This window comes from Tahibacter amnicola (genome assembly GCF_025398735.1).
GTDB lineage: Bacteria > Pseudomonadota > Gammaproteobacteria > Xanthomonadales > Rhodanobacteraceae > Tahibacter > Tahibacter amnicola.
On the sequence record NZ_CP104694.1, the window covers coordinates 924,628 to 982,298 of the forward strand.

At 65.7% G+C, this 57,671-nt stretch carries 42 protein-coding genes and 1 tRNA gene (1 of these 43 running past the window's edge); 30 read left to right on the forward strand and 13 right to left on the reverse strand.

What is annotated here, in order from left to right; genetic code table 11:
- Positions 1–5 precede the first annotated feature (5 nt).
- Together N4264_RS03855 and N4264_RS03860 are read left to right on the forward strand one after the other, a co-directional pair.
- Entirely contained in the window at positions 6–272 is a 267-nt protein-coding gene (locus N4264_RS03855) for a helix-turn-helix domain-containing protein (protein WP_261695759.1), read from the forward strand.
- Entirely contained in the window at positions 272–1,528 is a 1,257-nt protein-coding gene (locus N4264_RS03860; protein WP_261695760.1) for a type II toxin-antitoxin system HipA family toxin, read from the forward strand. The genes N4264_RS03855 and N4264_RS03860 overlap by 1 nt, the downstream gene beginning before the upstream one ends.
- A 49-nt stretch (positions 1,529–1,577) precedes the next feature.
- On the opposite strand, the gene N4264_RS03865 is transcribed toward N4264_RS03860, so the two are convergent.
- The gene (locus N4264_RS03865; protein WP_261695761.1) at positions 1,578–3,017 is read right to left on the reverse strand and encodes a lytic polysaccharide monooxygenase auxiliary activity family 9 protein; all 1,440 of its coding nucleotides are present in this window, start codon (positions 3,015–3,017) and stop codon (positions 1,578–1,580) included.
- 407 nt (positions 3,018–3,424) lie between these two features.
- Here N4264_RS03865 and N4264_RS03870 point away from each other — a divergent pair, with 407 nt between their 5' ends.
- Positions 3,425–5,143, forward strand: coding sequence for a flavin monoamine oxidase family protein (locus N4264_RS03870; protein ID WP_261695762.1), 1,719 nt, complete (start codon positions 3,425–3,427; stop codon positions 5,141–5,143).
- A 322-nt stretch (positions 5,144–5,465) separates the two neighbouring features.
- A complete protein-coding gene (locus N4264_RS03875; protein WP_261695763.1) occupies positions 5,466–5,768 on the forward strand; it encodes a hypothetical protein in 303 nt (100 codons plus the stop codon).
- Between the two features lie 121 nt (positions 5,769–5,889).
- On the opposite strand, the gene gcvA is transcribed toward N4264_RS03875, so the two are convergent.
- The gene (gene gcvA / locus N4264_RS03880) at positions 5,890–6,837 is read right to left on the reverse strand and encodes a transcriptional regulator GcvA (RefSeq protein WP_261695764.1); all 948 of its coding nucleotides are present in this window, start codon (positions 6,835–6,837) and stop codon (positions 5,890–5,892) included.
- Positions 6,838–6,949: 112 nt separating this feature from the next.
- On the opposite strand from gcvA, the gene N4264_RS03885 reads away from it, so the two are divergent.
- Both N4264_RS03885 and N4264_RS03890 read left to right on the forward strand, forming a co-directional pair.
- Positions 6,950–7,696, forward strand: coding sequence for an NADPH-dependent F420 reductase (locus N4264_RS03885; protein ID WP_261695765.1), 747 nt, complete (start codon positions 6,950–6,952; stop codon positions 7,694–7,696).
- Positions 7,697–7,704: 8 nt separating this feature from the next.
- Positions 7,705–8,163, forward strand: a complete 459-nt coding sequence (locus tag N4264_RS03890; RefSeq protein ID WP_261695766.1) for a RidA family protein — start codon at positions 7,705–7,707, stop codon at positions 8,161–8,163.
- A gap of 15 nt (positions 8,164–8,178) precedes the next feature.
- Here the strand turns inward: N4264_RS03890 and N4264_RS03895 are convergent, their stop codons facing one another.
- The 4 genes from N4264_RS03895 to N4264_RS03910 form a co-directional block, all read right to left on the reverse strand.
- Complete coding sequence (locus N4264_RS03895; RefSeq protein ID WP_261695767.1) at positions 8,179–9,585, reverse strand: hypothetical protein; 1,407 nt, start codon at positions 9,583–9,585, stop codon at positions 8,179–8,181.
- A 300-nt stretch (positions 9,586–9,885) separates the two neighbouring features.
- On the reverse strand, positions 9,886–11,292 hold the full coding sequence (locus N4264_RS03900) for a hypothetical protein (RefSeq protein ID WP_261695768.1): 1,407 nt from the start codon (positions 11,290–11,292) through the stop codon (positions 9,886–9,888).
- Between the two features lie 163 nt (positions 11,293–11,455).
- The gene (locus tag N4264_RS03905) at positions 11,456–12,376 is read right to left on the reverse strand and encodes an alpha/beta hydrolase (RefSeq protein ID WP_261695769.1); all 921 of its coding nucleotides are present in this window, start codon (positions 12,374–12,376) and stop codon (positions 11,456–11,458) included.
- Between the two features lie 9 nt (positions 12,377–12,385).
- Positions 12,386–13,669 carry an amidohydrolase family protein gene (locus tag N4264_RS03910; RefSeq protein WP_261695770.1) on the reverse strand — a complete coding sequence of 428 codons (1,284 nt, stop codon included), beginning with the start codon at positions 13,667–13,669 and terminating at the stop codon, positions 12,386–12,388.
- Between the two features lie 449 nt (positions 13,670–14,118).
- Between N4264_RS03910 and aptA the strand changes: the two genes are divergently transcribed.
- The 11 genes from aptA (at position 14,119) to N4264_RS03965 (ending at position 30,283) form a co-directional block, all read left to right on the forward strand.
- Entirely contained in the window at positions 14,119–15,477 is a 1,359-nt protein-coding gene (gene aptA, locus N4264_RS03915; RefSeq protein WP_261695771.1) for an omega-aminotransferase AptA, read from the forward strand.
- On the forward strand, positions 15,467–17,002 hold the full coding sequence (locus tag N4264_RS03920; protein WP_425508331.1) for a CoA-acylating methylmalonate-semialdehyde dehydrogenase: 1,536 nt from the start codon (positions 15,467–15,469) through the stop codon (positions 17,000–17,002). The genes aptA and N4264_RS03920 overlap by 11 nt, the downstream gene beginning before the upstream one ends.
- Positions 17,003–17,024: 22 nt before the next feature.
- Complete coding sequence (locus N4264_RS03925; RefSeq protein ID WP_261695773.1) at positions 17,025–18,287, forward strand: Zn-dependent hydrolase; 1,263 nt, start codon at positions 17,025–17,027, stop codon at positions 18,285–18,287.
- Positions 18,288–18,420: 133 nt separating this feature from the next.
- Entirely contained in the window at positions 18,421–19,791 is a 1,371-nt protein-coding gene (locus N4264_RS03930) for an NAD(P)-dependent oxidoreductase (RefSeq protein ID WP_261695774.1), read from the forward strand.
- A 23-nt stretch (positions 19,792–19,814) separates the two neighbouring features.
- Entirely contained in the window at positions 19,815–21,101 is a 1,287-nt protein-coding gene (gene preA, locus N4264_RS03935; protein WP_261695775.1) for an NAD-dependent dihydropyrimidine dehydrogenase subunit PreA, read from the forward strand.
- 51 nt (positions 21,102–21,152) lie between these two features.
- A complete protein-coding gene (locus tag N4264_RS03940) occupies positions 21,153–22,655 on the forward strand; it encodes an NCS1 family nucleobase:cation symporter-1 (RefSeq protein WP_261695776.1) in 1,503 nt (500 codons plus the stop codon).
- 27 nt (positions 22,656–22,682) lie between these two features.
- Positions 22,683–24,113 carry a dihydropyrimidinase gene (gene hydA, locus N4264_RS03945; RefSeq protein WP_261695777.1) on the forward strand — a complete coding sequence of 477 codons (1,431 nt, stop codon included), beginning with the start codon at positions 22,683–22,685 and terminating at the stop codon, positions 24,111–24,113.
- A 262-nt stretch (positions 24,114–24,375) separates the two neighbouring features.
- Positions 24,376–26,388 (forward strand): sulfatase-like hydrolase/transferase, encoded by a 2,013-nt coding sequence (locus N4264_RS03950; RefSeq protein WP_261695778.1) that lies wholly within the window; start codon positions 24,376–24,378, stop codon positions 26,386–26,388.
- Positions 26,389–26,633: 245 nt separating this feature from the next.
- Entirely contained in the window at positions 26,634–26,996 is a 363-nt protein-coding gene (locus N4264_RS03955; RefSeq protein ID WP_261695779.1) for a DUF805 domain-containing protein, read from the forward strand.
- Positions 26,997–27,005: 9 nt separating this feature from the next.
- Entirely contained in the window at positions 27,006–29,234 is a 2,229-nt protein-coding gene (locus N4264_RS03960; protein ID WP_261695780.1) for an FAD-binding protein, read from the forward strand.
- A complete protein-coding gene (locus N4264_RS03965; protein WP_261695781.1) occupies positions 29,231–30,283 on the forward strand; it encodes a hypothetical protein in 1,053 nt (350 codons plus the stop codon). Before N4264_RS03960 ends, N4264_RS03965 begins: the two co-directional genes overlap by 4 nt.
- A gap of 63 nt (positions 30,284–30,346) precedes the next feature.
- Here N4264_RS03965 and N4264_RS03970 read toward each other — a convergent pair.
- Both N4264_RS03970 and N4264_RS03975 read right to left on the reverse strand, forming a co-directional pair.
- Positions 30,347–30,422 (reverse strand) — tRNA-Gly (locus N4264_RS03970).
- 61 nt (positions 30,423–30,483) lie between these two features.
- The gene (locus N4264_RS03975) at positions 30,484–31,062 is read right to left on the reverse strand and encodes an HD domain-containing protein (RefSeq protein ID WP_261695782.1); all 579 of its coding nucleotides are present in this window, start codon (positions 31,060–31,062) and stop codon (positions 30,484–30,486) included.
- A 257-nt stretch (positions 31,063–31,319) separates the two neighbouring features.
- Here N4264_RS03975 and N4264_RS03980 point away from each other — a divergent pair, with 257 nt between their 5' ends.
- The 3 genes from N4264_RS03980 to N4264_RS03990 all read left to right on the forward strand — a co-directional run bounded on the left by N4264_RS03980 (position 31,320) and on the right by N4264_RS03990 (position 35,453).
- Positions 31,320–31,832 (forward strand): hypothetical protein, encoded by a 513-nt coding sequence (locus tag N4264_RS03980; RefSeq protein ID WP_261695783.1) that lies wholly within the window; start codon positions 31,320–31,322, stop codon positions 31,830–31,832.
- Positions 31,833–31,952: 120 nt separating this feature from the next.
- Complete coding sequence (locus N4264_RS03985) at positions 31,953–32,480, forward strand: SRPBCC family protein (RefSeq protein WP_261695784.1); 528 nt, start codon at positions 31,953–31,955, stop codon at positions 32,478–32,480.
- Positions 32,481–32,675: 195 nt separating this feature from the next.
- Positions 32,676–35,453 (forward strand): site-2 protease family protein, encoded by a 2,778-nt coding sequence (locus N4264_RS03990; RefSeq protein ID WP_261695785.1) that lies wholly within the window; start codon positions 32,676–32,678, stop codon positions 35,451–35,453.
- Positions 35,454–35,460: 7 nt separating this feature from the next.
- Here the strand turns inward: N4264_RS03990 and N4264_RS03995 are convergent, their stop codons facing one another.
- Positions 35,461–36,207: an aspartyl/asparaginyl beta-hydroxylase domain-containing protein gene (locus tag N4264_RS03995; protein WP_261695786.1), complete on the reverse strand. Its 747-nt coding sequence runs from the start codon at positions 36,205–36,207 to the stop codon at positions 35,461–35,463.
- A 173-nt stretch (positions 36,208–36,380) separates the two neighbouring features.
- Here N4264_RS03995 and N4264_RS04000 point away from each other — a divergent pair, with 173 nt between their 5' ends.
- Positions 36,381–36,518 carry a hypothetical protein gene (locus N4264_RS04000; RefSeq protein WP_261695787.1) on the forward strand — a complete coding sequence of 46 codons (138 nt, stop codon included), beginning with the start codon at positions 36,381–36,383 and terminating at the stop codon, positions 36,516–36,518.
- 334 nt (positions 36,519–36,852) lie between these two features.
- Here N4264_RS04000 and N4264_RS04005 read toward each other — a convergent pair whose 3' ends face one another.
- Positions 36,853–37,710, reverse strand: coding sequence for a hypothetical protein (locus tag N4264_RS04005; protein WP_261695788.1), 858 nt, complete (start codon positions 37,708–37,710; stop codon positions 36,853–36,855).
- A gap of 220 nt (positions 37,711–37,930) precedes the next feature.
- Here N4264_RS04005 and N4264_RS04010 point away from each other — a divergent pair, with 220 nt between their 5' ends.
- Positions 37,931–38,242, forward strand: a complete 312-nt coding sequence (locus tag N4264_RS04010) for a hypothetical protein (RefSeq protein ID WP_261695789.1) — start codon at positions 37,931–37,933, stop codon at positions 38,240–38,242.
- Between the two features lie 70 nt (positions 38,243–38,312).
- Entirely contained in the window at positions 38,313–39,224 is a 912-nt protein-coding gene (locus N4264_RS04015) for a TrmH family RNA methyltransferase (RefSeq protein ID WP_261695790.1), read from the forward strand.
- 44 nt (positions 39,225–39,268) lie between these two features.
- On the opposite strand, the gene N4264_RS04020 is transcribed toward N4264_RS04015, so the two are convergent.
- Entirely contained in the window at positions 39,269–40,699 is a 1,431-nt protein-coding gene (locus N4264_RS04020) for a M28 family peptidase (protein ID WP_261695791.1), read from the reverse strand.
- A gap of 154 nt (positions 40,700–40,853) precedes the next feature.
- Here N4264_RS04020 and N4264_RS04025 point away from each other — a divergent pair, with 154 nt between their 5' ends.
- Positions 40,854–44,195: a WD40/YVTN/BNR-like repeat-containing protein gene (locus N4264_RS04025; RefSeq protein WP_261695792.1), complete on the forward strand. Its 3,342-nt coding sequence runs from the start codon at positions 40,854–40,856 to the stop codon at positions 44,193–44,195.
- A gap of 154 nt (positions 44,196–44,349) precedes the next feature.
- Complete coding sequence (locus N4264_RS04030) at positions 44,350–46,539, forward strand: WD40/YVTN/BNR-like repeat-containing protein (protein WP_261695793.1); 2,190 nt, start codon at positions 44,350–44,352, stop codon at positions 46,537–46,539.
- 60 nt (positions 46,540–46,599) lie between these two features.
- Here the strand turns inward: N4264_RS04030 and mscL are convergent, their stop codons facing one another.
- Together mscL and N4264_RS04040 are read right to left on the reverse strand one after the other, a co-directional pair.
- Positions 46,600–47,022: a large-conductance mechanosensitive channel protein MscL gene (gene mscL, locus N4264_RS04035; protein ID WP_261695794.1), complete on the reverse strand. Its 423-nt coding sequence runs from the start codon at positions 47,020–47,022 to the stop codon at positions 46,600–46,602.
- 44 nt (positions 47,023–47,066) lie between these two features.
- On the reverse strand, positions 47,067–47,753 hold the full coding sequence (locus tag N4264_RS04040) for a fumarylacetoacetate hydrolase family protein (protein ID WP_261695795.1): 687 nt from the start codon (positions 47,751–47,753) through the stop codon (positions 47,067–47,069).
- Between the two features lie 103 nt (positions 47,754–47,856).
- On the opposite strand from N4264_RS04040, the gene N4264_RS04045 reads away from it, so the two are divergent.
- The 5 genes from N4264_RS04045 to N4264_RS04065 form a co-directional block, all read left to right on the forward strand.
- Entirely contained in the window at positions 47,857–49,137 is a 1,281-nt protein-coding gene (locus tag N4264_RS04045) for a peptidase MATCAP family protein (RefSeq protein WP_261695796.1), read from the forward strand.
- Between the two features lie 1,120 nt (positions 49,138–50,257).
- The gene (locus N4264_RS04050) at positions 50,258–52,558 is read left to right on the forward strand and encodes an NADP-dependent malic enzyme (RefSeq protein WP_261695797.1); all 2,301 of its coding nucleotides are present in this window, start codon (positions 50,258–50,260) and stop codon (positions 52,556–52,558) included.
- 318 nt (positions 52,559–52,876) lie between these two features.
- Positions 52,877–55,720 (forward strand): pyruvate dehydrogenase (acetyl-transferring), homodimeric type, encoded by a 2,844-nt coding sequence (aceE, locus tag N4264_RS04055; protein ID WP_261695798.1) that lies wholly within the window; start codon positions 52,877–52,879, stop codon positions 55,718–55,720.
- Between the two features lie 547 nt (positions 55,721–56,267).
- Positions 56,268–56,885 (forward strand): glutathione transferase GstA, encoded by a 618-nt coding sequence (gene gstA / locus N4264_RS04060; protein ID WP_261695799.1) that lies wholly within the window; start codon positions 56,268–56,270, stop codon positions 56,883–56,885.
- A gap of 96 nt (positions 56,886–56,981) precedes the next feature.
- Positions 56,982–57,671, forward strand: the 5' portion of a protein-coding gene (locus N4264_RS04065; RefSeq protein ID WP_261695800.1) for a hypothetical protein. It continues 330 nt past the right edge of the window; the window shows 690 of its 1,020 coding nt (coding positions 1–690); its start codon is at positions 56,982–56,984; its stop codon lies off the right edge, out of view.

Below are 57,671 nucleotides of genomic sequence, written 5' to 3' on the forward strand. Positions count from 1 at the left end.
AGTGCATGAAGTCGGAAATAACCAACTTGCCTGCCAGCGCCCGTCGCCATGCGCGGCGCGGAACGCTGCCGGCGCTGCAGACGCTCGCGGATCAGATCCGACAGGCACGGACCGCTACCGGTCTCACGCAGGACCAGCTGTCGCTGGTGAGTGGCGTGAGCCGTGACACCGTCATCGCACTGGAGAATGCCCGCCCCGGTGTTTCTCTAGGCAACCTGGTCAGCGTTCTCGGTGTGCTCGGGCTCGCAATTCGGCTGCAAGGAACGCGCTGATGCTAAATGTCATTCATCACGGCGTCCGGGTGGGATGCCTGACAACGGACGGACGGGAGCTCACATTCGCGTACTCGGCTGCATGGCTCGACAAGGCAGATGCGTTCGCGCTCATGCCCACACTGCCATTGCGCGAAGCGCCCTATCGCGGTGACGTCGTCTCGAGCTTTTTTGCGAATCTGCTTCCCGAAGGACACACCTTGGAAGCGCTGTGCCGATTGCAGCGGCTGCCGCGCGGCAATATTTACCGCATCCTGGAAGCCTTTGGTGACGAGTGTGCAGGCGCATTCGAGGTGGTTACCTCCGACAACGCGATCCCTCCCAAGGCACCTCACTATCTGCCCTATACCAAGGAGGCATTGGCGAGCGACCTGTCGTACTCTCGGGACCGTGTTCCCCTGTTGCAGCGCCATGGCGAACTTCGCCTCTCGCTGGCTGGTGCGCAGAACAAGATGCCGGTGTTCTACCGCGATGGCGAACTGTTCCTGCCGGCAAACGGTGCGCCGTCCAATTTCATTCTCAAGCCGGCGTTGCAGCCTGAGCGGATGTTTCCCGATAGCGTTGCGAACGAGGCAGTCTCGTTGCTGCTGGCCCGCGCAGTCGGCATACCCGTTCCCGACGCGTACGTCATCACGGATCCCGAACCGTTCTTGCTTATCCAGCGCTACGACCGTGTGGAGAGGGCAGACGGTGTAGTAAGGCTTCACCAGTTGGATTTCTGCCAGCTGACAGGGGTGCTGCCGGAGCACAAATACGAAGGTGACGGGGGGCCCGGGTTCAAAGCCGTCTTTGATGTCATCGACCGGCACAGCGAACTGCCAGCAGTGGATCGGCTTCAACTAGTTGATTGGCTGCTGTTCAACTTTGTCATCGGCAACGCTGATGCGCATGGAAAGAACGTCTCGCTGCTGTGCCGGCCTGATGGCAGATGGCGACTGGCGCCCGCCTACGACTTGTTGTCCCTCACGTATTGGCCGCAGCTATCGCAGAACATGGCCATGGCTATCGGTGGTGAAAAGCGACCTGCCTGGATCATGACGCGACACTGGCATCGTCTTTGCGACAGTATCGGATTGAATGTCTCGCAGTTGCGCCGACGGGCGCTGGCGCTTGCCGAATCGGCAACGCGCCAACTGCCAGGGATCGTCGATTCACTGGGTGGAGTGGCTTCGCCGCGCCTTGCGGAATCACTGCACAGAACAATCGAACAGCGTGCAGGGTGGCTGCACGTGCGGCTGACCACCGATGCGGGCTAGCCGCATCGGCAGCGTACGATGAATTTACGCACAGCGAGCCCGCAGCTGCCTACAACCTCACCCACGCATCCTGCCAATGCGTTCCCGTCCCCGGTGCGTAGTGGTAGGCACTGTTGATATTGCACCAGCCACCTTGCGGGTACGGACGGCATTGGTAGCGCTGGCCGTCGCTGCCCAGCACGATGGTCTGGCCGGCAACGTAGTTGCCGATGCCGGCGGGGTAGACGTAATCGACGTTTCCGCCGCCCGCCTTGCGGTGCGTGATGGCAACGGTACGGCTGTCGGTGGCGACGCCGTCGCTGACGGTCAGCTGCACCGTGACGGTCTGGTCCTGCGCCGGCGCGGTCAATCGCAGAGTCGACTGCGCACCGGTGGTGGCGGTCAAGGTCGCGTGGGCGCCGGCGACGATCTGCCACTGGAACGTCAGGGCCTGTCCGTCCGGGTCGCTGGAGCCTGCGCCGGACAACGCCACGTCACCGGCGCCTGTCACGCTGGTCGGGTTCGCGGACACGACCGCTGTCGGCGGTGTATTCGTGTCGGGTAGCCGGATATCGACCTGGTGGCGCAGGTTGGCGCTTGCCAGGGTGTAGACGCGGTTGCCGTTCGCGGCGCGCACGGGCGTGACGGTGCCTGCCGCATCAATGACGCCGATCCGCGCGCGTGTCGATTGCGCGTTGACCGTCTGCGCGACAAAGAACGGCCAGTCGGCCGCGGCGGCCTGGCCCGCGACCAGGGTATGCGTCGTGGTTTCCACGTCAGCGCCGCCGGCACTGAACAGGCGGAGGCTGATCGCGGTGCCGACCGGAAGCGCGTTCTGCGCGGTCAGCGGGCCGGCGTCGGTCCAGGTGGGATTGGTGCCGCCGGTGAACTCCACATCCGTACACGTATAAAATGCCTCAGTACTGTCGGAGCGTTGCCAGACGGTGTAGACGATATGGCGGCCGGTCAGCTGGGGCAGTGGGCAACGAAGGCGATACCTGTCGCCGTCGAGCGGAACGTGCCCCAGGCGGCAGAACTCGAACAGATCCGCCCATCGCAGCGGTTGCGTCGGCGACCAGCCGTGCCGTGTCACGTAGAAGATCCAGTCCTTGGTCGCGTGCGGTGCGGTTCCGCGAAAGACGAATTCGAAGGTGCCATCGGCGCGGGGCGCAATGCTCGTGGCTTGCCAGTCGCCGCGGGCGAGGTCCAGTCCGCGGAATGTCGGGTTGTTGCCGCTGCACAACTTTCCGTCCGGCACCACGGCCTGGTGATTGCTGTTGGCATTGGCCTGGTTGACGCCGTTCCAGTCGTAGAACGCCTGGCTGCCGCCCAGGTCCTTTGCGGCGCGGCACGCCGGGTCGGTCGGGTTTTCCGGGTTGTTGAGGAAGCAATTGTAGACCCGGCTCTCGGGAATGATCATCGACCCGTGCGACCACGCCGGCGACGTGGCGACGAGCGGCGACAGCAGCACGATGCGGGACATCCACCGTAGGAACGGAATGCGGTTCATGGGGCGAGCCTCCTCAAGGCGTTGGTGAGAGGCCGCCGGCGGACGAATGCCGGTGGCGTGTGGCGTGCTCCCCTGACGCCGCCATGACACGCCGGGACAATTTCCGCCACTAATTCCGAAGTGAAATATGGCCGGCGCGTGTGGCGGGCGCGATCCGTCCGCCCGCCGCGGACCGTGCCGGATGAGGTCGCCATGATCTGAATGGGGTACAAGGCGGCCGGTCTGGCACTGGTATTCGACCTGCCATGTTGCGCTGCCGCAGCGGCGTCTGTCCGCTTGTAGCAATACGGACAATGCGGCGTTGTGCCATTATCGGAATGGGGAATGTGTGCGTGCCCAGACACCGGCGGATGCCCGTGCCGTCGGCGGACGGCGCGTTCTTGTCACGTGGCCAAGGGGAGTCCGGTATGAACGAGGAAGGCAAGCCCGTCACTCGGCGTCAGTTCCTGGAAATGGTCGGAGCCGCCGGGGGCGCGGCAGCGGTGTACGAAACCATGGTGGCGCTGAATCTGCTCGCCACACCCCCGGCGTATGCCGGAGCGCCCGACACCAGCGGATCGCCCGGTGCAGGAAAATCCGTGCTGGTCCTCGGCGCCGGCGTGGCCGGCCTGACCGCGGCCTACCGGTTGCGCCAGGCCGGGTATGCGGTGACGGTCGTGGAAGCCTCCGATCGCATCGGTGGGCGCAATTTCACCGTCAGCACGGCCGCGACGGATCAGCGCAACGTCATCCACCAGACCGGGCGCACCGACCAGACCTGTCGCTTCAGCGGCGACCCGTCCACGCAGTACTTCGAGGCCGGTTGTGGCCGCATTCCCTATCACCACGTCGCCCTGCTAGAGCTGTGCCGCGAACTGAATGTCGCGCTCGAGCCCTACATCATGGAAACGCGCGCCAACCGTTTCCAGACCGATTCGGCGTTCGACGCCAAGGCCGTGGAAAACCGCCGGGTCGCCAATGACACGCGCGGCTATATCGCCGAGCTCCTTGCCAAGGCGATCAATCGCCAATGCCTGGATCAGGAATTGACGGTCTCCGAGCGCGCCAGCCTGCTCAGTCTGCTGTCCACATTTGGCGACATCTCCGACAAGTCTGACCCGCCCTACGCCTACAAGGGCTCCACGCGCAGTGGCTACGTCAAGGATGCAGGTGTCACCAGCCCGGGCCGGATGCCTCCGCCGCTGTCGCTGAAGGAACTGCTGACGTCCGAGTTCTGGAAACACCGCTTCTACCAGCCCGAGGACTATCTGTGGCAGGCCACGCTGTTCCATCCCGTGGGCGGCATGCGCAAGATCATCGACGCGCTGGTGGCCGCCGTCGGGCGCGACCACATCCAAACCCGCCTTCCGGTGACACGAATCCAGAATGGGCGTCGGAAGGTCACCGTGTGGTTTGCGGACAAGTCACAGCGCGAGGCCGACTACTGCTTCTCGACAATTCCCCTGCCGCTGCTCGGGCCGTTGATGGACAAAAAGTCGTTCCAGCCGGCGTTTGTCAAGGCCGTGGGAAGTGTGGAATTTGCAAAGACGTGCAAGGTTGGCTGGCAGGCGGCTGAACGCTTCTGGGAGAACCTGCGTACCGCCCAGGATGCCAACGGGCCGCAGATCTTCGGCGGCATCAGCTGGATCAATCATCCGATCACGCAGATGTGGTATCCCTCCTCGGGCTACTTCTCCAAGGGGCCGGCCATCCTCACCGGTGCCTACAACTACGATTCGCCGGGAAATCCGGTCGCCACGACATTCGGCGAATTGTCCTTGGAGCAGCGGCTGGAGGTGGGCCTGCAGGGCGGCGAACGCCTGCACCCGGATTTCCGCCAGTACGTGCCCGTGGCAACGGGCCTTTCCATTGCGTGGCAGCAAGTGCCCTACATCGGCGGTGGCTGGGCGGAATGGGACCGCACCAATCCGTCGCACAAGGAGGCTTACCGGCGATTGCTGCGGCCGGACCAGCGCTTCACGGTCGGCGGCGACCAGGTGTCCTACCTGCCCGGATGGCAGGAGGGCGCCGTCCTGTCGGCCTACCACGCGGTCGAGCTGATCATGGGCCGGACGGCACTGCGTGCGGAAGCCGAGCAGGAAGTGCTCGAAGCCCCGCACTCGGGCAGCGTGACCGGCGCGTACTGAGCGCTGCAGCACACCGTCGCCGGACGCGCAGTCCGGCGACGGCAAGGTACGCACGGCCCCCTCGCGGATCCATGCCGCGGCACCGTTGCCGTTTCTGCGCAAGCATGACTTCCGGAACCCACCCATTGGTTGGGTCTGACGTTGCAAGTGCGTTGAAGTGCCAGCCGAACGATACAGAAACTGCGCGAATCTCCCGCGCCTGCAGCCAGCGCGCGTCCATGGGCGTCCAATCAACGTGCCCGGCAGGGACGCACCACGGCACCGCGATCACCGATCGCACGGCGTCCGGCCCGCTTGCCGGACACATCGTTCGGAGGCTGTCATGAAAGCACGTTGGTTGGTGATGACGCTCGCCTTCTTCGCCGTTCCGGCCATGGCCGATACCGTCATCGATATCGAACAGCTCGCCAATGAGTCGGGCCTGAGCAAACGGCAGGTCAGCATGGTGCTTGGCGCGCGCAGCGCCTATGCGGAGTACCCCGCATCGTATACGTTGGTAAAACGCAAGTTCGAGGCGGCGGTCGGTCCGCATCGTTTCGCGCAGCTGGTGGCTGCCATGCGCAAGGCCCAGGAAAGCGGCGAAGCCGTCGCCGTGCAGGTACCCCGGCCGGATTCCGGTTCCTGATCCGGCCCGTCAAGGTCACCACACTGCGTGACGGGATGCCGTCGATGCAACCGCGCCCCTCGTGAAGTACCCGGGTTCGAGCAGCGTGACGACGTGGTGCGTCGATGCGCTGCTCATGCCCTCATCCGGCCGGTGTGCGTGACGGGCGCCGCAGCGTCCGCGCGATCGGCGGCAATGCCGACTCCGCCAGCAGCCAACGCCGCAACTGCTCGATCGCCGGATGATCCAGGCGATGGTCCGGCACCACGAGGTAGTAACCGATATTCAGCGTCAACCGCAGCGGAAACGGCGCTATCAGTACGCCTGCCGCGAGATCGTCGCGGGCCAGCACGCAGCGGCCCAGCGCGACGCCACGTCCTTCCGCGGCGGCCTGAAGCACGAGATGGCCGTCGTCAAAATGCGTCCCGCGGCCCGTATCCACGCCCGTGACACCCGCCTGGCGCAGCCAGTCGCGCCAGCCCGGCTGGCGGCCCACGCGCCGCATTGAATCGTCGTGCAGCAGCGGAAGATCCGCCAGCGCCGCGGGATCGACCCGCTTCCGCCGACCTGTCAGCTTCGGGCTCAGCATGGGCGTGAGCGCTTCATCGAACAGTTTCCAGGCGGTGAGGCCCTCGTAGGATCCGCCGCCAAAGCGGATTGCGGCGTCGACGTCGTCGCGATGGAAGTCCACCAGGGTGGTACTGGCGGTCAGGCGCAGATCGATGCCAGGACAGGCGCGCGCAAAGGATGCCAGCCGCGGCACCAGCCACTTCGCCGCAAACGAGGGCGACGTGCTGATCGTCAGTGCGCGTTGCGTGCTGCCGCGGCGCAGCACCTCCACGCCGCGGGCGAGACGTTCAAAACCCTCCCGGAAGTAGGCCAGTGATACGCGACCTTCGTCGGTGAGTTGCAGTCGTCGCGTGGTTCGCTGGAACAGGGCGACCCCCAGGTGCGTTTCCAGCCCCTTGATCTGGTGGCTGATCGCGGCGGGCGTGACGTGCAGTTCGTCAGCCGCCTTGGTGAAGCTCATGAGCCGGCCCGCGGCTTCGAAGGCGCGGAGGGAGGCCAGGGGCGGAAATGCGCGGGACATTGATGAACAGGCCTCATGAATTGGTGTGCGAAACATTCGTTTGCTGCTACTGCCTGCCGAGCCTACTGTGCACGGCAGGTGGCGCCAACCGGATGGCCCGGGGAGCACCATCATGAATTCCATTCACGAAATGAGGCAATACATGTCCACGCAGGAAACCAACGGCCACACACGCGCTGACACGATCGGCATTCTCGGCACCGGCCGGATGGGTGTGCGGCTTGCCGCCCTGTTCGCGCGTGTCGGCCATACGGTGATACTCGGATCGCGCGATCCGGCGCGCGCTGCGCGCATCGCCGAGGGGCTGGCACTGCCCGGTATTCGCGGTGGCCGCTACGACGAGGCGGCGGCGGCCCCGATCGTCATTCCGGCGGCGTTTGTGCGCGACGGGCTGTTTGATCTGCTTGAGACGCTGCGCCCGGCGCTGGAGGGCAAGCTGCTCATCGACATCAGCAATCCGTTCAATGCCACCTATGACGATTTCCTGTTCGACTGGAACACCAGCAGTGCTGAGGAGATCCAGAAGCGGTTTCCGCGCACACGCGTCGTGGGTGCCTTCAAGAATGTCTGGTGGGAGGTGTTCGACACGCCGCAGTTCGACGGCCAGGTGAGCGATGTCTTCGTCGTGGGTGATGACGAAGCGGCGCGGGCGCATGTCATCGCTTTGGGCCAGGGAACGCCGTTCCGCTACATCGACGCGGGTGCGCTGAAAAATGCGCGGACGGTGGAACGCATGACACTGCTGGCGGGCGAGCTCGGACAGCGCTACGCCTGGTTTCCACGCATGAACTGGCGTCTGCTGGGCGAAGCGTGGACGCCGGGCGTGAAGGATCCGATCCGCGCGCTGATTGCCCGGTGATGACCGCGATGAAGGACGATGCTCCCATGGATGGCGTCGACGCCATCGGCGACTGCCCGCCGTCGCCACTGGGAAACTACCGCGCCGTCGTGGTGCGCGGTTCTGTCGGCGCCGTCTCCGGGCAGCTGCCGATCGAGCACGACGTCGTGGTGTTTCGCGGTCGCGTCGGCAGGGAGCTGGACGTCCAGCAGGGCTATCGCGCGGCAGCACTGTGCGCCCGCAACGTCGTCGCTCAGTTGCGTCATGCGCTGCACGAGGCTATCGACCGTGTCGCGCTGACGCGGATCACCGGCTACGTGGCGTCAGCACCGGGGTTCATCGGGCAGGCCGCCGTGATCGACGGTGCGTCCGACGTGCTGGTCGCCGCGCTGGGCGATCGCGGCACGCACGCCCGGGCGGCAGTGGGCGTGTCCCACTTGCCGGCCGGCGCGGCGGTGGAACTGGTGGTGGAGTTCGTGCTGCAGTGAGGAGCACGCCGAGCGTCATCCGCCGAAATCGTCCGCAAACAAGGTGTCGTCGCCCTGCATCCGTGCGACGAGAATGTTTGACTGGCTGGATGAACAGTCCGGGTTGGTGGATCCGACCATCACGGGCTTTCCCTGCCAGTTGCTGAAGCGCGTGGGAAATTGTGACGGGGGCAGGCCGTTCCCGCAGGGGGCGTTGCCGCCGTAGGCGAAGAAGAGCGCGCCGTGACTGCCGAATTCGGTGTAGACGTGATCCTGCGCTGGTGCATCGCCCAGCTCGATGACGCTGACGTAGGTTCCCAGATAGGCGTTCTCCTCGCTGCGCAGCGGATCGGGTGATTCGGTCCGCGATGGGGTGCCCAGCGTGCGGACGGCGGCGCCGTACAGCACGCGACCATTCGCGATCGGAATGATCGACGCAGAGTACAGCTGATCGCCGATTGTCGACGGCCTACCGTCGACGACGGGCGTATCAGGCAGCGTGATCATGCTGTTGCCGGCCTCGCGCAGCACCAGCATCCGTGGGCGGTAGGGATCATCCGGTGAATTCTGCGGGCGGAAGCGCGCGGCCAGCGCCATGATGCCGTTGGGCAGCACGCGGCCGGCACCGACAAAGACATTGCCTGTCGTGCCGACGTCAAAACCCAGGAGTGCGCCCGAGGCCGGGTCCAGCTCGGCCTTGTACCAGGTCAGGGTATTGGGATCCAGGCGCCGCCCGGTGCCTGCGACCCATAAACGGCCGTCGACGCCGATCCCCGCGGCAGAGGCATAGTAGGTATCGAAGTTCGGCACACTCACGCGCCGGACGTCGGTGACGGTGCCGTTGGCCGTAAGCCGCGCGACGAACGGATCAAGCTGGCCTGCCGCCTCGAGCGTCACCTGGCCGGTAATGTAGATCTCGTTGCTGGCGCCCACGTTGATGTTGAACGGCACTTCAAGCAGGCCCAGACCGGTGATGTGCGCATCGAGGTCGAGCAGGCGCTTTCCGCCATCGCCGAAGCTGGTGTCAAAGCGACCGTCCTGCTGCAGCTTGACGATTTCGATGTTCCGGTCGAGATCCGTGCCCCGCACCATGCGCGCAACCAGGACGGCGCCACCGCCAATGCACGTGCCGACCAGGGCAGTGTCGGTCGTCATGGTCGGGAACACACTCTCGACTCCGTCGCCTGAGAAGCGCGTGTCGACCTGCCCGTTGGGCAGGAGGCGCAGCGTCGCCAATTCCGTGGTGCCGATCTGGGCCACCACATTCAAGGTGGATTCCGGCCCGGCGCAGGTTGCCAGTCCGCGGCTCTCGCTGTTGCCAGCGGTCGGCGGGTGATACGCCTTGACGCCTCCCGGGCCGAAACGACTGTCCAGGCCTACCGTCTGCGACCAGGCGGTCGTGGCAGCGAGACCCAGGGTGAGCAGGCAAAGGCGAGGCAGCATGGCGGAACCCGTCCGGATATGGCGTGTCAGTTCCCGCTCATGCGCAAATCCGGGGACGATTCTCCGGCGGCCGAATGCAAAGGCGGGTCAGCTGCCATCCGTTGCTCGCCAGGCAAAGCCCCAACAAGCGAAAGCCTGCGGCGCCACGTACCCACTACCCCTCCAAACGCTGGCTTTTCCAGCGTTCGGCCAGCCGCTTGACTCAAGGGGGCACCGAAACGACAAAGCGCGCCTTGTTCAGGCATCCCTGCCATCGGGTGCTGCGATGGGCAGTGAACGAAGGACCAGCCGTCGCGTCCGTCAGCGGTCCAGGCGGTCCGCAAAGATGCGATCGGAGTCTTCCCAGGCACCGATATCGACCGTTGCGCCTTGCAGCCGCGCAGCCCCTGCGATATCGACCGTGCCCAGCCCGCCGACCGGTGTATTGGTGCCGCTGTCGGTGACGGAAACCACTGGTCTGGCGAGGCTGTAGTCATACAGCGACGGTGCGACGAAGGGCAGTGTCAGGCCGAAGCGGTTGTTCTGCAGCTGCGCGCCATTGAAGGTATTGTCGTCAAACGCCGAACCCATCAGGTTGTTGCTGACCTGCGCCGGGTTGCTCGACGTGGACGACATGTATACATCGTAGCCATTGTCGGCCAGCGTCAGGTTGGTCAGGTGGACGACGGCAGAGCTGGAAATGTCTGTCGTGACGGCGTAGCGCGGCGCCCTGGCGACCAGGCTGTCGCCAAAAAGGATGCTGGCCTGGTCGCCCGCGTTGAGGGAAACCTCTGGCCCGGTGATGATCGTGCCGACCGGCGAGCCGGCATGGATGCGATTGCCCCGCGCGACGAGCGAGCCGTTCGTATAGGCCTCCAGGCTCAGGCTGCGCGGCCGTGCCTCGGACGTCGTGGAACCAAATACCAGGCCCTCGATGCGGTTGCGATCGAAGCGCACGGTGCTGTCGGCCCCCGCAATCACCCGCACCATACCGAAGACCTGCCGGCCGGGTGCATCGGCTGTGGAGTTCAGGACGGTGTTTCCCAGCATATGGCAATTGCGCGTTCCATAGCACCCGAACTGGATAACGGCACCGGCGATGATCTCCGAGTGCCCCTGGGCGATGACGCCGCGATTATTGATGAACTGGTTGTTCGACACGATCAGTGTCCCGCCGCCGCTGGCATCGGCGTGCAACGCGGCGCCGCGTACGGCATTTCCGGTGCTGCCAGTAAGGACGTTCTCCTGGAAAATGCTGCCGGTGACGGTGACCGACGCGTCGCCGTTACTCATGAAGATGCGCATTCCGGCACCGCCCTGGTTGCCGCTGGCGTTGACCTCTGCGCCGTAGAAGTGGAAGCGGTCCACGACCAGGGTTCCACCGGTCGGCCCCAGCCTGGCGGCGATCTGGTTGGCGCCGGGCGAGACGATGGTGTTCAAGGCACCATCGGCCGCCTGCGTGGCATAGCCATCATTCCAGCCACCGCTCATCACCAGCCGGTCGGTCGTCATGGTGAACGGGACGTTGATCGCTTCGTTATAGGTGCCCGTGTGCACGCGGACTTCATCGTTGCCGGCGCTCGCCAGCGCCGCATCGATGGCCCCCTGGATGGTGGTGTGCGTGCCGCCGGGGCCGACGGTATAGATCGCGGCTGAGGCCAGCATGGGCGCCAGGCCGGTCGCGGCGGCCAGCGCGGCGGCGCGTAGTTTGAGGTACTTCAAGGTCATGTTCGGAACTCCGCATAGGCCTGTCCGTCAGATACGCAGGACGGCGCCGGAGGCGGAAGATAGCAGGCACGCGGCGGGAAAGATCGGCGGCGAACCGCGGGAAACTGTCAACTTCCGGGACGGAACAGGGCCTGTCCCGGCCGGGTGTCCACTGATCGGGACGTCACGGCCGCACGGCGGTTCGCTCGCAGGAATCCCGATGCGGCTGTTCGTCGAACAGGACCCGCAACCCACGCGTCAGTGCGGCCGGAAATACAGTGTTGTGGTTTTCGTCCTCGAACACGTGGCTGTACAGCGCGAACGACGGCCACCGGTGCGCGCACAGCTGGCGGGAAAATGCGTGCAGGTCGGCCGCCATTTGCGCATCTTCATTCGCACCCACCGTCAGGAACACACGGGCGGACAGGTCGTCGCGTTCGGCATTTGCGCGTGCTTCCGCCTGGAACAGCCATCGATCGGCGTACCACAGGGAAGGACTGACGATCAGCCAGCGCTGGAAGGCCGCCGGTCGCGTGGTGAGCAGCCAGGCGCCAAAAAGACCGCCGTAGGAATGACCGACGAGCGTCCAGTCGTCCGGCTCGACGCGATAGCGTCGCGCCAGGGCGGGTTTCACCGTGTCCAGCAGGAAGTCGCGGAACGCCGGCCCGCCGCCGGAATGTTTCTGGAACGGCGGCCCGTAACCACCGTCGGGCCAGTGCAGTGGCGTGTAATCGCGCGTACGGGTGCGCCGGTACGCCGGATAGTCTTCGATACCACCCGGATAGCCCACGCTGACGACGATCGCCTCGGGCAGGTTGTCGCGATCGCTCAGGTGCTCCACGACATTGCGCGTGATGGCAAAGGCGTAACCGGCGTCGAGCGTGACGATGACCGGATAGCGCCGTGCGTTGCCCTTCTCCGCATAGCTGCGGGGCAGGGCGACGTCGATGACATAGTCGTGCTTGTTCGGGGCCGCTTGGAGTGGCCACCGTTCTGTCCGTGGCAGGCTGACGGAGCCGGCAAGCGCGGGAACGCACTGCGATAACGCGGCCGCCAGCGCGAATGCACGAAAGGCGCGTGTGGCCGTGGATGGTCCTGCCCGCATCGCGCCGGGTTACGCGCCGCCTGCGTCAAATTCCAGGGTCACCGAATCCGGGCGGCCATCGAGCATCAGTGCCGTTCGCCGCTCGGGCGCGCGCGCGATCACCTTGCCTCGGCGCAGTACCAGAAGACGCGTCGCGCGCAGGCGGATGGCTTCGAACGGATCGGCCGCCTGCAATACGACCAGGTCGGCGTGGCAGCCCGGAGCGAGTCCATAACCCTCAAGGTGGAGGATTTTCGCCGGCGTGGTGGTGACGGACTCGAACGCGCTCGCTATCGCGGTGCGCGAAGTGAGCTGGCCGACATGGATGGCCATGTGCGCCACCTCGAGCATGTCGCCGGAGCCGAAGGAATACCACGGATCCATCACGCAGTCGTGCCCAAACGCCACCGGCACGCCGGCCGCCATCAGCTCCGGCACGCGGGTCATGCCGCGGCGCTTGGGGTAGGTGTCGTGGCGCCCCTGCAAGGTGATGTTGATCAACGGATTGGCGATGGCAGCGACGCCACTCTCGGCCATCAATGGCAACAATTTGGAAACGTAGTAATTGTCCATCGAGTGCATGGACGTCAGGTGCGAGCCGGCAACGCGGCCCTGCAGCCCCAGGCGCAGCGATTCCGCAGCCAGTGTCTCGATATGACGCGAATGCGGGTCATCGGATTCGTCGCAGTGCATGTCCACGAGCAGGCCGCGCTCCGCGGCGATCTCGCACAGCAGTCGCACCGAGGTCGCACCATCGGCCATGGTTCGCTCGAAGTGCGGGATGCCGCCGACCACCTCCACGCCCATGTCCAGCGCCCGGACGAGGTTGCGTTGACCGTTGGCCGAGCGCAGCACGCCATCCTGCGGGAAGGCGACGAGCTGGAGATCCAGGTAGGGCGCCACGCGACGCTTCACCTCAAGCAGGGCCTCGACGGCGAGCAGCCGGTCGTCGCAGACATCGACATGGCTGCGGATCGCCAGCAGCCCCTGGGCCACCGCCATATCGCAGTAGGCCATGGCGCGGGCGACGACGGCATCCTGGGTGAGGTCCGGCTTGAGTTCGCCCCACAGCGCAATGCCTTCGAGCAACGTGCCCGACTGGTTGATCCGCGGCAGGCCCAGCGACAGCGTGGCGTCCATGTGGAAGTGCGCATCCACGAACGGCGATGTGACCAGGCGGCCGGCGACATCGATCTCTTCGCTGCCGGATGCGGCGAGCGCAGGACCGACGGCAGCGATGTGTCCGTCGGCGATGCCGATATCGATGTCACGACGGCCGTCGGGAAGTGAGGCGTGGCGGAGGATGAGGTCCATGGGGCGGGTGACCGGGCGGCTGGAACGGGAAAATTACCATGCGGCGGACAGAGGGCGCGTCAGGCCCGCCGGGAGTCGGCCTGAACGCAGCGATGGGAAGCCGGGACGAACCAGGTATGCCCGGCGCTGCGGAATTGCCGCGCCGCCGCAGAGCGGCGCCGATCCCCCGGCTTTCCCGCCCCTCTTGCATCCCCGCCGCCATAGTGCAAATCTCGGTGTTCTCATCGGCGATACGGTCTCGCCGAAAGTGCCGCTGGCGCGATGCCGCGGCACGCCAGTTCCCGCCCGCGCGTTACCGCGGGCGCGGGAGGAGGGCGTGTGCGAAGCCCGTTGTGGCGTTCGGTGCAATGTTCCATTCTTCCGACAGCTGTCTGCCGCGCCGCCGGAGTGCCGGTGTTGCGCGCGGCAACCCCTTGTGTGCCCACGACCGTCCCAGGAAGCCACACCGCATGAATCTCGCCGCGAGCCTGCCGATGCCGGACGCCGCCACGGATCTGAATCTGGATCCGTACTGGATGCCCTTTACCCACAACCGCTATTTCAAGCGCACCCGGCCGCTGGACCGGCTGATGGTCGCGGCCGACGGCGCGTACTACACCACGGTGGAGGGACAGCGCCTGTTCGACTGCCTCTCGGGCCTGTGGTGCAGCTCGCTGGGGCACCGGGACCCGCGCATCGTGGAGGCCGTGAAGGCACAGCTGGACCGCGCGGACTACGTGCCGGCCTTCCAGGTCGCCAGTCCCGACACCTTCCGCCTGGCCGAGCGCATTGCGGAAGTGACGCCGGAAAACCTCAACCGCGTGTTCTTCACCAACTCCGGTTCCGAGGCGGTCGACACCGCGCTCAAGATCGCGATCGGTTATCACCGGCTGCGCGGAGAGGCGTCGCGCACCCGCTTGATCGGCCGCGAAAAGGGCTACCACGGCGTCGGCCTGGGCGGCATCACGGTGGGCGGCATGGTCGCCAACCGCAAGATGTTCGCGCCCCTGATGGTGCAGGGCGCCGATCACCTGCCGCACACCCACAACCTGAAGGAAATGGCGTTTTCGCGCGGCCAGCCGCAGTGGGGCGCCCATCTGGCCGACGACCTGGAACGCCTCGTCGCGCTGCACGATGCGTCGACGATCGCCGCGGTGATCGTCGAGCCGATGCAGGGTTCGGTCGGCGTCGTCGTACCGCCCCTGGGCTATCTGCAGCGCCTGCGCGAGATCTGTACCCGGCACGGCATCCTGCTGATCTTCGACGAAGTGATCTGCGGGTTCGGCCGCATGGGCGACTGGTTCGGCGCGCAGGCCTTCGGCGTGACGCCGGACCTGATCACCTTCGCCAAGTGCGTCAACAACGGCACCGTGCCGATGGGCGGCGTCATCGCGCGCCAGGAGATTTACGACACCTTCATGCAGGGGCCCGAGTACATGGTGGAGCTGTTCCACGGCTACACCTATTCGGCCCATCCGCTGGCGGTGGCCGCGGCGAATGCGACGCTGGACATCCTCCACGCCGATGAAGTGCCGCGCCGTTTTGGCGAACTGGCTGTGAAGATCGAGGACGCCGCCCATTCGCTGCGCGGCGAGCCGAACGTGATCGATATCCGCAATTGCGGCGCCGCGGCGGCGATTGAAATGGCACCGATTCCCGGCCAGGTCGGCGCGCGTGGGCTGAAGGTCTTTGAAGAGGGATTGAAGCGCGGCATGTTGCTGCGCTTCACCGGCGATACGATCGCCATGGCGCCGCCGGTGATCACCACGCAAGCCGAGCTCGACCGCATGTTCGAGGCCGTGCGTGCGTCCATCCACGCTGCGGCCTGATACGACGAGGATTTCCATGCTTGCTCCGGTTCTGATTCCCCATTTCGTCGGCGGGCAGCGCAACGGCTCGCTGCAGTCGCGTACCAGCCCTGTCTACAACCCGGCCACCGGCGAACAGACCGGCGTACTGCCGTTGGCCACGCCCGCTGACGTCGACGCCGCGGTACAGGCCGCGCGCGCGGCGTTTCCGGCGTGGGCGGCCACGCCGCCGGCGCGGCGGGCGCGCGTGATGTTCAAGTTCCGCGAGATCCTGGAAGCCAACGCCCAGGTGCTGGCGGCGCAGATCACCGCCGAGCATGGCAAGACGCACAGCGACGCGCTGGGCGAAGTGGCGCGCGGTATCGAAGTGGTGGAGTTCGCCTGCGGCATCCCGCAACTGCTCAAGGGTGAGATCAGCGAGAACGTCGGCACGCAGATCGATTCGCATTCCCTGCGCCAGCCGTTGGGTGTGGTCGCCGGGATCACCCCGTTCAACTTCCCCGCGATGGTGCCGCTGTGGATGGCGCCCATTGCGATGGCCTGCGGCAATACCTTCGTGCTCAAGCCGTCCGAGCGCGATCCGTCCGCATCGCTGCTGTTAGCCGAGTGGTTGCAGCAGGCCGGGTTGCCGGATGGTGTGTTCAACGTCGTGCACGGCGACAAGGTCGCGGTGGATGCCATCCTCGCGCATCCCGGCGTCCAGGCGGTGAGCTTTGTCGGCTCCACGCCGATTGCCCGCTACATCTACGCCACGGGGTGCGCGAACGGCAAGCGTGTCCAGGCGCTGGGCGGCGCGAAGAATCACCTGGTCGTGCTGCCGGATGCCGATCTGGACCAGACCGCCGACGCCCTGATGGGAGCCGGCTACGGTTCTGCGGGCGAACGCTGCATGGCCATCTCGGTCGCGGTCACCGTCGGCGATGAGACGGCCGACAAGCTGATCGCCAAGCTGGCGCCGCGGGTGAAGGCCCTGAAGATCGGCCGCGGCGATGCCGACGGCATGGACATGGGGCCGCTGATCACCGCCGTACACCGGGACAAGGTCAAGGGCTACGTCGATCAGGGCGTCGGGGAAGGTGCGCAACTGGTCGTCGACGGGCGCGAGCACCGCGTCGAAGGCTGCGAAGACGGCTTCTTCCTGGGCGGGTGCCTGTTTGACCATGTCCAGCCCGAACACCGCATCTACCAGGAAGAGATTTTCGGCCCGGTGCTCTCGGTCGTGCGCGTGGGCAGCTACGAGGAAGCGGTCGCCCTGGTCAACGGCCACGAATACGGCAATGGCGTCTCGTTGTTCACCCGCGATGGCGAGGCGGCGCGGGACTTCATCCATCGCATCCAGGTCGGCATGGTCGGTATCAATGTGCCGATTCCGGTTCCAGTGGCCTATCACAGCTTCGGCGGCTGGAAGTCGTCGCTGTTCGGTGACCATCACATGTACGGCCCGGAGGGTGTACGTTTCTATACGCGACTGAAGACCGTGACCACGCGCTGGCCCTCGAGCATCGGCGTGGGCGCCCAGTTCGTGATGCCCACCAGCGGCCACTGAGCCGCAACGGAGGAACGACGCGATGAATGTGGCCTACAAGACCACCCCGCTCGACGCCCTGGCCGTGAACGGCCAGCGCCTGTGGGACAGCCTGATGGAAATGGCGAAGATCGGTGCGACCCCCAAGGGCGGCGTCTGCCGTCTCGCCTTGACTGACCTGGACCGCGAAGGACGCGACCTCTTCGTGCGCTGGGCGAAGGAGGCAGGCTGCACGATCAGCGTCGATCAGATGGGCAACGTCTTTGCACGCCGCGCCGGGCAGGACGACACGCTGCCGCCGGTCATCACCGGCTCGCATGCCGATTCCCAGCCCACCGGCGGCCGCTTCGACGGCATCTACGGGGTACTCGGTGGCCTGGAAGTGATCCGCAGCCTCAATGACCACGGCATCGCCACGCGCCGAGCGATCGAGGTGGTGATCTGGACCAACGAGGAAGGGTCGCGCTTCGCGCCGGCGATGGTTTCCTCGGGGGTCTTTGCCGGGGTCTTCAGCCTCGAATACGGCCTTTCGCGCACCGACGTGGACGGCCGCACGCTCGGGCAGGAGCTCGAACGCATCGGTTACGCCGGCGACGTGCCCTGCGGCGGACGGCCGATCCATGCCGCCTATGAGCTCCACATCGAGCAGGGGCCCATCCTCGAAACCGAAGGCAGGACGATCGGCGTGGTCACTCACGCCCAGGGACAGCGCTGGTACGAGGTGGTTTTCACCGGGCAGGAGTCCCATGCCGGCCCCACGCCGATGCCGCGGCGTCGCGATGCGCTGCTGGGTGCTGCGCGTGTGGTGGACCTGGTCAATCGCATCGGCCACCGCCATGCGCCGTATGCCTGCGCCACGGTCGGCATGCTGCAGGTGCATCCGAACTCGCGCAATGTGATCCCCGGGCGCGTGTTTTTCACCGTCGACCTGCGCCATCCCGATGATGCGGTGCTCGCCCGGATGGACCAGGAACTGCGCGAAGGCATTGCGACCATCGCCGCCGATGCGAAGCTGGAGACTACGCGGTTCGAGCAGATCTTCTATTACGCGCCGGTGACATTTGATACCAGTTGCGTAGCGGCTGTGCGGGCGGCCACGGAGCGTTTCGGCTACTCGCACCGCGACATGGTTTCCGGCGCGGGGCACGATGCGTGCTATCTCGCCCAGGTGGCGCCGACCTCGATGATCTTCGTGCCGTGCGTCGGCGGAATCAGCCATAACGAAATCGAGGACGCGACACCCGAATGGATCACCGCCGGCGCGAACGTGCTGCTGCACGCCATGCTCGAGCGGGCGCAAAGTTGATGTGATAGTCCACGCGGCGCGATTGCGCTGAGTGGACAGGCAATACCGCGGAAGCGAAGGTTCCGCGGCGGAACACTCCCAGGTCGCATGCACAGGCCGGTGGCGCGTCCACCGGAACACCCCAGGAGAGAGAATGCCACGCAAGCCCATCGGCGACATCGCACCGGGACGCATTCCCGGCGAAACGCTCGCCCGCCAATTCGACGACATCGCACCCCCGCTGGACCGGCACAGCGCGCTGATCGCCGCGCAGCGCTGCCTCTACTGCTACGACGCGCCGTGTATCCAGGCGTGTCCGACGGGTATCGACATCCCCAGCTTCATCAAGCGCATCACGACGGACAACCTGCGCGGCGCCGCGCACGACATCCTCAGTGCGAACATCTTCGGCGGAATGTGCGCCCGCGTCTGCCCGACGGAGATCCTTTGCGAGGGCAGCTGTGTGCGCAACACGGGTGAATCGGCCCCGGTGCAGATCGGTGCGCTGCAGCGCTACGCGACCGACTGGGTGTATCGCGACAACGCCGTGCTCTTCCAGCGCGCGGCCGACTCGGGACACCGCGTCGCGGTCGTCGGCGCCGGACCGGCCGGCCTTGCCTGCGCACATGCGCTGTCGATGGCGGGGCACCAGGTCACGGTCTTCGACGCGAAGGAAAAAGCCGGCGGCCTCAACGAATACGGCATCGCAGCCTACAAAGTGCTGGATTTCGCCGCCACGGAAATTGCCTGGCTGCTGTCGATCGGCGGCATCACCCTGGAACCGGGTCGGCGCCTGGGTGAAAACCTCGCGCTGGCAGACCTGCGCCGCGACTTCGACGCGGTCTTCCTCGGCCTCGGCCTGGCGGGCGTGAATGCCCTGGGTATCGAGGGCGAATCGATGCCGGGCGTCTACAACGCCGTGGACTTCATCGCCGCCCTGCGGCAGTCCGGTGACAAATCCCAGTTGCCGGTGGGGCGCCGTGTCGTCGTGATCGGTGGTGGCAATACGGCCATTGATGCGGCAGTGCAAAGCAAGAAGCTGGGCGCCGAAACGGTCAGCATGGTCTACCGTCGCGGCGCGGCGTCGATGAGCGCCACGCACGTGGAACAGGCTTTCGCCAAGGAAGAAGGGGTGCACGTGATTGAATGGGCGCAGCCGCGCCGCATCCTTTCCGCCAACGGCACCGTCAGCGGTATCGAGTTCGAGTACACGCAGCTGGACGATGCCGGTCGCCTTCTCGGCACCGGCGACCTGATGCAACTGGATGCCGACGTCATTCTCAAGGCCATCGGCCAGGCTCTGCTGGTGCCGGCGCCGGAAGCCGGCGCGAGCGACGTGCTGGAGGTGAAGGGCGGACGCATCGTCGTCAACGCGGATTTTGAAACCTCGGTTCGCGGCGTATGGGCCGGCGGCGACTGCGTCGGCGGCCACGTGGACCTCACCGTACAGTCGGTCGAAGACGGCAAGCGCGCGGCGCGCGCCATCGACCGCGCACTGACGCAACGCAGGCAGAAAGCGGCCTAGGCCGCCGGCGAAGGGGAAAGACCATGGCAGACCTCTCATGCAATTTCGTCGGCATCCGCTCGCCGAATCCATTCTGGCTGGCCTCCGCGCCGCCGACTGACAAGGCCTACAACGTCAATCGCGCGTTTGAGGCGGGTTGGGGCGGCGTGGTGTGGAAGACGCTGGGCCTGGATCCGCCCATCGTCAATGTGAGCTCCCGTTACGGCGCGGTGCAGTGGAACGGCCAGCGCATTGCGGGCCTGAACAATATCGAGCTCATCACCGATCGTCCTTTGCGCGTGAACCTGGAGGAAATCCGCCAGGTCAAGCGCGACTGGCCGGACCGCGCGATGATCGTGTCGCTGATGGTTCCCTGTGACGAGGAATCCTGGAAATCCATTCTTCCCATGGTGGAAGACACGGGCGCCGATGCAGTGGAGCTCAATTTCGGATGCCCGCATGGCATGTCCGAGCGCGGCATGGGATCGGCGGTGGGGCAGGTGCCCGAGTACGTCGAGCAGGTGACGCGCTGGGTAAAGAAACATTCGCGCCTGCCCTGCATCGTGAAGCTCACGCCGAACATCACCGACATCCGCTCCTCGGCGCGCGCCGCGTACCGGGGCGGTACGGACGCGGTGTCGCTGATCAACACGATCAATTCGATTGTCGCGGTCGACCTGGATCTGATGGCGCCGATGCCGACCGTCGACGGCAAGGGCACGCACGGCGGCTACTGCGGGCCGGCGGTCAAGCCCATCGCGCTCAACATGGTGGCCGAGATCGCCCGCGATGTGCAGACGCCGGGTCTTCCGATTTCCGGCATCGGTGGCATCGGTACCTGGCGTGATGCGGCAGAATTCATCGCCCTGGGCGCCGGCAGCGTGCAGGTGTGCACGGCGGCAATGCACTACGGCTTTCGCATCGTCGATGACATGATCGACGGGCTGCGCAACTGGATGGACAGCAAGGGCTATGCGCGCCTGGATGACTTCCGCGGCCGCGCCGTGCCGAATGTGACGGACTGGCAGTTCCTCAATCTCAAGTACGACATCAAGGCCCGCATCGACCAGGACAAATGCATCCAGTGCGGCCTGTGTCACATCGCCTGCGAGGACACCGCGCACCAGGCCATCCTCAAGGAGAAGGACGGCAAGCGGCACTTCGAGGTGGTCGACAGCGAGTGCGTGGGCTGCAACCTGTGCATGCACGTGTGCCCGGTGGACAACTGCATCACGATGGAACGCGTCGACAGCGGCGGCTACGCCAACTGGACCTCGCACGAGAACAACCCGATGCGTGTGACGCCGGTGGAACCCGAGACGGTGCCGTAAACCGCCGTTCCCGGCCTAAACTACGTCAGTCCATCCGCCAGCGAGATGACGATGACCGTACGCACCGACGCCGACACGGCGGTTCACCAGGGCGCGCTGTACAACGCGGACCTGGCGCCCACCACGCCCGCGCAGCGAAGCTGGACCTGGTACCACTTCGCTGCGCTGTGGGTTGGCATGGTGATGTGCATCCCGTCCTACACGCTGGCTGCGGGCCTGATCGACCAGGGCATGTCGCCCTGGCAGGCAGTGACGACGGTGCTCCTGGGCAATGCGATCGTCCTGGTGCCCATGCTGCTGATCGGTCACGCCGGTGCGCGCTACGGCATTCCCTATGCGGTGCTGGTGCGATCGTCCTTCGGTACGCAGGGGGCCAAGCTGCCGGCGTTGCTGCGGGCGATCGTGGCCTGTGGCTGGTATGGCATCCAGACCTGGTTCGGTGGGCTGGCGATGTATACCTTGCTCAATATCCTCACCGGCAACGCGCTGCACGCCGACCCGCTGCCGGTGCTGGGTATCAATGCCGGGCAACTGGGTTGTTTCCTCGCGTTCTGGGCACTGCAGCTGTATTTCGTGCTGCACGGGACGGAATCGATCCGCTGGCTGGAAACATTCTCGGCACCGATCAAGATCGTGATGTGCCTGTTCCTGGTCGGCTGGGCCCTGCGCAATGCGGGCGGCTTCGGCACCATGATGTCGCAGCCTTCGCAGTTCGTGGAAGGCGGCGCCAAGGCGGGGCAGTTCTGGGCCGTGTTCTGGCCGTCGCTGACGGCGATGGTGGGTTTCTGGGCCACACTGGCCCTCAACATTCCGGATTTCACCCGATTTGCGCGTTCCCAGAAGGACCAGCTCATCGGACAGAGCATCGGCCTGCCGTTGCCGATGGGATTGCTTGCGCTGATGTCGGTCATCGTGACCTCGGCGACCGTGGTGATCTATGGCAAGGCGATCTGGGACCCGGTCGATCTCTCCAGCCGCTTCACCGGCATTGGCGTGGGACTGGCCTTGCTGGTGCTGACGCTCGATACCATGTGCTGCAACCTGGCGGCCAACCTGGTGGGGCCCGCCTATGATTTCGCCAGCCTCTCGCCGCGCCGCATCTCCTACAGGACCGGTGGCCTGATCACCGCGGGCGTGGCCTTGCTCGCGATGCCGTGGAAGATCCTGGAAAGCACGCAGGGATACATTTTCACCTGGCTGGTCGGCTACTCCGCGCTCCTGGGGCCGGTCGCCGGCATCATGCTGGTGGACTACTACCTCCTGCGCCGCATGCAGCTCGACACCCGCCAGTTGTTCGAGGAACAGGGCGAGTACGCGTATCGGCGCGGCTGGAACCCGGCGGCGATCATCGCGCTGGCCGCCGGCGTGCTGCCCAACCTGCCGGGCTTCCTGCATGCCGCGTTCCCGACGGCATTCGCCGGCGTGCCGACCTTCTTCAAGGTGATCTACACCTACGCCTGGTTTGCCGGCCTCGCCATTTCCGCCGTGGTCTACGCGGGAATGATGAAGCTGGCGCGGCCGCCGTCGCGCGTGATGAGTCCCGCCGCCGGCTGAGTCAACCTTTCCGATCGGAGTACACGCATGACCCTTATCATCCGGGGCGGTACCGTTGTCGACGCCACCCACAGCTATCGCGCCGACGTGCTCTGCGTCGACGGCCGCATCGCGCAGATCGGGCCGGACCTGGCGATTCCCGAGGGCGCCCAGGTGATCGATGCCGGTGATCACCTGGTGATGCCGGGCGGCATTGATCCGCACACGCACATGGAACTGCCCTTCATGGGCACCGTGGCCAGTGACGACTTCTATAGCGGTACGGCTGCGGGCCTTGCGGGCGGCACCACCAGCATCATCGATTTCGTGATTCCCAACCCCAGGCAGTCGCTGCTCGATGCCTTCCACCAGTGGCGTGGCTGGGCCGAGAAGGCCGCGTCGGACTACGCCTTCCACGTGGCGGTGACCTGGTGGGATGAATCCGTGCACCGCGAGATGGGCACGTTGGTCCATGAACACGGCGTCGCCAGCTTCAAGCACTTCATGGCGTACAAGGGCGCCATCATGGCGGACGATGAGATCCTGGTGAACAGCTTCCGTCGCGCGATGGACCTGGGCGCACTGCCGACGGTCCATGCGGAGAACGGCGAACTGGTCTTCCAGCTGCAGCGCGAGCTGCTGGCGCAGGGCATCCGTGGGCCGGAAGGGCATCCGCTGTCACGTCCGCCAGCGGTCGAGGGCGAAGCTGCCAATCGCGCCATGCGCATCGCCGAAGTGATCGGCGTGCCGCTGTACATCGTGCATGTCTCGGCGCGACAGGCGCTGGAGGCGATCGCGCGTGCGCGCGGCGAGGGACAGCGGGTATTCGCCGAGGTGTTGGCCGGGCACCTTCTCATCGACGATTCGGTCTACCACGACAGTGACTTCACCCGCGCCGCCGCGCATGTGATGAGCCCGCCATTCCGGCCCCGCGAGCACCAGGACGCGCTGTGGCAAGGCCTGCAGGCCGGACATATCCATACCACGGCAACCGATCACTGTTGCTTCTGCGCGCCGCAGAAAGCGGCGGGGCGCGACGATTTCAGCAAGATTCCCAACGGCTGCGGCGGCGTCGAGGATCGCATGTCCCTGCTCTGGCACTACGGCGTGACCACCGGCCGGCTGACGCCGGGCGAGTTCGTGCAGGTGACCTCGACCAATGCCGCGCGCATCTTCAACCTGTATCCGCGCAAGGGCGCGGTGGAAGTGGGTGCGGATGCGGATCTGGTGGTCTGGGATCCGAATGCCACGCGCACGATCTCGGCCAGGACGCATCACCAGAACGTCGACTTCAATATCTACGAGGGGCGCACCGTCCAGGGCATTGCGCGCCACACCATCACGCGCGGCCAGTGGGCCTGGTGCGACGGCGACCTGCGTGCCCAGCGCGGTGCGGGACGCTACCTCCCGCGCAAGCCGTTTCCGCCGTATTTCGAGGCCAACCGGAAGCGCAAGGAACAAGCCGGGGCCCGCGATTGAGTTGATTCGTCGCCAATGCTACTGATTATGTAGTATCAGACGGGCGGCCGATCAGGTTCGTCGCCCACTCCCTGGGCACCGAAGCGATTGGCGATATGTCCGTTTCCGCCGGCGCCGTTCGGCGGTTGGGTGAATGCACGGTCCGTGCCTGATTTAGCCAATGACATGGACTGCACAAATAAAAAAATATTGGACGCGGCCAATTTTCGGTATCACGATCGGCGGGCAAGTCCGGCGATCGGTCCGACAAAGGGGACGGAGTATGGCCAAGTCCACGACACCGCGGAACATCCTGCTGATCATGGTCGACCAGCTGCGTTTTCCGCGCTTTGCCTATGGCAAGGACGGGGGGTTACTGCAGCCGCTGAAAGAGATTCTCGGCGTCCAGGGCGGCTTCTACGACCGCAATCCATTCCGGGAGTACTTCCCGGGAATGTGGTCGCTGCGACGCAATTCGGTCGTGCTGCGCAATCACACCATTGCTGCCACGGCCTGCACGCCCAGCCGGGCCACGATCATGACCGGCCAGTACGGCACGCGCACCGGTGTCACCCAGACCGACGGGATGTTCAAGAGCGGGGATTCCCCGGCCTTTCCCTGGCTGGCTGCCGACGGGATCCCGACCCTCGGGCACTGGTTCCGTTCGGCCGGCTACCGCACCCACTACTTCGGCAAGTGGCACGTGAGCAATCCGCCCGACCACACGCTGGTCAAGTACGGCTTCGACGACTGGCAGCTGTCGTGGCCCGAGCCGCATGGGCCGAGCGTCAACAATCTCGGCGCGTTCCGGGACATCGGATTTGCCGACCTGGTCTGCGGTTTCCTGCATCGCGAAGGCCTGGGAATGGACTACAACCGCGCCCTGGCCCAGCAGCAGGCCACACGGCCCCTGTCTGACCCGCCGCCGACGCAGTCGCGCCCCTGGTTTGCGGTGGCGTCCTTCACCAACCCGCACGATATCGCCACATATCCGGCGGTGCCGCGCATGCTCGATCCCCAGGCCACGGTGCTTGGCCCGCTGAAAGTACCGGAGAAGGGGGCGATCAGCACGGTGCCGGTCGGCGGCACGCAGGCGATCGAACTCAATCCGATGGGGTTTCCGCAGAATACGGCGAACCTGCCGCCGACGGTATCGGAGACCCTGCACAACAAGCCCGGCTGCCAGTTCGACTACAGCTACAAGTGTGGGCTGGGCCTGGCCGCGAAGACCGGCCAGAACGTCCACGACGGCGCCAGCCAGGTCAGCGCGGTGAATGCGGCGCTGCTGGCGGGCATCCCGTTCCAGCTCACGCGTGATCCCGACAGCGGGGCCCTGTATTTCCTGCAGTACTACGCCTGGCTGCAGCAGATGGTCGACGGGCACATCCGGCGCGTGCTGACGGCGCTGGACAGCAGCGGCCAACGTGAAAACACCATCGTGGTATTCCTCGCCGATCACGGCGAGTACGGCGCTGCGCACAGTTACATGATTGAAAAATGGCATTCCGCCTACCAGGAGGCGTTGCACGTGCCGGTGGTGATCCAGTCGGTGTCGATCAACCCGGACGACACGCCGCGCCAGATCGACGCCTTGACCAGCCACATCGACATCGCGCCGACCCTGCTGGGCCTGGCCGGCCTGGACAAGGGCCGTGTCGACGACCTGCGCCGCGAGCTGCAGCGCGAACGGCCGACGCCGCCCTTCGTCGGCGTTGACCTGACGCCGCTGATCGAAGGCAGGACCGATGTCGTGCGCGAGCCCGACGGCTCGGTGCGACAGGGCGTGCTCTTCATCACCGACGATGAGATCACCCAGCCGCTCGATTCGGGCGCCGATCCCTACCAGGTGCAGATGGAACAGCAGTTCAAGGTGTTCCTGGAGCTGGTGGAGACTGTGCGCCAGGGGGGCAGCGCCATCCCGAACAGTGGCCCGGTGGAGCGACTGGCGCCCGGACCCGTGCGCCAGCCCAACCACGTGCGCTGCGTACGAACGTCGCGCTGGAAGCTGGCCCGCTACTGGGATCCCAGCAATCACGCCCAGGACGAGTGGGAGCTCTACGACCTGGATCGTGACGGCTGCGAGCAAACCAACCTGCTGCTTACAAGGGGCGCTTTTCCGACACCGATCCCCGATCTGCCAGCCGGCTACACCAACGAGCAGATTCGCGCCGTGGCCGGGAACCTGCGTGCGCTGCTGCAAAAATACGAAGCGGAAATGCTTTCCGCGCCCAGGGAGGCGGGCGCCGGCGTGGCCCCGGCATCGACCGTCGCCGCCTCGCGCGCCACGCCACCCTGAACATCGTGCTGCAATGCGGCAACCGGCCGGGACCGGTTGCCGCCAGCGGGCCAGGGACGGCGCCAGGGTCGCGGACACTGCGCGTGCATTGAATCCGGGCGGTGTGCCTGTACGGAACTTTCCCGGCGCCGGCCGGCTCCGTCTACGCGGACACCACACAGGAGCGCCCATCGGGGACCATCCCGCCATCCGGCGGCACCGGCGCACGGTATTTCGATCCGGCCCGGTTTCGGTACCCTGTGCCCATGAAGACCTCGCTGCTGCACCTCTTGTTATCGCCCGGCGGACGTCTGCGCCGCCGGACCTTCTGGACGAGCCTGGGTCTGGCATCCGTCGCCCTTGCCGGTAGCTGGTGGATCCTCGACATCACGTTCGGCAGCACCGCGACCTGGTTCGTGCACCTGCCCTTCCTGTGGATCGCAGCGGTGCTGATGATCAAGCGCCTGCACGACCGCGGCCGCTCCGGCTGGTGGTTGTTGCTGCTACTGATTCCGTTGCTGGGGCCACTCTGGCTGGCGCTGGAGCTGGTCTTCCTCGGAGGGTCCGCGGGGCCCAACCGCTACGGCGCCAATCCGCGCGGCCGCGCCGATTACCTGACCGTGCGCTAGATCACCGACATGACATCCAATCAGCAGATGGTCACGGACGTCACGGGACTGTACGCCGTCCCCGTGTGGGCGATTGTCACGCCAACCTCGACCGCCGACGTACAGGCGGCACTGGCCCGCACCAACGGACCGGTCGCTATCGGCGGTGGCCGATTCAGCATGGGCGGCCAGGCCGCGAGCCCCGGCGCATTGCACCTGGACATGCGCCAGATGAACCAGATCGTCCAGTTCGCGCCGCTGGAGCGCACGGTGCGCGTGCAGGCCGGCGTGCGCTGGTGCGACCTGCAGCGCTTTCTGGACCCGCACGGCCTTGCCGTGAAGATCATGCAGAGCTACGCCAATTTCACGGTCGGCGGCTCGCTCAGCGTCAACGTGCACGGGCGCTACGTCGGGCTCGGCCCCTTGATTCTGTCGGTGCGCGCGATCGCCGTCGTGCTGGCGGACGGGCAGCTCGTCGAAGCCACGCCGACGCGCAACAGCGAGATCTTCTACGGCGCGATCGGCGGCTACGGTGGCCTGGGCGTGATCGTCGAGGCAGAGCTGGAACTGGCCGAAAACGTGCGCATGGAACGCTTCGCGGCCACGATGCCGGTGGCGGAGTATCCGGAGCACTTCCGTGCCCTCGTGCGTAACTCGCGCGACGCGATCATGCATAACGCCGACATCTATCCACCGTATTTCCGCCGCGTCCGTTCGGTGACCTGGCGCAAGACTGACAAACCAGCCACGGTGCGGTACCGGCTGATGCCCCTGCGCTCGTCCTATCCGTTGCACCGCTACTTCATCTGGGCGGCGTCGGAAACACCGCTCGGAAAATGGCGCAAGCAGCACATCGTCGACAACCTGCTCTACATGCGATCAGCGGTGCACTGGCGCAACTTCGAAGCCGGCTACGACGTGGCGGAACTCGAGCCCGTCTCGCGCCGCTTCCGCACCTTCGTGCTGCAGGAGTACTTCATTCCCGTCAGCCGCTTCGATGACTTCGTCGCGGCAATGCGGGAAATCCTCCAGCGGCATCGGGTGAACGTGCTCAATATCTCGATAAGGCATGCGTTGCCGGATCCCGGATCGCTGATGGCCTGGGCGCGCGAGGAGTGCTTTGCGTTCGTGCTGTACTACAAACAGCGCACGCGGCCCAACGCCTGCCAGCGCGTCGCCGTGTGGACGCGCGAATTGATCGATGCGGCGCTGGATACGGGCGGTACCTACTACCTTCCCTATCAACCACACGCCACACCCGAGCAGTTCGCGCGCGCCTATCCGCGCCATCCGGAGATGTTCGCGCTCAAGGCGAAAATTGATCCGGCAAGCCGGTTCCGCAACAGCCTGTGGGATACCTACTACATGAATACCCCGACCCCGGCGCGCGCTGTGACCGGTTCCGAATTTCACCGTGTCTACGGTGACGTGCGCTGGCGTGACGCGTTCTATCGCTTCCTCCAGAACATCTACCGTCTGTATCCGGAAGACCGGTTCCACACGCTGATCATCGAAGCCTGTGCCTCGCACGACACCGATGAAGCCATTTACCGCCAGTTGCAGGAGCGCCTGCCCGGGATCAAGCCGCTCCTGGCGGACCTGACCTACGCACTGCCGTCGCTGGCAAAACAGAAGCGCGAGATGGCGCGGCAGACGGCGGAGCTGGTGGAGGGGCGTCGCAGCTGGAACGGGTATGTCGAAATCGGCGGCACCGGGCGTTACGTGCGCACCCTGCGCAGGGAAATCGGCGTATCGGGCGATACCGTCATCATCAATGACATTGCCCCGGGCAATTCGCCGGTGGACCTGGTCGAGCGTGGCCAGTGGGCGAAGGCGGGGCGTTTCGTGCCGCTCAACGACTACGCACCGATCGCGCCGTCGGATATCGCCGACGCGAGCATGGACCTGGTCACCTGCTACATTGGCCTGCACCACGCGGTACCGGAAACGCTGCCGGCATTCCTGGCCTCGATCCACCGTATCGTGCGTCCGGGCGGGGTATTCATCCTGCGGGACCACGATGTCACCAGCGAGCCGATGCGCGACCTGGTATCGCTGGCGCACACCGTGTTCAACGCGGGCCTGCAGCAGCCCTGGTCGGCCAATCAGGCCGAGCTGCGCCACTTCGAATCCGTGGCGACCTGGAGCCAACGAATCACGGCGGCCGGTTTTGAAGACCTCGGCAAGCGCCTGCTCCAGGCGAACGATCCGACCGACAATGTGCTGATGGGCTTTCGCAAGCCGCGGAGCGTGGCATGAGCCGGCGCGGACTCGGGATTGCCAGGTGCCTTGTGCTGCTGCTTTTGCTGACGGGGGTGTGTATGGCGCAGGCGCCGAGTCCGCAAACGCCGTTGACGCCGGAGCCCGACCGGCGCGGCGTCGAGCAGACCTACCTGACCTATCCGGAGTGGTTCCTGGTATTCAGCTCCGCCGAATACGCCGATTTCGTGCGCAGCCAGCCGCCCAGCCGCTTTCCCTTTATCGGGCATGTCCGTCAGTTCTGGCGCGGTTACGCCGCGGTCGATTCGGCTATCCGCGACAAGTACCCGCCTAACGACGAGTACCACACGATGATCCGTGTCATCGGCGTGAGCACCTCCATCGAATACGGTCTGCGCCGCGCCTATGAGTCATTGATCGGACGCCTGTCGGAGGCCACGACGGCGTATCCGGCGACGGACGAAGACCAGCTGGCCGCCCGTGCGGCGCAGGAGTACGTGGACTTCATCCGCCTGCGGCCGTGGTACGAGTTCGACTTCGCCAGTCGCCTGCGCGCGGTGTGGACGGCCCCGTGGTGGGGCAAGGACCCGCTACGCAAGTGGGAGCGAAAATACGCATTGACCACGGAATTTGCCGCCAAAGCGCTGTATGGCTGGGTGATCAGGAAGGCGACGCATGCGGCCTACGGCGAAGCCCGGGACACGACGCTGGCCGTGATCGACCACCTGCCCGACGGCCTGGAGACCGAATTGCCCAAGCTTACGCCGCTGGCACCGCCGGATGAGCGCGGCGTGCTGGTCAGCCTGCCGCGCTACGAACCGTTTTCCCACTACGCCAGCGTGCTGGCGCAGCGCCAGGTGCGCTTCGTCGAAATTGCGGGCAACCGCAGCCTGATCCTGGTCACGGCCCTGACCCCGCGTGGCTGGGCGGCGCCGGCGGAATTCGGCGCGCCGCTCTTCGTGGAGCCGGTGATGACCCGGCCCGATCGCCAGCGGGTGGCCTTGCAGGTGCCGGTAGCGGCGCTGGACCAGGCCCTGCGCACGCTCTCGCAGCCACCGATGGTGCTTGAGCACGTGTTCGACTACTGACCAGGCGTCGCGGTGCCGCCAGAACGAAAAAACCCCGGCAAGGCCGGGGTTTTGACGGAATACTGGAGCGGGAAACGAGACTCGAACTCGCGACCCCGACCTTGGCAAGGTCGTGCTCTACCAACTGAGCTATTCCCGCGTAGGTCGCACACTATAGCATCGTGTCTGGCGTTCGCCTAGGGGGCGGTGCCGACGGTACGTCAGGCGCCGAAAAATCCGTGGTCGCGCGCGGCCTCCAGACGTCCCTGCAGGTAGTCCCACAGGGCCGGGCAGCCGGCCTGGATGGGCGGTCCGATGCGACTGACCACACGTTCGAAGCTGATCCCGTTCTCGCGCCAGCTCTGGCCGCGGTTGGCCAGGTTCAGCAGCACGGGCATGGCGCGGTCGGCCGCGTGGGCGAAGCGTGCCTCGGGGGTCTGGCCGGCTTCGAACTCCTGCCACAGCGCAAGGAACGCGTCGCCCTGCGCGGTCGGCAGGAGGCCGAAGATGCGCCGCACCGCGACCTCCTCGGCGGCCTTGCGTGCCTGCCAGCCATCGTCGAGATAGACGAGTGCATCGCCCGTGTCGATTTCACCGATGTCGTGCACCAGCAGCATGGCGATCACCCGTTCGATCTGGACGCCAGGTGAGGCGTAGGGCGCGAGCGAGGCGGCCAGCAGCGCGATCTGCCAGCTGTGCTCGGCGGAGTTTTCCGGACGGTCCTGGCCCAGAGGGCGGGTCTTGCGGTGAACGCCCTTGAGCTTGTCCAGCTCAAGGATGAAATCGACGATCGCTTGCATGGGTGTTCCGGCGGGCTGGTCCGGTGTGATTCGGTTGCGCAAACGCCATTCTAGCGCGGCGCCGTGGCGCCATTTTCGCAACACATGCTGTCGTGGGCCGGTGCTACCTGAGCAGAGTTGCAAATGTCATGTTGAGGCATTGTGCGTTTATGGACATTCGCCTCGATCCTGCGCAGAACGGACGCATCGCGTGCTGCCTGGCGCGATAGGGTGCCGTGGCCGTCGACCGACGGTTCCCTGCGATAACGGAGCTCGCCATGAAACTGCCAATGCCTGATTCCGCTGCCATCACGCTGGTCGCCCTGCTTGCGTTCGCTCCGGCGGCCTGGAGCCAGGACTCCGCGGACGCCGCGCCGCACTCCCGCTGCCGCGTCATTCATGCGGAGCTGGTGGAGTCGTCCTCAACGACCGGCTGCCTGCCGCCGGCGACCAGCTGTTTCCTGGGCGTGGTCGATGGCAATCACGGACTGCGTGGCGTCACCCACTTTGCGGCCGACAGCGCACGTGCCGGGCCGCCGACCTCACCGGATTTCATCAGCTACAGCGGCCTGTTTCACTACACGACCGCCCGCGGCACCTTGCGCACGCGCGAGACCGGCGTGACCAATCCCGGCAGCGGGCAGCCGCAGAGTGGTGCTGTAACGGCGTACCAGCAGCTGGAGGAGGGCACCGGCGACTATGCCGGCTACACGGGCTACTTTTTCGTCAGTGGTCGACGTGTTGATGATGTGATCACGACACGCGTCACCGGCGAGTTGTGCCGCCCATAAGTGACGAAATGGCCGCGCGGGCGCTGAAATGCGCTCCCGCGCGGCACCGGTGGCACGGTTCCACGCGAAGTTCCGTTATGGAATAGTCGCGAATGCGCTTTCCACCGAGGATGACTGTCTATGCTCAAGAAGATTGCGGCGATGCTCGCCATCGCCCTGGGTGCGGTTCTGCTCTACGCCACCACACGGCCAGACAGTTTCCGTGTCGAACGCGAAGTCACTATCCAGGCACCGCCAGAGAAGATCTTTCCTTTCCTGGCTGATTTTCACCGCTGGGGTGACTGGTCGCCCTGGGAAAAGCTCGACCCGGCAATGAAGCGCACCCATGGCGGGGCCGCGAGCGGCAAGGGCGCGGTGTACCAGTGGGAAGGCAACGGTGAAGTCGGCAACGGGCGGATGGAGATCGTCGAGGTGACCGAGCCGGGCAAGGTGGTGATCCAGCTGGAGTTCACCGAACCGATGGAGGCGCGGAATACTGCGGAGTTCGTGCTCACGCCGGGCAATGGCGGCACGCGCGTACAGTGGGCGATGCACGGCCCGAGCCCCTACCTCGCCAAGGTGATGGGGGTTTTGGTCAGCATGGACAAGATGATTGGCAAGGATTTCGAGATCGGGCTTTCCAATCTCAAGGCAGCGGCGGAGAGATAGCCCGACACCTCCCCGTGGGTTTCGCGGCGGGGACTCCGGCGAGCGAGTCCGCCGCCGAATGGCGGTGTGGAAGTTGCAGGGACACCGGCAAACGTGCGCCAGCGCACAAGTGTCCCCAGGGCATTCAAGGCCCGGGGCCGGTAATCTTGCGGTTTCCGGGGCCTTCCAGCCGGGCCCCGCCGGGGGAAGATGTCCATGTTTGACGTATTGGCGCTGGTCTGCGCCATTGTTCTGGTGATCGGACTGCAAATCCTGCGAAATCTGCTGGCGACGGTGTTTCCGCCACTGCAGGGCCGTCGCGTCAATGCCGCGACGCCGCCGGAGGCCATGGCCGACCTTCACGCCATCTACGGCGAACGCCTCCGTGCGCTCGGCTTTGAAGGACCGCTGTGGTACCTGATCACGCAGCCCGAACCCAGCGGGAGCCCGGTCAACTTCCTGGCCGCGGTCTACCGCAACAGGGCGCATGGCGATACGGCTTGGCTACTGCCGCCGACGCTGGGGAACAATCCGAATCTCCTGAACCTGACCTTCGCCAGCTGGCTGGCTGACGGCCGCCTGGCACGCACCCAGTCCTTCGATGTCTTCTACGAATCTTTCCAGACGACCTCGTTCCTTGCCCAGACCGTAGCGACCGCCGAGCCCGGCGACGTGCTGGCGCTGCACCGGCGATGGGTCCAGGGCCTGGGAACGGTCGCGGCGGATCCGGTGTGTGACGGCGCGATCGACGCGATCGTCGGATGGGCCGGCGAACGGCATTGGCGGGAAGCGGTCCAGGAGAAAAAGCTGCGTTGCGATGCGGATGGATTCGCCCGGCTGCCCTTTCCGGCAGCGGTCCGGCTGTTGCTGCGCGTCGTCCGTGCACCCAAGCCCAAGCCGCCGGTGGAACCCGTACCGGCCGCACGGCTGGCGTATCTGGCCGGCGCGCTGGAGCGCAATCAGGAACGGCCTGTGCCGGCATGGGCGCAGGTCGGTCTGTTCGTCTTCAGCGTCGCGCTGTTCATGGCAGCCGGTGGTTGGCTCTGGGGCATGCGCTTTGCGGTACTGCTGTGCGCCGTGGTGGCGTTCCACGAATTGGGCCACTACCTGGCAATGCGGGTTTTCGGATATCGCAACGTGCAGATGTATGCACTGCCACTGGTCGGCGGCGTCACGGTCGGTATCGAAGCGAAGCCGAATGCGGTGCACCGGGCGTGGATGAGTCTGATGGGGCCGTTGCCCGGAATCGTGCTGGGCTGGATCCTGCTGTATGTCGGCTACTTCGGCGGCGTGGACGGAGAAGTGGCCAGCTGGATCACTGGCGCTGCCTGGATGCTGCTGGCCGTCAACTACCTCAACGTGCTGCCAGTCCCACCGCTGGATGGTGCGCACGTGGTCCAGGCCCTGCTGCCGGCCAGCGCCGTGCGCCTTCAGGCAATTTTCATCGGCATGGCAAGTATTGGCGGCGCCGCGCTGGTGGTTGCGCTGGGCATGCCGTACCTGGCGATCATCGCGTTGCTGCAACTGCCGCACGCCTGGACGCGCCTGCAGATGGGGCGTGTGCTGCGCCAGTTGCGAACCGAGCCGCGTGTGCAGGCGCCGCAGGCAAGACCCCTGCGCCTGCGTCACATTTTTCACTCCTACGAGACCCATGTCGGGCCGACGCCGCGCGCAACACAGCGCATCACCTGGGCCATCGAAACGCTGCGTCACCTGGATTTGCCACGCATGAGCTGGGGGCATCGCATCGTACTGTCCGGTGTTTACGGGGTGTTGCTGATGGGGCCGATATTGGCGGGCGCGGGCTGGCTGCTATTCGGCGCGCAGTTAGCAGCGGCGATGCCCAATGAAAAGGAATTGCAGGCGATGGCAGAGAAGCAAAAGGCGCAGCACGACGCGCTCACTGCTGTTGCGATGCGACAACCGTTCGGGGAGATCCTGCGCGCGGTGGCGACCGCGAACGATGCGGCGGCACCGTTTCCGGAACCTGCTACTCCGGAGTTGATCGCGGCAGCCGAACAGGAGCTGGGGGTTGTGCTCCCCGAGGAACTCAAGGCGCTCTATCGGGTGGCAAACGGCGTGCCCACACTTGGATTGCTACCCATCGAGCAGCTCAAGCGGGTGCGTGACGTCGACTGGCTCAAGCCGGCGGACTACGCCTACGAGGGAAAGATCAGCCTCTATTCCGCGTCGTCGGAAGAGGACGCATCCGATCTGTCCATCGCGCCCGGGCAGCTTGCAGGATGGATCTACCTCGGGCGTCCCCTCGAGGAAAACGACAGCGCAATCGTCTACGACGTAGCGCCGACATCCGTGATACCGGGAATACGCCTGGTCGAGTTGTTCAGCGAGTCACCGTCTGCCAGCCCCGGCGTGGCCCAGTGGGTACGGGAGCGTTGGATCGCCCACCAACAGGCCGAAACGTGGGCGAAGGAACGCGCTCTCAACGTGGATCTGACGCGCAAGGCGCTGTCGCAGAAATCCGCTGTCGAGATGCTGGAAATGCTGGACCAGAACAGCCCGCTGGCGCGTCTGGTACTTCCCGTCCAGACTAAGCAGGTGGCCGATGCGGGCGCGATCGCGCTGACGCAGCAACGTCTGGGGCTTGCGTTGCCGGATGATCTACAGGCTGTGCTGTTGCAGGACAACGCGCGGCCGCACCTGCACTTGCTGCCAGTAGACCAGTTTGTGCGAGTCAGGGAATTACCGGAAGTCGTACGCACGGCAATGTCGGATCACCTGACCGTCGAGACGCCTGGCGAGGCGGCACCGCTGGCGACGCTGGACCTCATTCTGGACTGCGTCGCCATCAGTGGCGCCGAAGACAGTGGGTTTGTCCAGGCGGTCAGCCTGGTATGGTGCCCGGCGGCGCCGGCCGCGCAGCAGTTCCGCGGCATCTGGCGGCGCGAGGATTACGTGGATTTCACCGACTACGTTCGGGCAACCACGGCGACGATCCTGGTGGCACAGGGGCGCGGCGAACGGCTGTACTGAAGCCGGGTCAATCCGGCAACTGATGCGCCTTTTCCCACGCCGCCAGGTTTGCCTTGGCGGTCTGCAATTCCGGTGTGAGCGGTGCGAGCGCCAGGATCAGCTTGTTCATCCAGCGCACCCAGCCGCGCAGCGGGCGATCGAAATCGACGAACAGGACGACGCGAATGCCATTCGTATCGTTGTGCACTTCGTGCGGGTACATGTCGTCGATAATTAGCGCCTGGCCTTCATTCCAGGTGCACAGGCGTTCGTCGACCTTGATCCAGCAGCGCTCGCGTGGCTCGGGAACGATCAGGCCCAGGTGCAGGCGCAGCACGCCGTTGTAGGGGCCGCGATGGCGCGGGATGCGCTTGCCGGGTTCGAGAATGGAGAAAAAGGCGGTGCGCAGGTCAGGAATCAACGCGAGTGCGGCCGCGGTATCCGGACAGCGCGCGAGGTTGGTCTCCGAGCGCATGCCATAGCCGAGGAACATGAAGGTTTTCCAGTCCCGGTCGGTGGTGATGGTGCGCACTTCCGGCGTGATTTCATGGAAACCGGGGATGTCCTCGCGCGATTTCAGCACCTGGTCCAGTTCTGCCCGGATCGCCGGCCAGCGCGCTTCCAGGGCCGGCACCCAGTCGAAGGCGGTGTTGTCGAAGACCGGATGGTCGCCGACCTTCGACGCGGCCACGATGCGGCGTTGCGCCCATTCGACAAACCGGTCGAAGAAGCGGGCAGTCCACGAGCGGGCAGGCGGTGACGTCAATGCTTTCATGGAGCGGGCAGGTGGACAGGAAGCTTCCATGATGCCGCGGGCGTCACACCGGCGCCAGCCCGCACAGGCTTGTCACCACGGGGGTTCAGCGGCGCGGTGAGCGGACGACCATTGGCGTGCCGTTGCTACGGACGTTAGCCTGCCGCCTTCGCGGAAAACCCGGAGAGCGGTGGATGAGCGCGCAGCGCCGACGCAGGCGGTTGCCTGATGCGCATGACGTGGCGCTGCGGGCGGCGATGCGGGAGGGCGGATCGGCTGCCGCCGTGGCCGTGGCGGCCCGCGTGATCGCCGCGGCCGCTGTTTTCCGCTGATGTGGCAGGCGGTGCACTTCCACGGGGCGACCGCTTCGGCATTGCTGTTGCCGCTGCTCGCCGAAGGGGTCATCGCGCTGCTCATCCCGGCCATCCTGGCGGCCACGATCGTGCATGAAACGGACTATCGGGACGGCATCCGGCGCTGGCTGACGCTGTGGACGCCCGTTCTTTGCCGGTGCCGACCGGCGCCAGCGGGCAGAGGCGATGTGGTGCCTGCTGCTCGCGACAGATGGTGTTGCACTTTGGGGAATGTGGAGGTTGCGACATTCGTGGCGGGCGACGGTGGACCCCGCGTCCGCGGCGGACGCGCCCGGCCTTTGACCCATCGCATTCAGCTGCCGCAGCTGTGCAGCACCCATGCGTCGCCGCGGCGCAGGAAGTACACGGCGGAGTCGCCCTTGTCGCTGCTGGCCAGCAGCGAGCCCCAGCCGCCGTCGTTGCCGAAGGCTTCGTACGCTTCGGCGCGCGGACACGCTGTCGCCAGCCGCGCGATCGCCTCGGTCATGCCTTCAAATCCGGCCAGGGCCTGGCGGGTGGCGACATCGAACCCGTTGGCTTCGAGAAATGCCTCGACGCCGCCCTCGTCGAACGCGGCGCGTACGCGCGCATAGCGTTCGGCCATGCGGTCATGGTCGGTGGCATCCGGCTGCGCCGGACGGCCATCCGGTGCGACGCGCTGCTCGGCCGCCAGGGGCGTCTGGTACAGCGACTGGCGATGCACACGCAGGCTGGCGGTCAGGTCCAGGTCGTCGCCGAACGCGTAACTCGCCGTAAGCGCATCCGGGCCCCAGTAGGCCACCTTTGAGTAGCACTGGCCCGCATTCTGCGCACAGCGCACACGCCGGCCGCCCTGGTGCCGCGCCCAGACGGCCGCGAGTTTTCCCGCCGCATCCAGTTCCAGCTCGACGTAGGGGGCTCTGGTCCAGCCCAGCAGGAGCGCCAGGTCGATCACCGCGTAGGCATCATCGACGGGCAGGGCGACCAGGCGCCGATCGGTGAGCAGGACATGTGTGGTATCGCCCTGCGGTTGGCGCCAGGCATAACCGTCACGGAAGGCGATCGATCCCGCCGCGTATTCCGAGTAGAGCCCGTCGACACGGAACTGGGTGGGACCGGGCGCCTGAGCGGTACAGCTTGCGGCGAGGATTGCCAGGGTGATGCACGTGCAAGTGGTCCATCTGCGGTCCATGCCGTACTCCAGGTTCGGGTAATCCGGGCGACTTCACGGTGCAATCGCACCGATTTGGCCACCATAATGCGACGATCGTGGACGCAACGCCGTCCAGACGGTTCGGGCTGACGTGGGGCGCACGGAACGGCGCCGCCTGCCAGGCAGGTTACGTCACCCGCAATGCGCGACGCCGCAGGGAGCGCCGCACCGTGGCCCATTGAATAGGGAGCAAGACGCCGTGTCCTATATCGCCGGTGTTGCCAGTGTCGCGCTGTTGGTTCTTGCCGTGTGGGGCGGGATCATCAACCTGGTCGCGGTACTGCTGACGCGTGCCGCCGCCCGCCGTGGACTGGGGCGCGTCGTATCGCCCGTGCCGCTACTGGTCCAGCTGCTGGCGGGTGCTGCGGCCCTGGTCGCCAGTCTCGCGGGTATCGACTGGCTTCCCCAATGGCTGTTCTGGACGGTCGCCCTGGCGGACGTGGCGCTGTGGGGCCTGTTTGCCTCCCTGTTTGCCTACCTTGCCAGCGTGCGGCGCGTCGCCGGCCGCTGACCGCGACGGGCACCCGCGCGCAACAGCTGCTACCGTTGCGGTCGTCCCACTTGCCTGACGATCGCATCGCATGGATAGAACCCGAAAACCCGGCCGGGATACGCCCACCTCCGCCTGGGACAACGCCCGGCCCCGCGGTCCGCGCCCTGACAAGCGCGAACGCGAGCGCCTGCGTCGCGACAACGCGCCGGCGCCGTCTTCGCCCCCGCCCCCGTCGACACGCAGCGCGCCGGCGCACCAGCGGCACGAGGAGGTTCGCCTGTTTGGCATCAACGCCTGCCAGGCCGTTTTCCAGCATCGGCCGCAGGATGTGCGCAAGGTCTACCTGACGGAGGAGCGCATTGCCGCGTTCAAGCCCGTGCTGGCCTGGTGCGTGCGCGAGCGCGTCGGTTATCGCATCGTCGAGGGTGCCGACCTGGACAAGCTGGCCGCAAGCCAGCACCACGAGGGCGTGTGTTTTGAAGTGCGACGGCGCGCGCCGCTGGCGCTGGATGCGCTATTGGCTCAGCTGCCGGCAGCGCCGGCGCCGGCCTTGCTGGTAGTGCTCGATGGTGTCGGAAATCCGCACAACTTCGGCGCCGTGCTGCGCAGTGCGGCGCATTTTGGCGTGGCCGGCATCGTGTTGCCGGCGGATTCGCCGCTGACCCTGTCCGGCGCCGCCTGCCGGGTCGCCGAAGGGGGAGCGGAGATCGTTGCGCTGGCACGGCCGGAAGCGGGCCAGGACGTCGTGGCGACGCTGCGGCACGCGGGTTTCGCGGTCGTCGCGACGGTGCCTCGCGCGGGTGAGGCCCTGTTCACCGGTGGCTTGCCGGGCCGCACCGCCGTCGTTTTCGGCGCGGAAGGGGAGGGCATGAGCGCCGGGCTGATCCGCGTGGCCGATCACCGCCTCACGATTCCCGGCACGGGAAATGTGGAAAGTCTCAATATCGCCGCCAGCGCCGCCGTGCTGTTCGCCGAGTATTTCCGGCGGCACAAAGCCTAGACGCGATTCCCCGGCGCCGCGCCCCGCGGCGCCGGTAGCACGTTTCAGTGTTCCTCGACGCCGTTCTTGAAGGCGCCGGCGCGCGAGCCGAAATCGCCGTCGGCCTCGGCGGCCATATAAGCCCAGGCCGCGTACACAGCGACGTTCTGGGCCAGCTGCGCCGGGTCGATCTTGTCGAAGGTGTCGTTGGCCGTGTGGTGCAGGTCGAAGTAGCGGGTGCCGTCCTGGACCAGATTCATCGCCGCCATGCCGGCGGCATGCATGGGACTGAGGTCGGGCCCGCCGTGCGCCCGTTCGTCGCCGCGGATCACGCCCAGTGGCCCCAGCACTTGCATCATCTGGTCGACGGCAGCCAGCGCCTCGGGTTTGACGCTGGCGTCGAGCTTCCAGATGCGGTCGCCGCCGAAATCGGCTTCGGATCCCAGCACGTGCCGGCTCAGCTCCGCCTGGTGCGCGGCGAAATAGGCCTTGCCACCGTACAGGCCGGCTTCTTCGTTGGCGAAGGCGACCACGCGCACCGTGCGCCGCGGCGCCTGCGGCAACTGGCCGATCAGGGCGCCTGCCGCCATGCTGATCGCAACGCCCGCGCCATCGTCGATGGCACCGGTGCCCAGGTCCCAGGAGTCGAGGTGGCCACCCAGGATGATGATCTCCTCGGGCTTCTGGCTCCCGGTGATCTCGGCGATGACGTTGGCACCGGTGTATTCCCCGTCGAGGCCGCAGTCCAGGTTCAGGCTCAACTGGACCGGCTGGCCCTGCCGGATGACGGTTTCCAGGAGGTCTGCGTCGGGATTGGAGATCGCCGCGGCGGGAATCTGCCGGCCCTTGGCGTCCCAGGTGGTCACGCCGGTATGCGGAAACCGGTTGCTGTCCGTGCCTGCCGAACGCAGCACAAAGCCGGCCGCGCCCTTTTCCGCGGCCAGGGCAGGTCCGCGACTGCGCACGCGGCTGCCCTTGCCGTAGTCGTGGCCATCGCGATGGGCTTTCATGCGCACCGAGACGAAGACGATCTTGTCTTTCACCGCTTCGGCGGGAGCGGCCTTGAGCGCATCAAGACTGTCGAACAGGGCAACCTCTGCCGTCAGCCCTTCGCGTGGCGTCGCCGGCGAGTTCCCGAGCGCAGTGACCGCCAGGGTGTGGCGATAGGGAGCGACGAGGGCGGCGCTCTCGGAACGGCGAACCCAGCGCGGGTAGGTCACCGGCTCGGTCCATACCTTGTCGTATCCGAGCGCCTTGAAGCGGGCGACAGCCCATTCGCGGGCACGCAGGTCGTTCTCGCTGCCGGCCAGGCGTGCGCCGATCTCGCTGGTGAGCGATCGCAGCAGCTCATAGGCCGTGTCATCACGGCCCGCGTCGTCGCGCAGGGTGACGGCCGTTTTCACCGCGGCATCGGGAATCGTGGTCATCGGCGCAGTGCGGGCGTCGGCGGCCTGGGGCAGTACAGCGGCGAGGGCGATCGGCAGGGCGCGCAACATGAGGGACTCCGATGGCAAAGCCGCTATCGTGCCAGAGGTCGGGACCCGGTGGATGCAGGACGATCGTCAGGGGGCATGTTGCCGATTCCACCCGCTGGGCCGACGGGTCGATGGCCTGGTGGTACGATGCCCGTCGTAATCGGAGGTAGCACAGATGCCGCTGCGCGCCGTGATCGTCCTGCTGGTCCTGTCGGTGTTGTCGACGGGCTGTATTCGCCAAGGCGCCGACGAACGCGCCGAACGCATGGCCGCGGAACTGCGCGAGGCCAAGCGTACCGACGGCGCCCTGGAACGGGCGCACCTTTTCGTGGAGCGCCGCGCACCAGCCGGCGAATCCACCGTGCAGCCGTCGCGCTGGTTCGCCGCCGAGCAGTCGATGCGCAGCATGCGCCGTCACTATCCCTCCCGCATCGCCGGTTCGCGCGCAGGCGCCCTGGCGGCGGCGCCGACCTGGGAATGGCTGGGGCCGGCCAACGCCACGGGCCGTACCCGGACGCTGGAATTCCATCCGCAGAATCCGGACATCCTGTTCGCAGGTGGCGTATCAGGTGGCGTGTGGAAGTCTAACGACGCCGGGCAGAGCTGGGAGCCGATTTCCGACGACGCGGTAAATCTCAACATTGGCGCGCTGGCGATCGATCCGCAGCGCCCGGACATCCTCTACGCCGGGACCGGCGAGCTGTATCGCAACAGCGCGATGCCGTGGTCGCCGATGGCCGGATCCGGCATCCTCAAGTCCATCGATGGCGGACGCCACTGGGCGCCGCTCCTGGCAACGCAGAACGACGACTTCCGCTACGTCAGCGATATCGTCTTCAGCCCGCATGATACGCAGCGCTTCTACGCCGCCACCAACAGCGGTATCTGGCGCACGCGCGACGGCGGCGCCACGTTCGAGCGCTTGCTGCGTCCCGCCGATGACCAGGACCGGCTGCGCTACGAAGGCTGCACGGACCTGGCCATCCGCACCGACAAGCCCGGCGACTGGCTGCTGGGCACCTGCGCGTCACGCTCGGTCGCCGATCGCTACTGGCTACCCGGCAGCGTGACGCCACCGGCCTGCGGAGATCCCTGCCCGGCGGCCGTGTTTCTCAATCGCAATGCGGGCAACGATGGCCAGTGGGAAACCGTGCTGACCGAGGCGGGGCAGGGCCGCACGCAGATGGACATTCATCGCGCCAACCAGGATGTCATCTATGCCGTGGCGGCCAGCATCCTGCCCGGCCACGACCGCAACGGCGACGGCCAGGGCGATTACAACAACGGCTTGCACGCGTTGTGGCGATCGACTGACGGAGGTGTCACCTGGCAGGTCCGCCTGCGCAATGACTCCCCCGATCTGCTTTCCGCCAGCCTGTTCCACTTCCATTTCGCCGTGCGGCCGAGCCTGTGCAACGACAATTCGTCGCCCGACTTCTACGGCGCGGGCTGGTACAACAACGCGATCGCGGCTGACCCGGTGAATGCGGAGGTCGTATGGGTCGGCGGCATGACCCTGTTCCGGTCCGACGACGGCGGACAGCACTTCGGCCTGGCGAGCTACTACTTCGAGCCCAACAGCACCTATGTGCATCCGGACCAGCACCGCATCCGCTTTCATCCGGGCTATGACGGCGTCGCCAACCAGCGGGTCTACAGCACCAACGACGGCGGCGTCGCGGTCAGCGACAACGCAATGGCGCCGGTGAGTACCGGCAATGCCGCCCTGTGCACGCCACGCACCGGCGCGCGGGTGGCCTGGCGCAACCTCAGTCGCGGCATGGGCACCACGCAGTTCTACGCGGGCGCCGTGTTCCCCGATGGCAGCGCCTACCTCGGCGGCACCCAGGACAACGGTACCTGGCTGGGAGCCGATGCATCGGGCCCCTATGCCTGGCGTCATATCTATCCGGGCGACGGTGGATTCGCGGCGGTGGATCCGACCAATCCCTCGATCCTCTATGCCACCTACCAGTACGTCAGCATCGGACGCTCCATGGACGGGGGCAGCACCTTCGTTTCTGCCGTGAACGGACTGCAGGACAGCACGCTCTTCATCATGCCGTACCTGATCGATCCCAACGCCGCCAACCGCCTGTACGCCGGCGGCCTGCGCGTGTGGCGCACGGACAATCGCGGCGGCAACTGGTTTGCCGCCAGCGCGCCGCTGGGCGGCACGAGCTTCAATCACCGCATTTCCGCCATCACCGTGGCACCGGGCAACCCCCAGCGCATGCTGGCCGGAAACCGTACCGGCATCTTCCGTAGCGGCAGCGCGCTGTCGAGCACGTCCGCGACCACCTGGGCGTCGGCAACACCGCGCGAAGGCTGGGTGTCGCGACTGGCCTTCGATCCAAATGACAGCAATGTCGCGTATGCCACCTATTCCACCTTTGGTGGCGTGCATGTGTGGAAGTCGGTGGATGCCGGGGCGAACTGGCAGCCGCTGGACGGTACCGGTTCGGGCGCGCTGCCGGACGTGCCCGTCCATGCGATTGCGATCAACCCGCTCGATACGCGCCAGCTGTACCTGGGCACGGACCTTGGCCTGTTCGTCTCACTCGACGGTGGCGCGCATTGGGCCGTGGAGAACACCGGCTATGCGAACGTGATCACCGAAGATCTTTCCATCGTGCAGCCGCCCGGACGGCCACCGCAGCTCTTCGCCTTCACCTACGGGCGCGGCGTCTGGCGGACCACGTTGGGAGATTTCGACGGCGTCGGCGACTACCGGATCGACGAGCGGATCTCCGGCATGTGGTGGAACGCGCAGCAGGATGGCCATGGCCTGATGATCGAACCCCTCGCGATCGATGGTGTCGCCCACGTGCTGGCCAGCTGGTTCGCCTATCGCGCGGGGCAGCCGGTGTGGCTGGTCGGCGTCGGCCGCGCGGAGGGTGGGCGAGCCACCTTGGCCATGAACGCGGTGACGGGCGCGCGATTCCCCCCGGATTTCCGCGCCACCGACGTGCGACAGGAAGCCTGGGGTACGCTGGACCTGGAATTCGCCAGCGACAGCCAGGCACAGTTGCGTTGGACGCCCGCCCTGCCGGGCTACACCGCCGGTGAGATGCCGATCACGCCGCTGCTCAGGACGGCCCTGCCGGCGAGTGATCCCGCCGGAGCGCAGGTTCGTGCCTGTCATAGTGGAAACTGGTACAACGCATCACAAAACGGGCACGGCTTCTTCGTGGACATCTTCGAACTGAACGGCCAGCGCATGCTGGCTGTCGCGTGGTATGTGTTCCACGAGGGAAATCCTCTGTTCCTGGTGGGCTCCGGGCCGATTTCCGGAAACAGTGCGACCGTCCAGCTGGCGAGTACGCGCGGCCCGGATTTTCCGCCGAACTACCGCAGCAGCGATCTCATACGGCAAGCCTGGGGCACCGCGCGATTCACGTTCACCGGCACCGACCAGGCCCAGGTGACCTGGTCGCCCACCGTGACCGGCTTCAGCAGCGGCAGCCTGCCGCTCACGCGGCTGACGCGGCAGCTTGGTCGCCAATGCCCACCCTAGGGTGACTGTGCCGTATCACTGAATAGCGGCTAACCGATTCGACGAAACCATTCGTACTGTGGGACACGCACGCGCCGTGTTCCGTTATCGTAAGCGCCGCCTTGCGCAATGGCGGCAATTTCCACCTCGCAAAAAAAATCAAAAGGAGAAAGGAATGTCGCTCTTTTCAGGAGTGCGGCAGCTGGCGTGCGCGTGCGTGCTGGCCGCCCTGGCCGGTACAGCACTGGCCGCCGAGTGGACACCGATCGGGCTCGATGGCGGTGTCATCAACCGGATCGCCGGTGATCCGGCCAACCCGAACCAGGTCTATGCGCTGGGCGCCGGAGGGTTGTTCGCCAGTGCCGATCACGGTGTGACCTGGCAGCGTCGCGAAGCCGGCATGAGTGCGCCGGTCGACGGATTCGGAGTGCTGGGTGTTGATCCGGACTATGCCGGCCGCGTGTATGTCTTCGACGTCCAGGGCCGGCTGTGGCGCAGTGACGACGGTGCCGTGAACTGGCAGCTGGCTGGCTACCAGACGAACGCGATCCGGCGCGCCTTTGCCGATATTCCCGGGTCCACCCAGAGTTCCTACCTGGTCGCCGATGGAACGCTGCTGCGGTCAGATGATGCCGGCGCAACATTCACCACTGTCAACGGAAACATCCCGCCGGATTTGCACATCACCGCCATTGCGGTGGATCGCGCCGCACCGGCACGGCTGCTCGCAGGTACTGCGGATGGTCGTATCCTCTTCTCCACCAATTCGGGGACCACCTGGTCCGTCGCGGACGTGGGCAGCGAAGACGTCGGACAGCTGGCGTTCGGTGCCAGCGGGATGTACGCCATCGTGGGCCGGACGGTGTACACCAGCGAGAATGGCTCAGCGTGGGGAGCGACGTCGGTCGATGGCATCGCCCTGTCGCTGGAGCCGTTGCGCTCTGGCCAGGGGGACGTGCTGATCGGTACCACTGATGGTGTCTATGGTGCGACAGCATTCGGCTCGACGCTCTCCGCGCATCAACTGGGCCTGCCTGGACAGCCGGGCGATCGCTCGCACGTGACCGCGTTGTACGTCAGCAATGCCAGTTCCTACGCGTTGCCGACCGACGCGCTGGTGGCGACTTCCGGCGGCGGCATACTGGCCTACAGCGTGGCATCGCATGCCTGGGAGAGCCGCTCGACCGGCATTCATTCCGCGACAGTACGGGCCCTGGCTTTCCAGGGGGCGGGTGAGAATCGCCTTTTTGCCGGCCTTTCCAATGAAATGTCCCTGACAGGCTCGCCGCTGTGGCCGTTCCAGGCGCTGGGCGTCGGGCCGGTCCTGCAGGGTTTGCAGAGCGAGGCGAGCATGATCCGCGACATCGCGATCGACCCGACGACCGCGGGTGATGCACGCACGATGCACCTGTATGCCGGCGGCCGCTATCGCGGCAGTCGCAATGCAGGACTGTATAAATCTATCAACGGCGGTGCGACCTGGTCGCGCATCGAGGGCGGCCTGCCGACGAGCGGCGGTGGTGCCTTCATCGGCACCGTGCGCGAAGTGGCCCTTGACCTTCGTTCCTGCGCGTCGCCGCCCGCCAGCGGCCCGTGCCAGAGTGGCCCGCTCAACCGTGTCTACGCCACGGCGGCGGGGCGCAACGATGCCTACCGGGTGATTCGCAGCGACGATGCGGGCAGCAGCTGGACCGACGTCTCGGGCAACTTGCCGCAGATGATCGAGGTGGACGGCACCTTCGAGCTGCTGACGCCGATGCACCTGCTGCTCGACCCAACCGATCGAAACACGCTGTACCTGAGCACCTATGCCGACTACTACCGGGACGACGACGCGACCGTGGTCCAGACCATGCCCAGCGGTGTTTTCCGCAGTACCGACGGTGGCCAGACCTGGCAGCAACGCAGCGAAGGACTGCCGCGCATGAACGGTTCGACGCATACGGCCTGGAGCGTGTTTGCCTTCGCGATGCATCCGCGGCAGCCGCGCCGTCTCATTGCGGGCGTCACCAACTACGGGTTCACGGAAGGACGCATCTACACGTCTGCCGACGGCGGTGACCACTGGCAGGATTCGAGCGTCGGCCTGGTCGATTGTTTACCCCGCGCACTCGCCATCGACCCGGCGGCGCCGTCGGTGATCTACGTCGGCGGCACGGCGACCAGCGGCCACGGCTGCGTGTTCCGTAGCGAGAATAACGGCGCAACCTGGGCGCCGTTGCATGAGGGCTTGCCGACGGTGTCGGTCACGGCGATTGCGCGCGATCCGCAAGACCAGGCGCGCATCGTCATCGGCTCGATGAGCGGCCCGTGGGAACGGCGTGAGGCGCCGGACAAGATCTTCGAAGATCTGGACCCGCTCTGAATCTGGCGTTTGAGCCGACAGCATGGTGTGTGACGCGCACCATGCTGTCGCGCGGCAGCGTCAGGCCGTCGGCGTGGCCTTGTCTTTGGCAAGCAGGTCGCGGATCTCGGTCAGGAGCTTGACGTCGGCCGGCATCTCGCCGGGCGCGGGCTGGCGCCGCGTCATGCGGTTGATCACTTTGACCACCAGGAAGATGGCGAAGGCGATGATGGTGAACTTGATCAGCGTGTTGAGGAAAAGACCGTACTTGATCAGGATGCCGCCGGTGATCGTACCGTCCTTGGCGATCGCCGGATCGCCGATCCGCCAGACCAGGCTGGAGAAATCGATACCGCCGATCAGGTAGCCGATCGGCGGCATCATGACGTTGTCGACCAATGCCTTGACGATGTCGCCGAAGGCGGCGCCGATGATCACGCCGACAGCGAGATCAACCACATTGCCGCGCATCGCGAAGGCTTTGAATTCGCTGAAGAAGCTCATGCAGTGCTCCGGGTCGTCCGGCCAGGGCGGCCGCGACGGCGACCTTACACGATGCGACCCTCGAACTGCGCGACACCGTCGAGCCGGGCGCGGAAATGATCGCCGCGTTGCAGTGCCGCGACGCCGGCCGGCGTGCCGGTATAGATCAGGTCGCCGGCTGCCAGGATGTAGAGCCGCGACAGCTCATGAATGATCTCGGCCACCGAGAACACCATATCCGCGATGTTGGCCTTCTGGCGCGTGGTGCCGTTGACCTCGAGGGAAAGTTCCCCTTGTACCGGATGGGCGGCATCGCCAATCGGACGCAGCGCGGAGATCGGTGCCGAGTGGTCGAATCCCTTGGCGGTGTCCCAGGGCATGCCCTTGGCCTTGGCGGCGGCCTGCAGGTCGCGGCGGGTCAGGTCCAGCCCGACCGCGTAGCCGTACACGTGCTGCAGCGCCTCCGACACGGGGATATCACGGCCGCCGCTCTGCAGCGCGACGACCATTTCCACTTCGTGGTGGAGATCGGCGGTGCCTGACGGATACGGCACGTCCGCGTTTCCGGTGACGATGGCGTCGGCGGGCTTCATGAAGAACGTGGGCTGGCTGCGGTCGACCGTCGCGCCCATCTCGCGGGCGTGCTCGGCGTAGTTGCGGCCCACGCAGTAGATGCGATGCACGGGAAACACGGCGGCGCTGCCCAGGACCAGCACACTGGGCGTAGCACCCGGCGCAAACACGAAATTCATGGTGACCTCGACTCCGGACCAGAATCACAGAGCATAACAACGACGGGCGTCGGCCCGGCGGAGCGCGTGCATCTGCCCGGGGGGCACGGCTATAGTTCGCCCCATGGCTGCCGTTGGCGTGATACCGGGCGAATCCGATGTACTGGCGCGCTGCACGGCGCTGGACCGGCGCCTGGTTGCCGCCGTGCGCGGCATCCGCCTGTTGCAGGCGATCAGCTGGCCGGCGACGGCGCAGGAATCCTTCCTGTCGGACTGGCAGAACGGCCGGCGGCGTCTGCCCACGATCCATTACGCCGCACCGGACCTCGCCGAGGAACGGGCCGAGCTTATTGCGATTCATGATGAGGCGCCGGCGGGCCATCCGATCGGCGAGTACCTGCGGCGTAGCGCCGATTCCTGGCGGGTCGCCACCCAGTTGCTCGAGTCGGTCGGCACCTCGCACATCACTGAGCATTCGGTACGGCTGTATGGCCGTCCCGGCGACAAGCTGCCCGGTGCCGAGCTGACCAACCTGGACGCCGCGCGCCACTTCATCGGCCTCGCTGGTGAGCTGGACCAGGAGATTCTGTCCAGCGACGCGGACTACTGCATTCCCGCGGAGACCCTTCGGGCGGAACTGCAGCAGCAGCTCGACGCCTTTTTCCAGTTCCACAAGATACAAGTGGAGATCGACCCGGAATTGCTGGCCAAGGCCGCGGCCGGGCCCACGCGTATCCGGCTGCGTTCGGCCACCTGTTTCAGCGAATACGACCGTCACCAACTGGTCGAGCATGAGGCCTTCGTCCACTCGCTGACGGGGCTGAATGGCCGTGAGCAGCCGAATCTGCAGTCACTGGGCCGGTCCTCGCCGCGGGTGACGGCCACCCAGGAAGGCCTGGCGGTTTTTGCGGAGCTGATGTCCGGATCCATCGATATCGAACGCATGAAGCGGATTTCGCTGCGCATCGTGGCCATCCACATGGCGCTCGCCGGCGCGGACTTCATCGAGGTATTCCAGTTCTTCCTGGAATCGGGACAGACCGAAGCGGACAGTTTCGCCTCTGCCCAGCGCGTGTTCCGCGGCGCGCCGGTCGATGGCGGCGTGGCGTTCACGAAGGACAACGTGTACCTGCATGGACTCCTGACGGTACACACGTTCTTCCGCTGGGCACTCAAGCATCGGCGGCTGGCGCTGTGCCATGCCCTGTTCGCTGGCAAGATGGCGCTGCACGACGTCATCGCCCTCGAACCGTACTTTGATAGCGGTTACCTGGCCCAGCCGCTGTACTTGCCGCCCTGGGCAAAACGCGCCAACGGACTGGCCGGCATGCTCGCTTTCTCGTTGTTTGCAAACCACATCCGCATCGCGCGGGTGGAGGCCGAGGACCTGGTACTCGGCCTGTAGTGCGAACGACTTCGCGCCTGACTGCAAAGAAATGTCACTCGCCGTCCGGTGATTGCCTCGCGGGGCTACGCTAGGCCCCAATGAACGTTGCTGCGGCCTTGGAGGCCGCGGCACACGGCATCACCAGGGGGAGCATGCGCAGACGACCTGTGTGCGCAGATTGGGCCTGGATGCGGCGGCCAGGAAGGTCGCCGCAAACTTACCGACCTGACCGGTGCTGCATTGGCTAGTCCCATCCCTGTATCGCGTCCTCGACCTACCTCGCCGCCGCGTTTGGTGACTCCTCCCGTTCCTGCCCTCGGGCGCCGATTTCACGGGAGGCGTTGCGCGATCGTCGTGCCTTGACGTGTGACGGGCGCGCGACGCCCTTTTTTCCCCTTGTCCATTAGACACATTCCCCACTTCAGCCCCGTGGGACGGGCATCGTTTGCGTTCTGGGGCCAAGCCTCAACCGGATGGGGCCAGGCATCAACCGGATGGGGCCAGGCATCAACCGGATGGGGCCAGGCATCAACCGGATGGGGCCAGGCACCAACCGGATGGGGCCAGGCACCAACCGGATGGGGCCAGGCATCAACCGGATGGGGCCAGGCATCAATCGGATGGGGCCAGGCATCAATCGGATGGGGCCAGGCATCAATCGGATGGGGCCAGGCATCAATCGGATGGGGCCAGGCATCAATCGGATGGGGCCAGGCATCAATCGGATGGGGCCAGGCATCAATCGGATGGGGCCAGGCATCAATCGGATGGGGCCAGGCATCAATCGGATGGGGCCAGGCATCAATCGGATGGGGCCAGGCATCAATCGGATGGGGCCAGGCATCAATCGGATGGGGCCAGGCATCAACCGGATGGGGCCAGGCATCAACCGGGTCGGAGCGAGCGTGCGGATCGCGTTGCGTCGCTGCTATCAGGTGTGCAGCAGCGCGCCCGGTCGTCGCGATCGGTCAATGAGGGGCTGGGCGTACGCCACCGTTCGGAACCCCTTCCGATGGCGCCGCTTTTCGTCAACGGCGGGCCGGCATGCCTATGGTATAGTCCTGTAGACTTGTCCCCCCTCCGCCAAAATTACCTTGTGCGGCAAGCATTTCCATCGTTCCTGCCGCCTCCCGCATCCATGTCCAACGCCGACGAACTCAAGCAAGCCGCCCTCGACTATCACCGCCAGTCGCCCGCCGGAAAGATCAAGGTCACTCCGACCAAGGCGCTGGTCACCCAACGCGACCTCGCCCTGGCCTATTCGCCGGGCGTTGCCGCCGCCTGCGACGTGATCGTCGAGGACCCGGCCGAAGTCTCGACCGTAACGGCGCGCGGCAATCTCGTCGCCGTCATCACCAACGGTACGGCGGTCCTGGGCCTGGGCCCGATCGGGCCGCTCGCCGCCAAGCCCGTGATGGAAGGCAAGGGTGTCCTGTTCCAGAAGTTCGCGGGTATCGATGTCTTTGATATCGAAATCGACGAGCGCGACCCGGACAAACTCGTCGACATCATCGCCAGCCTTGAGCCCACGTTCGGCGGCATCAACCTGGAAGACATCAAGGCGCCCGAGTGCTTCGCCGTGGAGCGCAAGCTGCGCGAGCGGGTCAAGATCCCGGTCTTCCACGACGACCAGCACGGCACTGCCATCATCGTCGGTTCCGCCGTCATCAACGCGTTGCAGGTCGTCGGCAAGGAAATCGGCCAGGTGCGCGTGGCTGCCTCCGGCGCCGGTGCCGCCGGCATCGCCTGCCTCGACATGCTTGTCCAGCTGGGCGTGAAACCCGAGAACATCGCGGTTTGCGACCGTCTGGGCGTGGTCTACAAGGGGCGCGCCGAGGATATGGACGAAGCCAAGGCCCGCTACGCGCGCGATACCACGGCGCGTACCCTGGCCGATATCGTCGATGGCGCGGATATCTTCCTGGGCCTTTCCGCCGCCGGTGTACTGAAGGCCGAGATGGTCGAGAAGATGGCGGCCAACCCCATCATCCTTGCCCTGGCCAACCCGACGCCGGAAATCCTGCCCGAAGTGGCCAAGGCGGTGCGTCCGGATGCCATCATCGCGACGGGCCGCTCGGATTACCCGAATCAGGTCAACAATGCGCTGTGCTTCCCGTACATTTTCCGCGGCGCGCTCGACGTTGGCGCCACGACGATCAACGAGGCGATGAAGGTCGCCTGCGTCCACGCCATCGCTTCGCTGGCGCGGCGCGAGGTCAGCGACGTCGCGGCCCGGGCCTATGGCGGCAAGCCCCTGTCGTTCGGGCCGGACTACCTCATCCCGCAGCCGTTCGATCCGCGCCTGCTGGTCGAGCTGGCGCCGGCCGTGGCCGAAGCCGCAACCCGCTCGGGCGTGGCAACGCGGCCGATACCGGACATCAACGCCTATCGCGAGAAGCTGACCAGCTTCGTGTTCCGCACCGGACTGATGATGAAACCGGTGTTCGACCGCGCCAAGGCCGAGCCCAAGCGCGTGGCCTACGCCGAAGGCGAGGAAGAAACCGTCCTGCGCGCGGTGCAGGTCGTGGTGGACGAAGGCTTTGCAAAGCCCATCCTGATCGGCCGGCCGGAGGTCATCGAAAAGCGCATTGAGCGCATCGGCCTGCGCCTGAAGGCGGGTGTCGATTTCGAGCTGTGCAACATCAACGACGACCCGCGCTTCAACGACTACTGGCAGCACTACCACCGCATCATGGAGCGCCGTGGCGTATCGCCCTCGCTGGCCAAGGCCGTGGTGCGGTCGCGTTCGACGGTGATCGCATCGCTGATGGTGGAGCGCGGTGACGCCGATGCCATGATCTGCGGCGTGGTGGGTCGCTACGGCAAGAAGCTCCAGTACATCAAGGACATCATCGGACTCGATCCGGGCGTGCAGAAACCGGCAGCCATGTCGGCGGTGTTCAATGACAAGGGCGTTTTCTTCTTCCTTGACACCCACGTGCAGCACGATCCCTGTGCCGAAGATCTCGCCGAAGCCACGCTGCAGGCGGCGCTGCGCCTGAAACTCTTCGGCGTGCCGCCGAAGGTTGCGCTGCTGTCGCATTCGAATTTCGGCGCGTCCGATTCGCCATCCGCGGCGAAGATGCGCCGCGTGTTCGAGATCATCAAGAAGCGCGCGCCGAAGCTGGAAGTCGAAGGTGAGCTGCAGGCAGACGCGGCGATGATCCAGGAGATTCGCGAGCGCATCTTCCCGAACTCGCAATTGAACGGTTGTGCCAATGTGTTCGTCTTCCCGAACCTGGACGCCGCGAACATCAGCTTCAACATGACCCGCGCCATGACCGATGGCGTCGTCCTCGGCCCGATCCTCATGGGTATCGCCAAGCCCGCGCACGTGCTGACGCCGTCCGCGACGGTGCGCCGCGTCGTCAACATGACGGCCATCGCCGGCGTCGAGGCCCAGATCCGCGCGCAGAACCGTTCCGGGTCCGCGGACTGAAGCGCTCCAGTGCACAGGGCGGCCACTGCTGCCCTGTGCCCGTCATCATTCGCGTCGCTTGTCCAATGACCATCGACCGATCACCGGCGCTGACGGCGCTGGTGACGCAGTGCAGCATGAATTCGTTTGCACAGAATGCCCATTGCGACGATGGGATATGCGAATCAAACGTCTGTTCGGCATGTCAGCGGCCATCGGGCCGGTTAGACTTGCAGGGTTGCGCGCGGGCCTTCGCGCGCGGAAGTTTTTCGCTATCGACCACCGGAACGAGAACGCCATCCTCCCCCTCACAGGCGCGGCGTTCGTGGAGGGACACCCGTGAACCTACTGCAGGACATCTTGAACCAGGACCTGGACCCGACGGAGACGCAGGAGTGGATTGACGCACTCAATGCCGTCATCGGTGCCGATGGTCCGGAACGCGCGCACTATCTGCTCGAACGGATGGTCGATGAGACGCGTCGGGCCGGCGGACATCTTCCGTTCCAGCCTACGACCGAGTACATCAATACCATTCCTACACATCTGGAAAAGCGCAATCCCGGCGATGCCGCGCTCGAATGGCGCATCCGTTCGTTGATCCGCTGGAATGCCCTGGCCACGGTCGTTCGCGCCAATCGCAAGCCTGGTGAGCTGGGTGGTCACATCGCCAGCTTTGCCTCGTCCGCCACCCTGTACGACGTCGGCTTCAATCATTTCTGGCGCGCACCGAGCGAGAACCACCCGGGTGACCTGCTCTATATCCAGGGCCATTCCTCGCCCGGCATCTATGCCCGTGCGTACCTGGAAGGGCGCATCAGCGAAGCGCAGCTGGACCGCTACCGCATGGAAGTCGATGGTGGCGGTCTTTCGTCCTACCCGCATCCGTGGCTGATGCCGGACTTCTGGCAGACCCCGACCGTCTCGATGGGCCTGGGGCCCATCATGGCCATCTACCAGGCGCGTTTCTGGAAGTACCTCGAGCACCGCAACCTGATGCCGGTCACCGATCGCAAGGTCTGGTGCTTCATGGGCGACGGCGAGACAGACGAACCCGAGTCGCTGGGTGCCATCTCCCTGGCCGGTCGCGAAAATCTCGACAACCTCGTCTTCGTCATTAACTGCAATCTGCAGCGTCTGGACGGCCCGGTGCGCGGCAACGGCAAGATCATCCAGGAACTGGAGGGTGTCTTCCGCGGTGCCGGCTGGAACGTGGTCAAGGTGATCTGGGGTTCGTACTGGGATCCGCTCCTGGCGCGCGACACCAAGGGCACGCTGCGCCGCCTGATGATGGAAACCGTCGACGGCGAATACCAGGCCTGCAAGGCGTTCGGCGGCGCGTACACGCGCGAGAACTTCTTCGGCAAATATCCCGAACTGCGCGAGATGGTGGCCAACCTGTCCGACGAGGACATCTGGCGCCTGAACCGCGGCGGCCATGATCCGCACAAGGTCTACGCGGCTTATGCCGAAGCCATGACCAACGCCAACGGCCGGCCGACGGTGATCCTGGCCAAGACGGTCAAGGGTTACGGCATGGGCGGCGCGGGTGAGTCGATGAACATCACCCACCAGCAGAAGAAGATGGACGACGATGCGATCCGCGCCTTTCGCGATCGCTTCAACATCCCGGTGGACGACGACAAGGTCGCCGAGGTGCCGTTCTACCACCCGGGCAAGGATTCGCCCGAAGTGCAGTACATGCTCTCGCGCCGCCAGGCGCTGGGCGGGCCGTTGCCGCAGCGCCGGCAGAAGACCGAATCGCTGCCCACGCCGGAACTGTCGGCGCTGGAGCAGATCACGCGCGGCAGTGGCGAGCGCGAGATCTCCACCACCATGGCCTTCGTGCGTGGCCTGAACCTGCTGTTGCGCGACAAGGCCATTGGCCCCCGCATCGTTCCCATCGTGGCCGACGAAGCGCGCACCTTCGGCATGGAAGGCATGTTCCGCCAGATCGGCATCTACGCGCCGTTCGGCCAGAAGTACACGCCGCAGGACGCCGACCAGCTCCTCTATTACCGCGAGGACCAGGGCGGCCAGGTGCTGCAGGAAGGCATCACCGAGGCGGGCGCCACCTGCAGCTGGATCGCCGCGGCGACCAGCTACAGCACGAACAACTACGCGATGCTGCCGTTCTTCATTTTCTATTCGATGTTCGGCATGCAGCGCGTGGGCGACCTGTGCTGGGCGGCCGGCGACATGCGTGCGCGCGGCTTCCTGGTCGGCGGTACGGCGGGCCGCACCACGCTCAACGGCGAGGGGCTGCAGCACGAGGACGGCCACAGCCACCTGCTGGCCGGCGTCATTCCGAACTGCCGGGCCTACGATCCGACCTTCTCCTATGAAGTCGCCGTGATCCTGCAGGACGGCGTGCGCCGCATGCTCACCGAGCAGGAGGACGTGTACTACTACGTCACGGTGATGAACGAGAACTACAGCCATCCGGACATGCCGGCCGGCAGTGAGCAGGGCATCATCAAGGGCATGTACCTGTTCCGCGACGGCGACGCGCCGTTGCCGGGCGGTTCGCCCACGGCGGCGGCACAGCCGGACAAGCAGGGCGGCAGCCGCGTACCGGAAACCGACGGCCCCGCGCCGCGCGAAACCACCGCCAAGCCGGGCGAAGTGGTGAAGAGCGCGAAGGCGTCCGCACCGGCCAAGTCGCTGCGCAAGGACAAACTTCCGCGCGTGCAGCTGCTCGGTTCGGGCACGATCCTGCGCGAGGTGATCGCGGCGGCCGAACTGCTGGAAAAAGACTTCGGCGTCATCAGCGACATCTGGAGCTGCCCGAGCTTCTCGGAGCTGCGCCGTGACGGCTACGACGCCGAGCGTTGGAACCGCCTGCATCCGGAAGGCGAACAGCGCGTCGCCCATGTGACGCAGTGCCTGAAGGATCGTGTCGGCCCGGTCATTGCGGCGACCGACTACGTGCGCCAGTACGCCGACCAGATCCGCGCCTTCATGCCGGATGGCAAGCGCTACACCGTGCTGGGCACCGACGGCTACGGCCGTTCGGACACCCGCGCCAACCTGCGCCGCTTCTTCGAGGTGGACCGCTACTACATTGCGCACGCGGCCATCGCGGCACTGGCGCAGGAAGGAAAGATGCATGCCTCCGACGTGGCGCGGGCCATGAAGGAATGGCGCATCGATGCGGAGAAGACGAACCCCGTCGGGGTTTGATGGCGGTAGCGCTCGCGTCGCGAGCGCACGCGGCAAGGAGAGTGCGGTGACGTCCAGGACGTTCCCGCACTCCGTCGCCAGTCGTAGCGAGCACTCGATTGACCTTTCCGCTGCCGAATCCGGGTTCCGGCCATACAGCGACTGACGGATCCTTCCAGTCAGCAAGTTGAGCTGCGGGCAGCCCCGAGCCAGTAACGGGGCTGGCGAGAATCGGCTGTACCATTGCTCAGGCGAGTCAGCTACCCGGATGGTAGCGCGGGATTGGCGCGCCCGTTGCGCGACTGCCGGGCGCTGGACTGCGCTCCACAACACCGACGCGGTGGATATCGCGAGCAACCGAAAGGGTATGCACAGTAGCGCCTAGCGCATCGGGCGGCGCAAATCCAGAGGCGGGCTCGTCGGTATCGTTGCTGGACCGTAAACAGTGCATTCAGGCCAATGCGCATTGAAGGCGTGGCTGGTGTCCGCACTTCGGTACCTGCGACGGACGCCGGCATGCGGGGGCATCGGACGGTGGTCGCGACTGCCTTCAACTTTGGAGAACCGCATGAAACTGTATTTCGCTCCTGGCACGTGCTCGCTGTCGCCGCATATCGTCCTGCGCGAGCTCGGCCTGGCATTTGACCTCGTGAAGGTCGACCTTGCCACCAAGACCTCCGCCGATGGCGCCGATTTCACCGCGATCAACCCGAAAGGCTATGTGCCGGCGCTGCAACTGGACGATGGCCGGGTGCTGACCGAAGGCCCCGCGATCGTGCAGTACCTTGCCGACCTCAAGCCCGCCAGCGGCCTGGCGCCGGCCAACGGAACCTTTGAGCGCTACCAGCTGCAGGAATGGCTCAACTTCATCTCCACCGAAATCCACAAGCAGTTCAGCCCTCTCTTCAACGCGGCCAACCCCGATTCGGTGAAGGAAGCACAGAAGAAAAAGCTGGCCCAGCGCTTCCAGGAAATCGCGCGTACGCTGGAAAAGCAGGACTTCCTGACCGGCCCGACCTTCTCGGTGGCGGACGCGTACTTCTTCACCGTGCTGCAGTGGAGCAAGTTCTTCCAGATCGATCTCAATCAGTGGCCGGCGATCGCGCGATTTGTCGAGCGCGTAGGGGCGCGCCCGGCCGTTGCCGCGGCAGTGCTGGAAGAAGCACAAGCAAAGAAGGCGGCGTGATGTACTGAGTGCGTACCGGGACGTCTGTCCGGCGTCCCGGTTCAAGGTATTCCAACGACCCCGACGGTATGATGCGGCATCTTTCCGGAGATGCGCATGCGCACGATCGTGTCGGCTCTGACGCTGTTGGTACTGGTTGGAATGCTGCTGTGGCAGCTGCGCATCATGGGAAATCTCGGCCGGCGCCAGCAGGCATTGCTGGATGAACTGGCAACAGCGCTGCGCGGCAAGGCGTTTTTCCGGGTGCACCTGGCGCGTCGCGACATGTTCGTCCGACGCATGAAGATGCAGCCATCGGAAGCGCGTGGCCTGTTGATTCCCGAGGATGACGCTGTCCGCCTGGTTGCCATCTGGCCGGATGGCAGCCGCTTCGACCAGCGTATCGGACGCGATGCCCTGAACCTCGCGTGGATCGGCCAGCCTGGGCTCAATGCCGGAAATCTCCACTGGCTGTCCGTCGGCGAGCCGCCGCTCTACATCAGTGCCGATACGGGAATGAATGCGGTCTCCTCGCTTCGCCAGACGGCGGATCTCTATCGCAGCCTGATGCGTCCGGGTGACCTGGAACCACCCGCCCGCGATTTTGCGCTGGAGAAAAATCCCGCCAGTCTCACCGCGGTCGTGCTGGTGCTGGCGCTGGTGGCCTACACCGTCCTCGACGGCATCGGCAATCCGTATACATTGCTGAATACTTCCGGCGCCTCGCGCTTCCTGCCGGTGTTCGGCGTGCTGGCGCTTCCCTTGGCCTATCCGGTCCTGGTGCGCTGGAAAGTGCCCGCACGCGAG

Coding starts and splice junctions, on each gene's coding strand:
- N4264_RS04015 (WP_261695790.1), top strand. CDS start 38,313: ATGGATAGAACCCGAAAACCCGGCCGGGATACGCCCACCTCCGCCTGG.
- gcvA (WP_261695764.1), bottom strand. CDS start 6,837: ATGTCCCGCGCATTTCCGCCCCTGGCCTCCCTCCGCGCCTTCGAAGCC.
- N4264_RS03965 (WP_261695781.1), top strand. CDS start 29,231: ATGAGCCGGCGCGGACTCGGGATTGCCAGGTGCCTTGTGCTGCTGCTT.
- N4264_RS03885 (WP_261695765.1), top strand. CDS start 6,950: ATGAATTCCATTCACGAAATGAGGCAATACATGTCCACGCAGGAAACC.
- N4264_RS03955 (WP_261695779.1), top strand. CDS start 26,634: ATGAAGACCTCGCTGCTGCACCTCTTGTTATCGCCCGGCGGACGTCTG.
- N4264_RS03890 (WP_261695766.1), top strand. CDS start 7,705: ATGAAGGACGATGCTCCCATGGATGGCGTCGACGCCATCGGCGACTGC.
- N4264_RS03875 (WP_261695763.1), top strand. CDS start 5,466: ATGAAAGCACGTTGGTTGGTGATGACGCTCGCCTTCTTCGCCGTTCCG.
- N4264_RS04050 (WP_261695797.1), top strand. CDS start 50,258: ATGTCCAACGCCGACGAACTCAAGCAAGCCGCCCTCGACTATCACCGC.
- N4264_RS04040 (WP_261695795.1), bottom strand. CDS start 47,753: ATGAATTTCGTGTTTGCGCCGGGTGCTACGCCCAGTGTGCTGGTCCTG.
- N4264_RS03860 (WP_261695760.1), top strand. CDS start 272: ATGCTAAATGTCATTCATCACGGCGTCCGGGTGGGATGCCTGACAACG.
- aptA (WP_261695771.1), top strand. CDS start 14,119: ATGAATCTCGCCGCGAGCCTGCCGATGCCGGACGCCGCCACGGATCTG.
- N4264_RS03990 (WP_261695785.1), top strand. CDS start 32,676: ATGTTTGACGTATTGGCGCTGGTCTGCGCCATTGTTCTGGTGATCGGA.
- N4264_RS03910 (WP_261695770.1), bottom strand. CDS start 13,669: ATGGACCTCATCCTCCGCCACGCCTCACTTCCCGACGGCCGTCGTGAC.
- N4264_RS03985 (WP_261695784.1), top strand. CDS start 31,953: ATGCTCAAGAAGATTGCGGCGATGCTCGCCATCGCCCTGGGTGCGGTT.
- N4264_RS03995 (WP_261695786.1), bottom strand. CDS start 36,207: ATGAAAGCATTGACGTCACCGCCTGCCCGCTCGTGGACTGCCCGCTTC.
- N4264_RS03855 (WP_261695759.1), top strand. CDS start 6: ATGAAGTCGGAAATAACCAACTTGCCTGCCAGCGCCCGTCGCCATGCG.
- N4264_RS03895 (WP_261695767.1), bottom strand. CDS start 9,585: ATGCTGCCTCGCCTTTGCCTGCTCACCCTGGGTCTCGCTGCCACGACC.
- preA (WP_261695775.1), top strand. CDS start 19,815: ATGGCAGACCTCTCATGCAATTTCGTCGGCATCCGCTCGCCGAATCCA.
- N4264_RS03960 (WP_261695780.1), top strand. CDS start 27,006: ATGACATCCAATCAGCAGATGGTCACGGACGTCACGGGACTGTACGCC.
- gstA (WP_261695799.1), top strand. CDS start 56,268: ATGAAACTGTATTTCGCTCCTGGCACGTGCTCGCTGTCGCCGCATATC.
- N4264_RS03975 (WP_261695782.1), bottom strand. CDS start 31,062: ATGCAAGCGATCGTCGATTTCATCCTTGAGCTGGACAAGCTCAAGGGC.
- N4264_RS04025 (WP_261695792.1), top strand. CDS start 40,854: ATGCCGCTGCGCGCCGTGATCGTCCTGCTGGTCCTGTCGGTGTTGTCG.
- N4264_RS03980 (WP_261695783.1), top strand. CDS start 31,320: ATGAAACTGCCAATGCCTGATTCCGCTGCCATCACGCTGGTCGCCCTG.
- N4264_RS03870 (WP_261695762.1), top strand. CDS start 3,425: ATGAACGAGGAAGGCAAGCCCGTCACTCGGCGTCAGTTCCTGGAAATG.
- N4264_RS03900 (WP_261695768.1), bottom strand. CDS start 11,292: ATGACCTTGAAGTACCTCAAACTACGCGCCGCCGCGCTGGCCGCCGCG.
- N4264_RS03865 (WP_261695761.1), bottom strand. CDS start 3,017: ATGAACCGCATTCCGTTCCTACGGTGGATGTCCCGCATCGTGCTGCTG.
- N4264_RS03905 (WP_261695769.1), bottom strand. CDS start 12,376: ATGCGGGCAGGACCATCCACGGCCACACGCGCCTTTCGTGCATTCGCG.
- N4264_RS04020 (WP_261695791.1), bottom strand. CDS start 40,699: ATGTTGCGCGCCCTGCCGATCGCCCTCGCCGCTGTACTGCCCCAGGCC.
- hydA (WP_261695777.1), top strand. CDS start 22,683: ATGACCCTTATCATCCGGGGCGGTACCGTTGTCGACGCCACCCACAGC.
- N4264_RS03925 (WP_261695773.1), top strand. CDS start 17,025: ATGAATGTGGCCTACAAGACCACCCCGCTCGACGCCCTGGCCGTGAAC.
- mscL (WP_261695794.1), bottom strand. CDS start 47,022: ATGAGCTTCTTCAGCGAATTCAAAGCCTTCGCGATGCGCGGCAATGTG.
- N4264_RS03940 (WP_261695776.1), top strand. CDS start 21,153: ATGACCGTACGCACCGACGCCGACACGGCGGTTCACCAGGGCGCGCTG.
- N4264_RS04005 (WP_261695788.1), bottom strand. CDS start 37,710: ATGGACCGCAGATGGACCACTTGCACGTGCATCACCCTGGCAATCCTC.
- N4264_RS03950 (WP_261695778.1), top strand. CDS start 24,376: ATGGCCAAGTCCACGACACCGCGGAACATCCTGCTGATCATGGTCGAC.
- N4264_RS04030 (WP_261695793.1), top strand. CDS start 44,350: ATGTCGCTCTTTTCAGGAGTGCGGCAGCTGGCGTGCGCGTGCGTGCTG.
- N4264_RS03930 (WP_261695774.1), top strand. CDS start 18,421: ATGCCACGCAAGCCCATCGGCGACATCGCACCGGGACGCATTCCCGGC.
- N4264_RS04045 (WP_261695796.1), top strand. CDS start 47,857: ATGGCTGCCGTTGGCGTGATACCGGGCGAATCCGATGTACTGGCGCGC.
- N4264_RS04000 (WP_261695787.1), top strand. CDS start 36,381: ATGAGCGCGCAGCGCCGACGCAGGCGGTTGCCTGATGCGCATGACGTG.